Source organism: Photobacterium sp. SP02 (assembly GCF_038519165.1).
Classification (GTDB): Bacteria; Pseudomonadota; Gammaproteobacteria; order Enterobacterales; family Vibrionaceae; genus Photobacterium; species Photobacterium halotolerans.
This window is the reverse complement of the sequence record NZ_JASJOJ010000026.1, coordinates 1-57,671: the sequence shown is the minus strand read 5'-3', so window position 1 is coordinate 57,671 and position 57,671 is coordinate 1. Positions and strand designations below refer to the sequence as shown.

General features: G+C 54.8%; 52 protein-coding genes (1 of these 52 running past the window's edge). 19 read left to right on the top strand and 33 right to left on the bottom strand.

Annotated features, from left to right (window positions below):
* Window positions 1-1,099, top strand: partial view of a tRNA (uridine(54)-C5)-methyltransferase TrmA gene (trmA, locus tag P0Y67_RS12850; RefSeq protein ID WP_342392173.1) — the 3' portion only. 8 nt of this gene lie to the left of the window's left edge; the window shows 1,099 of its 1,107 coding nt (coding positions 9-1,107); the start codon falls outside the window, past its left edge; the stop codon is at window positions 1,097-1,099.
* A gap of 68 nt (window positions 1,100-1,167) precedes the next feature.
* Here trmA and P0Y67_RS12845 read toward each other — a convergent pair whose 3' ends face one another.
* Both P0Y67_RS12845 and fabR read right to left on the bottom strand, forming a co-directional pair.
* Window positions 1,168-1,551 (bottom strand): YijD family membrane protein, encoded by a 384-nt coding sequence (locus tag P0Y67_RS12845; protein WP_218386248.1) that lies wholly within the window; start codon window positions 1,549-1,551, stop codon window positions 1,168-1,170.
* A gap of 20 nt (window positions 1,552-1,571) precedes the next feature.
* A complete protein-coding gene (gene fabR, locus P0Y67_RS12840; RefSeq protein ID WP_027251541.1) occupies window positions 1,572-2,204 on the bottom strand; it encodes an HTH-type transcriptional repressor FabR in 633 nt (210 codons plus the stop codon).
* Between the two features lie 299 nt (window positions 2,205-2,503).
* Between fabR and sthA the strand changes: the two genes are divergently transcribed.
* On the top strand, window positions 2,504-3,919 hold the full coding sequence (gene sthA, locus P0Y67_RS12835) for a Si-specific NAD(P)(+) transhydrogenase (RefSeq protein WP_342392172.1): 1,416 nt from the start codon (window positions 2,504-2,506) through the stop codon (window positions 3,917-3,919).
* Between the two features lie 103 nt (window positions 3,920-4,022).
* Here sthA and P0Y67_RS12830 read toward each other — a convergent pair whose 3' ends face one another.
* On the bottom strand, window positions 4,023-4,874 hold the full coding sequence (locus P0Y67_RS12830; RefSeq protein WP_027251539.1) for a bifunctional allantoicase/(S)-ureidoglycine aminohydrolase: 852 nt from the start codon (window positions 4,872-4,874) through the stop codon (window positions 4,023-4,025).
* Between the two features lie 168 nt (window positions 4,875-5,042).
* Here P0Y67_RS12830 and P0Y67_RS12825 point away from each other — a divergent pair, with 168 nt between their 5' ends.
* Window positions 5,043-5,918: a LysR substrate-binding domain-containing protein gene (locus P0Y67_RS12825; RefSeq protein ID WP_342392171.1), complete on the top strand. Its 876-nt coding sequence runs from the start codon at window positions 5,043-5,045 to the stop codon at window positions 5,916-5,918.
* Window positions 5,919-5,986: 68 nt separating this feature from the next.
* On the opposite strand, the gene cysQ is transcribed toward P0Y67_RS12825, so the two are convergent.
* The 14 genes from cysQ to gspC form a co-directional block, all read right to left on the bottom strand.
* Window positions 5,987-6,820, bottom strand: coding sequence for a 3'(2'),5'-bisphosphate nucleotidase CysQ (gene cysQ, locus P0Y67_RS12820; RefSeq protein WP_342392170.1), 834 nt, complete (start codon window positions 6,818-6,820; stop codon window positions 5,987-5,989).
* A 12-nt stretch (window positions 6,821-6,832) separates the two neighbouring features.
* Entirely contained in the window at window positions 6,833-7,381 is a 549-nt protein-coding gene (nudE, locus tag P0Y67_RS12815; RefSeq protein WP_027251536.1) for an ADP compounds hydrolase NudE, read from the bottom strand.
* Window positions 7,382-7,513: 132 nt separating this feature from the next.
* Window positions 7,514-8,272 (bottom strand): type II secretion system protein N, encoded by a 759-nt coding sequence (locus P0Y67_RS12810; RefSeq protein WP_342392169.1) that lies wholly within the window; start codon window positions 8,270-8,272, stop codon window positions 7,514-7,516.
* A gap of 2 nt (window positions 8,273-8,274) precedes the next feature.
* Window positions 8,275-8,751 (bottom strand): type II secretion system protein M, encoded by a 477-nt coding sequence (locus tag P0Y67_RS12805; protein ID WP_342392168.1) that lies wholly within the window; start codon window positions 8,749-8,751, stop codon window positions 8,275-8,277.
* Entirely contained in the window at window positions 8,748-10,046 is a 1,299-nt protein-coding gene (gspL, locus tag P0Y67_RS12800; protein ID WP_342392167.1) for a type II secretion system protein GspL, read from the bottom strand. The genes P0Y67_RS12805 and gspL overlap by 4 nt, the downstream gene beginning before the upstream one ends.
* A complete protein-coding gene (gspK, locus tag P0Y67_RS12795; protein ID WP_342392166.1) occupies window positions 10,015-11,034 on the bottom strand; it encodes a type II secretion system minor pseudopilin GspK in 1,020 nt (339 codons plus the stop codon). Before gspK ends, gspL begins: the two co-directional genes overlap by 32 nt.
* The gene (gene gspJ, locus P0Y67_RS12790; protein WP_446728836.1) at window positions 11,031-11,699 is read right to left on the bottom strand and encodes a type II secretion system minor pseudopilin GspJ; all 669 of its coding nucleotides are present in this window, start codon (window positions 11,697-11,699) and stop codon (window positions 11,031-11,033) included. Before gspJ ends, gspK begins: the two co-directional genes overlap by 4 nt.
* Entirely contained in the window at window positions 11,686-12,063 is a 378-nt protein-coding gene (gspI, locus tag P0Y67_RS12785) for a type II secretion system minor pseudopilin GspI (RefSeq protein WP_192017444.1), read from the bottom strand. The genes gspJ and gspI overlap by 14 nt, the downstream gene beginning before the upstream one ends.
* A complete protein-coding gene (gspH, locus tag P0Y67_RS12780) occupies window positions 12,060-12,635 on the bottom strand; it encodes a type II secretion system minor pseudopilin GspH (RefSeq protein ID WP_342392164.1) in 576 nt (191 codons plus the stop codon). The genes gspI and gspH overlap by 4 nt, the downstream gene beginning before the upstream one ends.
* Window positions 12,636-12,643: 8 nt before the next feature.
* Window positions 12,644-13,081, bottom strand: a complete 438-nt coding sequence (gspG, locus tag P0Y67_RS12775) for a type II secretion system major pseudopilin GspG (RefSeq protein WP_027251528.1) — start codon at window positions 13,079-13,081, stop codon at window positions 12,644-12,646.
* 23 nt (window positions 13,082-13,104) lie between these two features.
* Window positions 13,105-14,325: a type II secretion system inner membrane protein GspF gene (gene gspF / locus P0Y67_RS12770; protein ID WP_192017441.1), complete on the bottom strand. Its 1,221-nt coding sequence runs from the start codon at window positions 14,323-14,325 to the stop codon at window positions 13,105-13,107.
* Window positions 14,325-15,821 carry a type II secretion system ATPase GspE gene (gspE, locus tag P0Y67_RS12765; protein ID WP_192017440.1) on the bottom strand — a complete coding sequence of 499 codons (1,497 nt, stop codon included), beginning with the start codon at window positions 15,819-15,821 and terminating at the stop codon, window positions 14,325-14,327. Before gspE ends, gspF begins: the two co-directional genes overlap by 1 nt.
* On the bottom strand, window positions 15,821-17,839 hold the full coding sequence (gene gspD, locus P0Y67_RS12760) for a type II secretion system secretin GspD (RefSeq protein ID WP_337112099.1): 2,019 nt from the start codon (window positions 17,837-17,839) through the stop codon (window positions 15,821-15,823). The genes gspE and gspD overlap by 1 nt, the downstream gene beginning before the upstream one ends.
* Before the next feature lie 38 nt (window positions 17,840-17,877).
* Window positions 17,878-18,822: a type II secretion system protein GspC gene (gene gspC, locus P0Y67_RS12755; protein WP_342392163.1), complete on the bottom strand. Its 945-nt coding sequence runs from the start codon at window positions 18,820-18,822 to the stop codon at window positions 17,878-17,880.
* A 539-nt stretch (window positions 18,823-19,361) separates the two neighbouring features.
* Between gspC and hslR the strand changes: the two genes are divergently transcribed.
* From hslR to P0Y67_RS12735, 4 genes are all read left to right on the top strand, one after another.
* A complete protein-coding gene (gene hslR, locus P0Y67_RS12750; protein ID WP_342392162.1) occupies window positions 19,362-19,766 on the top strand; it encodes a ribosome-associated heat shock protein Hsp15 in 405 nt (134 codons plus the stop codon).
* A 26-nt stretch (window positions 19,767-19,792) separates the two neighbouring features.
* Window positions 19,793-20,671 (top strand): Hsp33 family molecular chaperone HslO, encoded by an 879-nt coding sequence (gene hslO, locus P0Y67_RS12745; protein ID WP_342392161.1) that lies wholly within the window; start codon window positions 19,793-19,795, stop codon window positions 20,669-20,671.
* Window positions 20,672-20,980: 309 nt separating this feature from the next.
* Window positions 20,981-22,615: a phosphoenolpyruvate carboxykinase (ATP) gene (gene pckA / locus P0Y67_RS12740; protein WP_342392160.1), complete on the top strand. Its 1,635-nt coding sequence runs from the start codon at window positions 20,981-20,983 to the stop codon at window positions 22,613-22,615.
* Between the two features lie 253 nt (window positions 22,616-22,868).
* The gene (locus tag P0Y67_RS12735; protein WP_342392159.1) at window positions 22,869-24,887 is read left to right on the top strand and encodes an AsmA family protein; all 2,019 of its coding nucleotides are present in this window, start codon (window positions 22,869-22,871) and stop codon (window positions 24,885-24,887) included.
* On the opposite strand, the gene P0Y67_RS12730 is transcribed toward P0Y67_RS12735, so the two are convergent.
* From P0Y67_RS12730 to P0Y67_RS12720, 3 genes are all read right to left on the bottom strand, one after another.
* Window positions 24,842-25,762, bottom strand: coding sequence for a bifunctional GNAT family N-acetyltransferase/hotdog fold thioesterase (locus P0Y67_RS12730; protein ID WP_120510060.1), 921 nt, complete (start codon window positions 25,760-25,762; stop codon window positions 24,842-24,844). The genes P0Y67_RS12735 and P0Y67_RS12730 overlap by 46 nt on opposite strands.
* Window positions 25,763-25,886: 124 nt before the next feature.
* Window positions 25,887-26,324: a D-aminoacyl-tRNA deacylase gene (gene dtd, locus P0Y67_RS12725; protein ID WP_342392158.1), complete on the bottom strand. Its 438-nt coding sequence runs from the start codon at window positions 26,322-26,324 to the stop codon at window positions 25,887-25,889.
* Window positions 26,321-27,322, bottom strand: a complete 1,002-nt coding sequence (locus P0Y67_RS12720; RefSeq protein ID WP_342392157.1) for a virulence factor BrkB family protein — start codon at window positions 27,320-27,322, stop codon at window positions 26,321-26,323. Before P0Y67_RS12720 ends, dtd begins: the two co-directional genes overlap by 4 nt.
* Before the next feature lie 190 nt (window positions 27,323-27,512).
* Between P0Y67_RS12720 and P0Y67_RS12715 the strand changes: the two genes are divergently transcribed.
* Window positions 27,513-28,154, top strand: coding sequence for a DUF2959 domain-containing protein (locus P0Y67_RS12715; protein ID WP_342392156.1), 642 nt, complete (start codon window positions 27,513-27,515; stop codon window positions 28,152-28,154).
* Window positions 28,155-28,247: 93 nt separating this feature from the next.
* Here the strand turns inward: P0Y67_RS12715 and typA are convergent, their stop codons facing one another.
* Window positions 28,248-30,077 carry a translational GTPase TypA gene (typA, locus tag P0Y67_RS12710; RefSeq protein ID WP_161446828.1) on the bottom strand — a complete coding sequence of 610 codons (1,830 nt, stop codon included), beginning with the start codon at window positions 30,075-30,077 and terminating at the stop codon, window positions 28,248-28,250.
* A gap of 556 nt (window positions 30,078-30,633) precedes the next feature.
* Between typA and glnA the strand changes: the two genes are divergently transcribed.
* From glnA to add, 4 genes are all read left to right on the top strand, one after another.
* Window positions 30,634-32,043, top strand: a complete 1,410-nt coding sequence (glnA, locus tag P0Y67_RS12705; RefSeq protein WP_027251514.1) for a glutamate--ammonia ligase — start codon at window positions 30,634-30,636, stop codon at window positions 32,041-32,043.
* A gap of 428 nt (window positions 32,044-32,471) precedes the next feature.
* Window positions 32,472-33,536 (top strand): nitrogen regulation protein NR(II), encoded by a 1,065-nt coding sequence (glnL, locus tag P0Y67_RS12700; protein ID WP_342392155.1) that lies wholly within the window; start codon window positions 32,472-32,474, stop codon window positions 33,534-33,536.
* Between the two features lie 75 nt (window positions 33,537-33,611).
* Entirely contained in the window at window positions 33,612-35,027 is a 1,416-nt protein-coding gene (gene glnG / locus P0Y67_RS12695; protein ID WP_027251512.1) for a nitrogen regulation protein NR(I), read from the top strand.
* 163 nt (window positions 35,028-35,190) lie between these two features.
* Window positions 35,191-36,192, top strand: coding sequence for an adenosine deaminase (add, locus tag P0Y67_RS12690; RefSeq protein WP_342392154.1), 1,002 nt, complete (start codon window positions 35,191-35,193; stop codon window positions 36,190-36,192).
* A gap of 87 nt (window positions 36,193-36,279) precedes the next feature.
* Here the strand turns inward: add and hemN are convergent, their stop codons facing one another.
* From hemN to P0Y67_RS12665, 5 genes are all read right to left on the bottom strand, one after another.
* Window positions 36,280-37,653 (bottom strand): oxygen-independent coproporphyrinogen III oxidase, encoded by a 1,374-nt coding sequence (gene hemN, locus P0Y67_RS12685; protein ID WP_342392153.1) that lies wholly within the window; start codon window positions 37,651-37,653, stop codon window positions 36,280-36,282.
* Between the two features lie 166 nt (window positions 37,654-37,819).
* Entirely contained in the window at window positions 37,820-38,302 is a 483-nt protein-coding gene (locus tag P0Y67_RS12680) for a DUF2489 domain-containing protein (RefSeq protein WP_446728835.1), read from the bottom strand.
* A gap of 3 nt (window positions 38,303-38,305) precedes the next feature.
* Window positions 38,306-38,842: a Der GTPase-activating protein YihI gene (gene yihI, locus P0Y67_RS12675; protein ID WP_342392152.1), complete on the bottom strand. Its 537-nt coding sequence runs from the start codon at window positions 38,840-38,842 to the stop codon at window positions 38,306-38,308.
* The gene (locus P0Y67_RS12670) at window positions 38,839-39,483 is read right to left on the bottom strand and encodes a class I SAM-dependent methyltransferase (protein ID WP_342392151.1); all 645 of its coding nucleotides are present in this window, start codon (window positions 39,481-39,483) and stop codon (window positions 38,839-38,841) included. Before P0Y67_RS12670 ends, yihI begins: the two co-directional genes overlap by 4 nt.
* A 166-nt stretch (window positions 39,484-39,649) precedes the next feature.
* Window positions 39,650-40,267 carry a c-type cytochrome gene (locus P0Y67_RS12665; RefSeq protein WP_027251506.1) on the bottom strand — a complete coding sequence of 206 codons (618 nt, stop codon included), beginning with the start codon at window positions 40,265-40,267 and terminating at the stop codon, window positions 39,650-39,652.
* A gap of 158 nt (window positions 40,268-40,425) precedes the next feature.
* Between P0Y67_RS12665 and yihA the strand changes: the two genes are divergently transcribed.
* Window positions 40,426-41,100: a ribosome biogenesis GTP-binding protein YihA/YsxC gene (gene yihA / locus P0Y67_RS12660; protein ID WP_161446822.1), complete on the top strand. Its 675-nt coding sequence runs from the start codon at window positions 40,426-40,428 to the stop codon at window positions 41,098-41,100.
* 998 nt (window positions 41,101-42,098) lie between these two features.
* On the opposite strand, the gene polA is transcribed toward yihA, so the two are convergent.
* Window positions 42,099-44,885: a DNA polymerase I gene (polA, locus tag P0Y67_RS12655; protein ID WP_342392150.1), complete on the bottom strand. Its 2,787-nt coding sequence runs from the start codon at window positions 44,883-44,885 to the stop codon at window positions 42,099-42,101.
* Window positions 44,886-45,211: 326 nt separating this feature from the next.
* Between polA and elbB the strand changes: the two genes are divergently transcribed.
* Window positions 45,212-45,862, top strand: coding sequence for an isoprenoid biosynthesis glyoxalase ElbB (gene elbB, locus P0Y67_RS12650; RefSeq protein WP_342392149.1), 651 nt, complete (start codon window positions 45,212-45,214; stop codon window positions 45,860-45,862).
* 134 nt (window positions 45,863-45,996) lie between these two features.
* Here the strand turns inward: elbB and P0Y67_RS12645 are convergent, their stop codons facing one another.
* The 5 genes from P0Y67_RS12645 to recQ form a co-directional block, all read right to left on the bottom strand.
* Entirely contained in the window at window positions 45,997-46,323 is a 327-nt protein-coding gene (locus P0Y67_RS12645; RefSeq protein WP_342392148.1) for a hypothetical protein, read from the bottom strand.
* Between the two features lie 46 nt (window positions 46,324-46,369).
* Window positions 46,370-46,804 (bottom strand): GNAT family N-acetyltransferase, encoded by a 435-nt coding sequence (locus tag P0Y67_RS12640; RefSeq protein ID WP_342392147.1) that lies wholly within the window; start codon window positions 46,802-46,804, stop codon window positions 46,370-46,372.
* 57 nt (window positions 46,805-46,861) lie between these two features.
* Window positions 46,862-47,539 (bottom strand): 7-cyano-7-deazaguanine/7-aminomethyl-7-deazaguanine transporter, encoded by a 678-nt coding sequence (locus P0Y67_RS12635; protein WP_342392146.1) that lies wholly within the window; start codon window positions 47,537-47,539, stop codon window positions 46,862-46,864.
* 156 nt (window positions 47,540-47,695) lie between these two features.
* Window positions 47,696-48,013 (bottom strand): DUF3630 family protein, encoded by a 318-nt coding sequence (locus tag P0Y67_RS12630; RefSeq protein ID WP_342392145.1) that lies wholly within the window; start codon window positions 48,011-48,013, stop codon window positions 47,696-47,698.
* Between the two features lie 293 nt (window positions 48,014-48,306).
* Window positions 48,307-50,154 (bottom strand): ATP-dependent DNA helicase RecQ, encoded by a 1,848-nt coding sequence (recQ, locus tag P0Y67_RS12625; protein WP_342392144.1) that lies wholly within the window; start codon window positions 50,152-50,154, stop codon window positions 48,307-48,309.
* Window positions 50,155-50,353: 199 nt separating this feature from the next.
* Here recQ and rarD point away from each other — a divergent pair, with 199 nt between their 5' ends.
* Together rarD and ggt are read left to right on the top strand one after the other, a co-directional pair.
* Window positions 50,354-51,265, top strand: coding sequence for an EamA family transporter RarD (gene rarD, locus P0Y67_RS12620; protein WP_342392143.1), 912 nt, complete (start codon window positions 50,354-50,356; stop codon window positions 51,263-51,265).
* A gap of 114 nt (window positions 51,266-51,379) precedes the next feature.
* Window positions 51,380-53,125, top strand: a complete 1,746-nt coding sequence (gene ggt / locus P0Y67_RS12615) for a gamma-glutamyltransferase (protein ID WP_342392142.1) — start codon at window positions 51,380-51,382, stop codon at window positions 53,123-53,125.
* A gap of 158 nt (window positions 53,126-53,283) precedes the next feature.
* Here the strand turns inward: ggt and uvrD are convergent, their stop codons facing one another.
* Entirely contained in the window at window positions 53,284-55,455 is a 2,172-nt protein-coding gene (gene uvrD / locus P0Y67_RS12610) for a DNA helicase II (protein WP_342392141.1), read from the bottom strand.
* Window positions 55,456-55,732: 277 nt separating this feature from the next.
* Between uvrD and P0Y67_RS12605 the strand changes: the two genes are divergently transcribed.
* From P0Y67_RS12605 to P0Y67_RS12595, 3 genes are read left to right on the top strand one after another with little or no spacing between them, the layout of a single operon-like run.
* Window positions 55,733-55,990, top strand: coding sequence for a BufA1 family periplasmic bufferin-type metallophore (locus P0Y67_RS12605; protein WP_027251495.1), 258 nt, complete (start codon window positions 55,733-55,735; stop codon window positions 55,988-55,990).
* Between the two features lie 2 nt (window positions 55,991-55,992).
* Window positions 55,993-56,865 carry an MNIO family bufferin maturase gene (bufB, locus tag P0Y67_RS12600; RefSeq protein ID WP_342392140.1) on the top strand — a complete coding sequence of 291 codons (873 nt, stop codon included), beginning with the start codon at window positions 55,993-55,995 and terminating at the stop codon, window positions 56,863-56,865.
* Window positions 56,846-57,598 (top strand): DNA-binding domain-containing protein, encoded by a 753-nt coding sequence (locus P0Y67_RS12595; RefSeq protein ID WP_342392139.1) that lies wholly within the window; start codon window positions 56,846-56,848, stop codon window positions 57,596-57,598. The genes bufB and P0Y67_RS12595 overlap by 20 nt, the downstream gene beginning before the upstream one ends.
* Window positions 57,599-57,671 lie beyond the last annotated feature (73 nt).

The following is a 57,671-nucleotide window of genomic DNA, read 5'->3' as shown; positions in this document are numbered from 1 at the left end:
AACCCCAATCAACCCCGCCACCTACCAAGCACAACTGGACGAAAAGGCCGAGCGTATGCAAGCGCTGTTTGCTGACGTAGAAACCCCGGAGTTGGAGGTGTTCGCTTCTCCTGCTCAACACTACCGTATGCGTGCTGAGTTTCGTGTCTGGCATGAAGGTGAAGACCTGTATTACATCATGTTCAATCAGGAAACCCGCGAGAAGTACCGGGTCGATCAGTTTCCGCAAGCCAGCCGTCTGATCAATGATTTGATGCCGCTGCTGGTAGATGCCATGAAGCCGAACCGGGCACTGCGTCATAAGCTGTTCCAGGTCGATTTCCTGTCCACGCTGAGCGGAGAGATTCTGGTTTCCCTGCTATATCACCGTCAACTGGATGATCTGTGGGTCGCAGAAGCCAGAGCCCTGAAGCAAAGGCTGAATGATGAAGGGTTCAATCTCAACCTGATCGGCCGTGCACGTAAACAGAAAGTTGTGCTGGATCAGGATTATGTGATTGAAAAACTGACTGTTCACGATCAAACACTGACCTATCAGCAGGTAGAAAACAGTTTTACTCAGCCGAACGGCGAAGTGGCGCAAAAGATGCTGGAGTGGGCGGTAGACTGCACCCAGGACAGCGAAGGCGATCTGCTGGAACTATATTGCGGCAACGGCAACTTCTCGCTGGCACTGGCGAAGAACTTTGACCGGGTGCTGGCCACTGAGCTGGCCAAGCCTTCAGTAGAATCAGCGCAGTACAACATTGCAGCGAACAAGATCGACAATGTACAGATCATCCGTATGTCTGCTGAAGAGTTTACTCAGGCGATGGAAGGGCAGCGCGAATTCCGGCGCCTGAAAGACAATAACATTGATCTCAGCAGCTACAACTGCAACACCATTTTTGTTGATCCGCCCCGCTCAGGCATGGACGAGGATACCTGTCGCATGGTTCAGGCCTATGAGCGTATTGTCTATATCTCCTGTAACCCGGACACGCTAAAAGCTAACCTGGAGATTCTGGGTCAGACCCATCGCATTACCCGGTTTGCGCTGTTTGATCAGTTCCCTTACACCCACCACATGGAAGCAGGTGTGATGCTGGAGCGCAAATAATCCCGAGCGAAAACAGTAAAAACGAAAAAGGCGCCTCAGGCGCCTTTTCTGTCTTTCATGCTGAGAGATTATGCATCATCCTGAGCTTTGGATTTCGATTTCGGCTTCATCACACCCATGCGGTAAGCGACCCACAACAGCAGCGCTAAACAGATCATCAACGGCAGAAAGTTAGAGCCCATATCCGGTGCCTGCGCGCGCAGAAAGGCAGAATAGCCAAAGGCGCCGACCAGAAACAAAGCAAAGGCAATGGCCGGGGTCCCTTCTGCCATCGGGCGTGTCAGGTAGTCCTGATACATGCAATACACAGTCATCACAAAAGCAATCACCGGAAAAATAGAAAAAGCGACAGCACTGGAGGTAAATACTGCCAGCGTGGCGTTACCGCACAGTCCTGCTAACAGTGACAGGATTAAGGTCTTGCGTTCTGCTTTAACTTGTTGCTTGTCCATATCTTCACCAACATACTCAATTAAGGTTTATGCGCCAGCGTGTTGCGCTCACGCTCTTTACGATACCAGTAAGCTCCTTTGGCGATCATTCGCAGTTGCATGATTAAGCGCTCTGCATGTTCTGCCCGCGACTGACTGTCCAGATCCAGAGCATCGGCTCCTGAGCTGAACACCAAAGTGACTAACGCTTCAGCCTGGATATAAGCTTCTTCGTGCCGGCTCCCGCCTTTGGCTTCCAGATACTCAGTGAGTTCCGCCACGAAGTGCTGAATTTCTCTCGCCACAGCAGCACGGAATGCCGGCGAGGTGCCGGATCGTTCCCGTAACAGCAAACGGAAAACGTTCGGGCTGCTTTCAATAAATTCCATGAAGGTTTCAACAGAAGTGCGGATAACACTGCCTTCTTCCGCAATGCGCTGGCGAGCCTGACGCATCAGCTGGCGAAGCAGTAAGCCACCTTCATCAACCAATGTTAGTCCAAGTTCATCCATATCTTTGAAGTGACGATAAAAAGATGTGGGTGCTATACCAGCTTCACGCGCAACTTCGCGCAAACTGAGATTGGAAAAACTACGCTCAGCACTGAGCTGGTTAAAGGCTGCGTTAATCAGTGAACGCCGGGTTTTTTCTTTTTGTTGGGCCCTGATCCCCATGGGTTCCTGCTTCTGTTCAGTTGCCAGTTTGAGTCTCACTATACCCGCTTTCAGCCACTTGATCAGCGTCAATCCACACTTTGCCGGTGGGAATACTAACGGCCCTGTCAGGTGGAAGCAAAATCACAAACGTCATTTTCCCTGTCGGCTCACAAACTGCTGTCTGCCAGCGATAAAAATGAGGGTTTCTTCTGCCACAACGTGATCCTACGCGCTCTATCGGGGAGTCGCGATTTTCCCTTCGATTGGAAAGCGTTACACTCCGCACCACAGAAACAATCGGATAAATAAGGCGGCCCATGAGCACTCAACACCCCACGACTCCTTCTCACTATGATGTGATTATTATCGGCAGCGGACCCGGAGGCGAAGGGGCCGCCATGGGACTGACCAAAGCGGGTTTCAGTGTCGCTATCATTGAACGCGAAAGCCGCGTCGGCGGCGGCTGTACCCATTGGGGCACTATCCCGTCTAAAGCGCTGCGCCATGCGGTCAGCCGTATTATCGAATTCAATAAAAACCCGCTCTACAGCAAGAACACCACCACGCTGCACAGTACCTTCAGCCAGATTCTGGGGCACGCGCAAACAGTGGTCAGTAAGCAAACGAGAATGCGCCAGGGCTTTTATGATCGCAACAGTTGCCCCATCATTGCCGGTGAAGCCAGTTTTGTCGATAAAAACACCATACGTGTTCGTAATCACGACGGCAGCCATGACACCTATACCGCCGATAAATTCGTGATTGCCACCGGCTCACGTCCTTACCAGCCCAAAGATGTCGACTTCACCCACCAGCGCATCTATGACAGTGACTCCGTTCTGCGTCTGCAGCACGACCCGCGCCACATTATTATTTATGGGGCCGGGGTGATCGGCAGTGAATATGCCTCTATCTTCCGTGGCCTGGGGGTAAAAGTTGACCTCATCAACACCCGCCAGCGGCTGCTGGAATTTCTTGATAACGAGATCTCCGATTCGCTGTCTTACCACCTGTGGAACAACGGTGTGATGATCCGCAGCGGGGAGGCCTACAGCAAGATTGAAGGCACGGAAGACGGCGTGATCCTGCATCTGGAATCCGGCAAGAAAATGAAAGCCGACTGTCTGCTGTACGCCAACGGCCGGACAGGTAACACAGATCGCCTCAACCTGGAGGTGGTCGGGCTGACACCAGACTCACGCGGCCAGCTGTCCGTCGACCAAAACTACTGCACCGAGGCCGATAACATTTATGCGGTGGGTGATGTGATTGGCTATCCGAGTCTGGCGAGCGCCGCCTATGATCAGGGCCGCTTCGTGGCGCAGGCCATAGCAACCGGTCAGGCTCAGGGCCAGCTGATCGATCACATCCCAACCGGTATCTACACCATTCCTGAAATCAGCTCTGTGGGTAAAACCGAGCAGCAGCTGACTGCGGAAAAAGTGCCGTATGAAGTGGGACGAGCGCAATTCAAACACCTGGCCCGGGCACAAATAGCCGGTACCGATGTCGGCAGCCTGAAGATACTGTTCCACCGCGAAACCAAAGAGATCTTAGGGATCCACTGCTTCGGCGAGCGGGCGTCAGAGATCATTCACATCGGCCAGGCGATCATGGAGCAGAAAAACGGCGGTAACAGCATAGATTACTTCGTCAATACCACCTTTAACTACCCGACCATGGCTGAAGCCTACCGGGTGGCAGCACTGAATGGACTGAACCGTCTGTTTTGAAAGCACCACTCCCCAGCCGATGCTGTGGAGCGCTACACACCATAAAAAAACGGCGCTCTAGGCGCCGTTTTTGCGATTGGGACTTTTGCCATTAGGACTTTGCTTAGCGGCGATTACCGCGATACGCCGGTGATGGGTTAAGTACCATATGACGGTTGATGTCTTTAAACAGCAGGTAGCGGAAACGACCCGGGCCACCGGCATAACATGCCTGCGGGCAGAAAGCGCGTAACCACATATAGTCGCCGGCTTCCACTTCCACCCAGTCCTGATTTAAGTGATAAACCGCTTTACCTTCCAGTACGTACAGACCATGTTCCATCACATGCGTTTCATCAAACGGAATGATCCCACCGGGTTGGAAGGTCACTATGTTCACTTGCATGTCGTGACGCATATCCGCCGAATCAACAAAGCGGGTTGTCGCCCAGGCATCATTGGTGTCTGGCATCGGCGTTGGCTCGATGTCATTCTCGTTGGTCACAAAGGCGTCAGGTACCTCAATGCCTTCAACAAATTCATAGGCCTTGCGAATCCAGTGGAAACGCACCGGCGCATCGCCATTGTTTTTCAGGCTCCACTTGGCTGATGGCGGCAGATAGGCATAACCGCCGGTTTCCATCTGATATTGCTCGCCTTCCAGCGTCAGGGTCATCTCGCCTTCGACCACAAACAGCACGCCTTCCGCACCCGCATCCAGTTCGGGTTTGTCGCTGCCGCCCTGCGGGGAGACTTCCATGATGTAATGGGAGAAAGTTTCAGAAAAGCCACTCATTGGCCGGGCAATCACCCACAGCCGGGTATTGTCCCAGAACGGCAGAAAGCTGGTCACGATATCACTCATCACTCCCTTAGGAATGATGGCATAGGCTTCGGTAAAAACCGCGCGGTCAGAGAGAATCTGGGTTTGCGGTGGCAGTCCACCTGTGGGGGCATAATAAGTGTTCCGGGCCATAACATATGTCCTTTCATGTATAGCAGTATTACTGCGCCAATGGATAAGCAGAGTCTTGACGAGGCTGCTGTTTCAATTCTGAATTGTGTTGATTGTAGATCATGGCAATTTGATTTATAAATTAAATAACTTAATGCCAAGTAGTGGAATTCCCACTGATAACAGATTATGAATCACAACAAGACGTTAGACCCGGTGCTGCTGCGCAGCTTTGTCGCCGTGGTCGATTCCGGCAGCTTTACCCGGGCCGCCGACAGCACCCACCTGACTCAGTCGACGGTCAGCCAGCAGGTCCGTAAGCTTGAGTCTCAGCTCGGCTGCGAACTGCTGCACCGCAAAGGCCGCTATGTCACAGCGACGCTGGAAGGCGAGCGGGTGCTCAATTATGCCCGCCGCATCCTGCAATTGATGAATGAAGCGGTCGTGCAGACCAGTGTCAGCGCCGAACAGCAAAAGATCCGGCTTGGGGTGCCGGAGGACTTTGCCACTCACGCCATCATGCCCACGCTGCATGCTTTCTCGACTGAATTTCCGGGCATCCGGTTGGAAGTAAAAAGTGGCTTATGCAGCGATATATGGCGGAAATTTCAGAGTAACGAGCTGGATTTAGCCCTGGTCAAGCAGCGGCAGGGCAGTCTGCCGGGGTTAGCCAGCTGGCCGGAGCCCTTGTGCTGGATTGATAGTCTGCACAGCAACAACCTCGACCGGCAGCCGGTGCCTCTGGTGTCTTTTCCGATTGGCGGCCTGTACCGCAATGAAATGGCCCATACGTTTGACAGCCTGGGCAGAAGCTGGCGCCTGGCCTACGTCAGTACCAGTTTGTCGGGGGTGTGCTGTGCCGTGGAGGCCGGACTGGGTATTTCGCTGCTGCCAAGAAGGCTGGTGACCGAGCACCACAGAATTCTGGATGAAGATGACGGACTGCCGCCGGTGCAGGATATGGAAGTGACCCTGCATACCCAGGATAAGCTGTCGGCGCTGAGCAAAACCCTGGCAGAGCGACTGATCAGTACCTGCGATCGCATCTTTGAACATGATGTCTGATGCCGGATTTGACCAGGCGGCTGGAAACGCACCCTGGCCTCTGTCTGAAAAAAGGCCAGAGCAATGTGTTAACGGGCTTCCATCATCCGGTTGTCCGGGGTCAGGATATCTGCCCAGGGCAGGCTTTCATCGCCCAGCGTAATAAAATTCGGGTTCTCCAGCGTGTGGCGCTCATTGTAAGACAGAGGTGTCAGGTGGGTATTGAGAATGCGTCCGCCCGCCTCTTCCACAATGCACTGGGTCGCCGCTGTGTCCCACTCGCCGGTGGGGCCCAGACGCAGGTAACAATCGACCGCCCCTTCTGCCACCAGACAGGATTTCAGGGCCGCTGACCCCAGCGGGACTAAGTCGTAATTCAGCGCCGGATCCAGCCGGTTGGTGATCGCCCGGATATCCTGGCGGCGGCTGATAGCCACTGCTATCGACCGAGTCGGCCCTTCGTGCTTGTGGGTCGAGATGGAGACAGTTTCACCTTCGGGGGTAATTTTCCAGGCCCCCTGCCGGCGGCTGGCGTAGTAAACAACGCCTGATACCGGCGCATACACCACGCCCATCACAGGGTGATTGTTCTCAACCAGGGCGATGATTGTGGCAAAATCGCCACTGCCGGCGATGAACTCTTGTGTACCGTCGAGAGGATCGACCAACCAGTAACGATCCCACTGCTGGCGCTCTTCCAGCGGAATGGCAGCATCTTCTTCGGACAACACAGGAATATCCGGCGTCAGTTCGGTTAACCTTTCCAGCACCAGTTTATGGGCGGCCAGATCTGCGCTGGTCACAGGTGTATTGTCAGTCTTGATCTGTTTCTCGAACTGACCGCGCTGATAAATATCAAGGATCACCTGCCCCGATTCCCGGGCAATTTCTATCACGGATGGAATTAGCGTCGACAGCTCCATCTCACACTCCTGCTAGGATAAGTACTTCAATGCCAGAAACAAGGCGGTGATGCTTCTGGCTTCAGCAAAATCAAGATGGCTCAGTAATTCTTCGGCCTGCGACAATGGCCAGCGTACAATGTCCAGCGGCTCAGGTTCATCGCCGACCAGTTTTTCGGGAAATAAATCCTGTGCGAGAAACAGCGTCATCCTGCTGGAAAAATAAGACGGTGCCAGCACCACTTCTTTCATTGGCACTAACTGTCTGGCACCAAAACCAATCTCTTCTTTCATTTCCCGGTTAGCGGCTTCGTCGGCCGTTTCGCCGTGGTCAATCAATCCCTTGGGAAAGCCGAGTTCATAGCGATCCGTACCCGCTGAGTACTCACGCACCAGCAAGAGATCCCCCTCGGCCGTCACAGGCACCACCATCACAGCATGCCGGCCGCTGGGTTTCATACGCTCATAGGTACGGGTCTCACCGTTACTGAAACGGAGATCCAGAGACTCTATTTTAAACAGGCGGGATTGTGCCACCACCTCGGTTGCCAGAATTGTCGGTTTCTTATTCTCTGCCGCCATCGTATTTCCCTGTCACTTGGTCTGTCTGCTATTAAATGGCATGGCGGTCATGAAATAAAGGAAAAATGCGTATTCAGACAGATTTGATTTTCCTCACCCCGCCAGACCAGGTGTCGCTGCACAGCCTGTGGCTTACAGGCGACCTGTATAACGAATAGGATAACGGCCATTGGCATCCGGGTTGCCCAGCCATTTCAGCTGTTCCTGTAACCCGGATGGCAGCTCGGCGCCCGGCTTAAACCAGCCGTTCAGGTTATAGCGCTGATCCGTGGTTAAGCCCGCTTGCCATTCGCTGCTGACCTGAGCCGAAGCCTGATTGGCAGTCGCTGCCAGTTGCCCGTCATTGCAGCTCACATCCGCCAGTACCTGACCGGGATCGACGTCACCCAGCGGGGTGCCTATGCTGGCTCCGCTCCACACCAGTGCGCCGTCCAGCGACTGGCAGTAAGGCAGCGCAAACCTGTAGTCACGAACGGTGAGTTCGAAGTTACCGCCCAGATTCAAAGGCACCGGAAGGCGTGCATACTGAATCGCCTGCTGGGCAGGCAGAGATAACAGCAAGTTCTGTGCATACAGGCCGCTGAGATCCGCACCCATCAAACCTCGTCCTCTCAGCCCCAGATCACTGCCCTGGCCCAGTCGCACCGCAAATTCAGCATTGGCACTCAGCAGCTTCCACGGACTGAGTTCCCAGTAAACCTGCCCCAGGTTCCACTGCTGCCAACGAACCTGACTCGCGGCCCCTTGCCAGGGCGTTCCGCTGATGCCGGTCACCGACAGTCCGGGCACCTTGGGCACATACTGCCACACCCAGCTCGCCGGCAAATGCACCAGCAGACTTACAATCAGGGCCAGCGCAAAACTCACCCCTAACAATATGTTGTACCTCACGCTTAGCCTCGTCCCAGCTGTAAACGGTTCACTTCTACCAGCCCCGCCTGATTGGTTTTTGATACATCCAGAAACTGCGCTTCAATACCGTGTTCTTCACGCAGAAAAGCCAGCCAGTTAACTAATGTATTAAAGGGCAAAGGCTGCACCCAAACCTGAACGGCTTCGTCACGCGGCTGCATTCTGATCAATTCAATGCGAAACCGGCGCGTGGTTTCATTGACGACCTGATTCAGCCCCTGGGGGCTGACACTGCCGGTTGCGCCGGTTTTAGCCCGCAACGCGGTAATATCGTCAGCCTTCTCGCTGACCCAGCTCAGTAGCTGACGCTCTGTCTGCAGATTTTGCTCGGCAGAGTCAGCCCTTTGTGCCATCGGCTGCCAAATGCCCCAGTACAGCACCGCAATCACCAGTGCGATTGCGCCGCCAATCACCAGACGCTGCTCTCGCGCGCTTAATGCTTTAAACCACTGATTCACGAACGTCTCCTCAGCACCAGCGCACCACTTACCTGTTGGCCGTCACGGTTAAGCTGGCCCTGTTCAACTTCAAATCCTTCCACCAGCAAAACCCTGAGCTGTTCGAAATGCTGGAATTCACCCGCCACCGCCTGCAACCTCAGTTCATGGCGGTTGTGGTCGTATTTCAGATTCTGCACCGAGATCTGCGGCACTTTCAGTAACGCCGGACGCAGCTCAATCAGCCAGGGCAATACCCCCTGACCCGACTCCGCACCGCCGAGGCGTGACAGTTCCTGATTCATCTGGCGTTTCAGGTAACTGCTGGTGGGAATATTGTTAAATTGCGGCAGTACCTGGCGAAAAATACGTTCACTCTCGGTTTTATAGGCCAGTGCCTGATTTTCCATGCCCTGCACACGCACCACATATTCAGCCACCAGCACGCCCAGTACCAGCACAGCGGCAATGCCCACTTTTCGCCAGGGCTTAAGCGCTTTGTGCCAGGTCGGTTGCAGTTTATAAGGACCGGACAGTAAATTGACTTTGCTGTCATCAGCCCCTTTTGCCAATAGGGCCATCACCAGCTCAGGAGCTTCGGCCTGCCAGTGTCCGGGCATGCCGGATGGCGCTGGGGTGAAATGACGAATTCGGTGCTGGCTGACTGAGTCTTCCGCGTCGTCCGTCAACGCCTCGGCCGCGGTTTGCGCATCGGCGCTCTGCGCTTCTGGGGATTCCTCTTCCAGCACCTGGCTGATTAATGGCACCTGTTGCGCCATCATCCAGCTCGCCAGCCATTCGGTGTCGGCGCAAATGCCCTGGGTCGCCGACTGGCGCAATAGCCACTGACCATCAATTTCGGCGGCACTGTAGCTATTGTCAAAGGCCGGCAAACAGAGACAGTCTGGAATGATTTTTCGTACCGCCAGCCCGGCATCATCACATAACGACAACCAGTACTGCATCCGCTGATGTCCGACGACAGCAACGTCCGCCTTATCGGCTTCCCGCTTAAGCATATGAATGTGCAGGTCATCAACATCCTGCGCCAGCTCTTCTTCCAGCAGATACGGCAGTACCTGTGCCAGTTGACGCCCGGACCCGGATGGGATCGATACCTGGCTCAACAGCACATCACTGCCTGATACCAGCAGATACACAGGCCGGCTTTCCCCGTATGCCGCCAGCTCGCCCAGCTGACCAGTGTCAGCCAGTTCACCCGAGGCAATCACTTCCTGTTGCTGTGGCGACCAGACCAGCCAATGTACCGGCCCGTCAGGACGGCTACTCAGCCTTATCGTCAGAAACTCGCTCACTCATTCCTCCATAACGGCGACGTACGACAGTCACCTTGTTCTCCCCGTCTCGTTTGAGCAGGGCTAATATTCGCAATCGCGCACGATCCACTGTCACTTCAGCATCGAGCTCAAAAAAATCACTTTTTACGGCCAGGTAAGATTTCGCCTGCTTGCGCGCCGCTTCAGTCAGCCGGTTAACGGCCCCTTCGGCCAGAAAGGCATCCACATCCTGCCAGCCGTCATAGGGGCGGTTCTCTATCAACTGACGGGCATCATCCAGGCTCAGCTCCGGGCTGAATACGCCGACCAGCAACGCTGCCTGAGCAGGCTGGATCGTATTGACATTGATCAGCAGATCGGTCGACGGTAAGGCACATAATAAAGGGCGAGCCTGCTGGTACATGGTGGCACTCACGCCATTCACCGCGCGAAACTCGCTCACATCTGCCATCAGATTTCTGGGCGGCAGGTACGCCGGTGAAAACCCTTCATAGCTGCTGTCGCCTGCACCGTAGGCGCTGTACACTGTCTCGTCGGGATCGACGTACTCCCATACCGAATCCGCCGCCACTTCCGCTTCATAGCTTTCCGCTCCCGCTTCTTCTAACAGGGCCTGCAGAAAACGTACCCGGAACGGCTTCTGGCTGCGATCCTGCTCAGGCGCCTGACCCGACAAGGCATTCAGGTTATAGCACGCCTGCAGATCATAGATATTTCCCTGCACTTCGCCATTATCCAGCGGATAGCTCTGGCCTTCGGTTGCCCAGACCTGGCTTAAGTTAACAGTGTCACTGTCCGCCAGACTCTGTTCTATCGCCACTTTGGCCAACTGCTCCATACCCTGGCTGTACCAGTAGGCCTGCTGGTTAAAAACCTGATTCTCAACCCGATAAAAATTCAGCTGCAGACGATCTGTCATCTGAACCGCCAGCAAGGTCATCATGGCTAACAGCAGCAGGGCAACAATCAGGGCCACCCCTTGCTGTCTGGCAGGAGACTGTCTCATGAGGCGGTGTCCTCATCCGGCTTTGCTGCGTCCGGTAATACCGCTTCCGGCAGCATATACACACGCTCTATCTTGCCCAGATCTTCCAGTGTCAGGGTGACAGCAATGCCCTTGGGCAATCTGGTGTTATCTGACCAGGCTTCCTGCCAGCCTTGCGGGCCATAATAGCTAAACGACAAAGCCGTCACACCTTGCAGCACCTTACGCACCAAAGGCTCAGTGCCTACCACAGTATCAGGATAGCGAAACCACACCCGCTCGAGTTGTTCATCAATAATGCGATAGCCCACCCGGAGGATCTCACTGCGGGGAAACATTTGCTGCGGGTTCTGCCAGCCATCACGGGTAAAAATAATGCCGTCGCTCGCAGAGTCGAGCAGGTATTCACCGCTCTGCAACAAAGGGCCACTCTCGTTATTGCCCTGCTGCCTGACCTGACGGCCGATAATCTGACGAAAATCGTTGTCCAGCATCAGCATGGCCCGCTGGATTTCCTGTAGCCGCTGATTATGTTCCCGCGACTGTTCATCGCTGCGCTGCACCCCGTTCATGACCTGATAGGCCGACAAGCTGAACATAGCAAACACCGCAATAGCCACCAGTACTTCGAGCAGTGTAAATCCCGCGTGCCGTGATAATGGCTGACGATGCTCAGTTCTCAATATAAGTCCTTAAGGTCGCCACCCTGTCTTTCAGCGCTTCATCGGTAGCGACAACAATATCCAGGGCTCGAAGGTAACCATCCGCTGTGGCGGTGCTTTTTATTGACCAGTACCATTGCCGCCCGGCGAGCTCAGATTTGCCTTTCTTCTCGGCAGTCAGCCGCTCGCCTGCAATACGAATTCGGGCCAGCTCATTATCCGCCACCATGGTGGCAAAGGTTTTCTGCTCCAGGTAACCCATGGCGTTGATGTGCTGTCCGACCGCCTTCATCACACTCAGGGCGGCCGTCGCAAAAATGGCCATGGCAACCAGCACTTCCAGTAATGTGAAGCCCGTTTGAGAAGATAATTTCCGCCGGGAACTCATTGGCCTGACTCCTCCCGGGTAGCGCCCGGTTCAAGCAGGTGCAGTTGTCCGACTTCATCGGCTTCGACTGTCCAGATATCGCCTGCTCCGCTGGCATCAAACGACACAGTAAAAGGCGTATACTCACCACTGGACATCACGATAATCTGCGGTGGTTTGGCTTTTTGATCTTCTTCACTGGCAAACAGGTCCTCGTCAAACAGCGAACCGGGTTCGAACAAACGATCCTCGTCCTGCCAGGCGTCACTGCCAACCTTGACTTCCATGCCGAGCGTATCGGGCAAAGTGACTTCGCTGAAGTAACGTGAATCCTTGAGGGGTTGCCAGCCTTTCGGGTCCAGTTCAAAAAACTGGTAGCCCTGCCTGTCAACCCGGACACCGTAATCACGGCCATTGAGCATGGCATCTTCACCCAGCAGTTGCACCAGATAATAAAATCGCTGTGATTCTTCTTTCAGCACCTCATTTTTAGGCGCCGGCAGCGTCATCACAACGGCTACAGCGCTGGTGGCCAGCAGCACCAGCACCAGCATCAGTTCAATCAGCGTAAATCCGGCAGCTGCACGTTTCATAGCTTGAATTAACGGTAATCCAGCATATTCCAGTTGCCGATATCGGTATTGACCTCTTCACCGCCTTCCTGACCGTCAGCACCTAAGCTGAAGACATCTACCGGGCCATGTTCACCAGGCATCACGTAGTTATAGTCGTTACCCCAAGGGTCTTTCGGCAGACGCTTGATATAGCCACCATTACGGTAATTACGAGGTTCAGGGCTTGACGAAGGCGCAGTCACCAGCGCATCCAGGCCTTGATCTGTGGTTGGATAAACACTGTTATCCAGCTTATACATATCCAATGCCTGCTCCAGCGCACCAATATCGGTCACGACTTTCTGCTGATCAGCCTTTTCTTTATTACCCAGCAAATTCGGGACGACCAGACTGGCCAGGACGCCCAGAATCACGATAACCACCATGACTTCCAGCAGGGTAAAACCGCGTTGTTGACGTTGCATTAACACACCTCCAAAAGGGAAAACTACATGCCCACCATGTTATTCAGGGCAATGATTGGCATCAGAGTCGCGATGACGATAAACATCACCACCCCAGCCATTACTACAATCAAAAGGGGTTCAAACACCCCCAGTGCCATGTTGACCAAAGATTCAAAATCTCTGTCCTGATTATCGGCCGCCCGGGTCAGCATCTGCTCCAGCTCGCCACTGCGCTCACCACTGGCTATCATGTGAAGCATCATGGGCGGAAACAGCTTAGTTTGTTCCAGTGAGACGCGAAGACTGGCGCCTTCCCTGACCTTATCGGCCGCCTCAAGGATTTCCTGATTCACCCAGGTATTGGTCATGACCTGAGAGGCCACCTTCATTCCATCAAGCAAAGGGATGGCACTGGAGGTACAAATCGACAGCGTGCGGGCGAAACGGGATGTGTTCAGGCCACGCGCCACTTTACCGATAACAGGAACACCCATCATTCGCCTGTCCCAGCGCAGCCGCAGATCCGGACGACGCAACGCCATCCGGATACCCGCAATCAGCAGTATGATGACCAGTACGACGGCCAGTCCCCAGTGCTGAACAAAATTACTGGCGGCCAGCAACACCTGAGTGATCTGCGGCAATTCCTGCCCCATGTGGACAAACTGATCCACAATTTTCGGCACCACAGTGGCCAGCAAAAAAGCCACCACAGACACAGCGACCAGGGTCAGCATGGTCGGGTAAATCAGCGCTTGCTGCAGCTTACTGCGCATTTTCTGCCGATTTTCCGTGTAATCGGCCAGACGGTTGAGCACGGTATCGAGATGGCCGGATTTTTCCCCTGCCGAGACCATGGCCCGAAACAGCTGATCAAAGATATGAGGGAATTCTGCCATGCTGTCTGCCAGGGTGTAGCCTTCGACCACTCTTGAGCGCACCGCCAGCATCATATTTTTCAGGCGGACTTTTTCGCTCTGCTCAGCCACCGCGCGCAAACACTCTTCTAACGGCATCCCCGCCTGCACCAAGGTCGCCAGCTGGCGGGTCAGCAGGGACAGCTCATTGGTGCTGATCCCGCGGCGAAACGCAATCCGCCCGCCGGCCTTGCGCTTTTCACGCTCATGACTCTGACTGACTTCAACCGGGATCAATCCCTGCTCGCGCAATTGCTGGCGAAGCTGGCGGGCCGTGTCGGCTTCCATGACGCCTTTTTTCTGGCGTCCTTTGGTATCCAGGGCCTTATATTCAAATGCTGCCATCAGCCCTCCCTGGTCACTCGCATCACTTCTTCAAGCGTAGTGATACCCTGGCGGACTTTGGCCAGACCATCATCGCGGATACTCGGGGTGTGCTGGCGGATCACTCTCTCTATCGCCTGCTCGCCGGCATCGGCATGGATCAGCTCCTGTACCTGTTCGTCCACCAGCAGCAGTTCGTGAATCCCGGTCCGGCCACGATAGCCTTTGTTATTACAATGCTCACAGCCGACGGCATGGTAGAGGGTCAATGACTCATATTCCGGCACATCGAACAGCTTTTTCTGTTCACTGTCAGCCTGATAGGGATCGCGGCAATGGGGACACAGCGTCCGTACCAGACGTTGCGCCAGTACCCCCAGTAAAGAGGAAGAGACCAGGAAAGGCTCAATACCCATATCGCGCAAACGGGTCACCGCACCAATCGCGGTGTTGGTATGCAGAGTCGACATCACCATGTGACCGGTCAGGGAGGCCTGCACCGCAATGGAGGCGGTTTCCAGGTCACGGATCTCACCGACCATCACCACATCCGGGTCCTGACGCAGAATCGCCCGCAGCCCACGGGCAAAGGTCATGTCCACTTTGGTATTCACCTGCGTCTGACCTATGCCATCGATATCAAATTCAATCGGATCTTCGACCGTCAGGATATTGCGCTCATGGCTGTTCAGCTCCTGCAGGCCGGCATATAAAGTGGTCGATTTACCCGAACCGGTCGGGCCTGTCACCAGTATGATGCCGTGCGGACGGGCAATCAGGTACTGGAAGCTTTTATGGATACGGGGCGTCATGCCCAGGCTGTGTAAATCCAGCCGGGTCGCATTTTTATCCAGCAAACGCAATACGACACGCTCGCCGTGCGAGGACGGCATGGTTGACACCCGCACGTCTACCGCCCGGCCGCCGATGCGCAAAGAGATCCGGCCATCCTGAGGCACGCGCTTCTCGGCGATGTCCAGCCGGGCCATGACTTTGATCCGGGAGACCAGCAGCGGCGCCAGCTTGCGGCTCGGGGTCAGCACCTCGCGCAGCACGCCATCGACGCGAAAACGAATCGACAAGGTTTTCTCAAAGGTCTCGATATGGATATCCGAGGCCCCTTCCTTGATAGCTTCGGCCAGCATGGCATTGATCAGCTTGATGATTGGCGCGTCATCTTCCGATTCCAGCAGATCTTCGGTTTGCGGCAACTCTTCAGCCAGCGAGAAAAAGTCATCGCTGTCAGAGCCCAGATCTTCCATCAACTGACGCGCTTCCGACGAATCACGCTGATAGGCATCGGTGAGGCGTTGTTCAAAAGCATGCGGTTCCAGCGCTTCAACGCGAAAACTGCGGCCAGACACCCGGCGCACTTCCGCCAGCACCACGGCTTTTAGCGGGCCGTCATGATACAGCACCCTACCGTGTTCACCCGTTTCAAGCACCACTTTATGACGCTTGGCGAAAGAAAACGGCAAACGGAACTGCACCAGATCGGCCGGGCGCAGCGTGTCCATCACTTCTCCTCCAGACGGGAGACAAATGCCCGTACTTCAGGGGGCAGAGAAATGTCTTCGCCATATCTCGGCAAGACCGGGGTTCTGGTTTCCGGCATCAGACGCAGGCCTTCATCGGCCTTATACAGCTGCTCTGCCCGGATATAGTTGTACTTACGCTGGGTAATCCCGTCGGCCGTGACGCCATCCCGGATAATGGTCGGCTTGATAAATACCATCAGGTTGGTTCTGCCCTTGCTGGTATTGTTGGATTTAAACAGGTGGCCCAGGATAGGAATATCGCCAAGAATCGGGATCTTGGATTCGTTTTCGTTGGTCTCGTCCTGGATCAGGCCGCCCAGGGCAATCATCTGTCCGTCCTGAATCAGCACAGAGGTGGTAAGTTGTCGCTTGGAGAAACGCACGTCAACCGCGCCGTTGGCGCCCAGTACGTTAGAGACTTCCTGCTCAATCTTAAGCTGCACAGAATCGCCTTCGTTAATTTGCGGCGTTACTTTGAGCTTGATACCCACTTCTTTACGTTCGACGGTCTGGAAAGGGTTGTCATTATTGGAGCTGGCCGTTGAGCCGGTCACCACAGGTACTTCCTCACCGACAATAAACGAAGCTTCGCCGTTGTCCATCACGGTAATACTGGGCGAAGACAGGATGTTAGATTCACGGTCTGTGGCCACCGCATTGACCAGCATGGTCCAGTCACCCATGATCAGGCCCAGCACCGCACCATTGGCACCGGACAGCACCTGACCCAGTGTCGAAAAATCGCCGCTTTCGGTGACTTCCACGTCAACCAGGTTGTTATTGTTGTCAAAGCGCTGCTCGGTCCGGGTGGTATCCTTCGCCTCTTCCAGACCAATCAGATACTGGCCGACAGGCACATTCGAGTTGTTAAACTGCACGATCCCGTTTTCTTTCGAGCCGTACTGAATACCGAAGTTGATACCGGCCCCTTCAGACAATTCAACAATCATCGCCTCAATCAGCACCTGGGCACGGCGGATGTCGAGCTGGGCAATGATGTTTTCCAGTGCGCGCATGATATCCGGCGGTGCCGTCAGGATCAGGGCATTGGTGTCGGCGTGCGCGGCTATCATCACATCATTTTTCTTAGCGGCAGCAGCGGCCTGACCATTACCCTGCTTTTCAGCCTGCAGGTTATCGGATACCCCTTTGAGCACATCGACCAGCTCTTCGGCATTGGCGTATTTGAGGTAAACGACACGGTTATTGCCTGAGCTCGCCATTTCTTTATCTAACTGGCGTATCAGGCGCTTCAGGCGCTCACGCACTTTAGGATCGCCGGACAGCAGCACAGAGTTGGTGCGCTCATCCGCGACTAATTTAGGCTGCAGGAACTCAGGCGTCGACTTGGCATCGGCCGACTTGTTCAGGGCATCGACAATGCGCACCATCTCTGCGGCAGAGGCATTATTGAGCTCAACCACGTCAATTTCTTTATCACCGGCACGGTCAACCCGCTCAATGATATCCGCCAGGCGATTGACGACGGCCGCACGGCCGGTGATCATTATGATGTTCGCCGGATCGTAGTGCACCACGTTACCCGCACCTGCGTTATCGTTGAGCTGACGCAACAGAGGAGACAGCTCCCTGACGGAGACATTGCGTACCGCCACCACCCGAGTCACCACTTCGTCACCCTGCGCCTGGGTTTTGCTGTCAACCACAGGAATAGAGGAAATTTTCGCGTCTTTGTCACGGATAACTTTCAGTATGCCGTTTTCCATTTCGACGACGGCAAACCCATACACTTCCAGTACGTTGAGGAAAAACTGGTAATACTGTTCGTCGTTCAGCAGATCGTAGCTGCGGACATTCACCTGCCCTCTGACAGAGGGATCTACAATGATAGTTTTCTGCAGATTACGTCCAACAATGTTGATAAACTCTTGAATATCAGTTCCTTTGAAACTGGCGCTGAATTCACTTGCCATCAGGGGAGTCGACAGCAAGCTGGCCGCCAGCCACAGGGTGCCCTTACCCATCCATTTTTTCACAAAAAACTCCTGCGTATGTACGCAATGTATTCGTGCCGCTATTGCAGCTCTATCAATATGTCATGTAACTGCCCGTCACGCTCTACTGTTAATGTCAGCTCAGTGGCAGAGGACAGCTCAGTCCACAACCGTGCCATCACGGTCGGGTCCTTCAAATCATTGCCGTTAAGACTCACTGCCAGATCTTCCGGCTGCAGCCCAACGGCATCAAAAAGCACACGGTTTTTCCCTGGATTAACCCGATAACCTATCAGCTCATCATCCTGCTTTACCTGAGATAAACGAATGTATGAGAAGAGGTTTTGCGGCTTCTCCATGATCTCTTGTTTGATCTGCGCCAGATCGTCACCGGCGCCCTCGGACTCGGCAGCATCGGGCTGCACTGTCGGCTCGGGTGCCTGCCGTGCAGCCGGTGCAGTAGAAGGGGCGGACACCTGAGAGCCATTCTGGCCAAACTTTTGTCCGTCCAGCATCAGGGTCTCATCGCGCCCGTTGTTACGGATAATAACCCGATCCACAAATACCGCCTGCAAGGTCGCGCGCGTGCCGTCAATGGCTTCATTCAAACCATAGGTATTCTGCTTACCCCGATTGGTGATCACCGCCAGAGTGGTTTGCGGGTTGTTACTCGCCACCACCCCAACCAGTGTCAGGTTAAGTTTAGTCTCTGGCGCATCCTGTTTGACCGGTTGCTGAGGAATCGCTTTAGGGGCATCCGCCCGATAGCGGCCGAACAGCTCCAGCGTCAGCAATTCAGAGACTTGCAGCCCCTGCTGATTAGCCCCGCCAGACTTGATGCTGGGTGCCTGCCAGGCCGGTGGCGCTTCCACTGGCTGCAATGCCGACCACACAAGACGCCCCAGCATCCAGGCCAGAACAACCACCAGACACCAGGTCACGATTCGGGTCAGAGACTGCATTGAGGGCATACGTTTTGCCGTCACTGCCTGACGCCAGTGCATTGTTACCCTAGCTACATCCATTTGCTGTTTTCTGCCTCATGACTCTTTGTAATCAATAATATGACAAGAAAAGCCCGGATTGAGTTCCCGTTATTTCAAGCGGATTTTTGCTTGCCGCAATCCCGACGCTCATCTTGTTGCATGACAGGTTAATATAGCAAACCCACTCACTGAAAAAATACTACTCATTTAGCAGTGTGTTATTTCGTGTGAGGAAATTCCCATTCATTGTTGAATTTGCGATCCGGCATCACCATTTAATAACTACTGTGTACCTGTAGCGCTGACTTTTTGTGCAACGAAACAAGATCTAAGGCTATCTTCGCATGACGGCAAAACCCAACGCTGTGCATGCTGGGTGTCAGATCAAGCCAAAACGTACGGTATTTTTCCCTGGCTTTTCGGGTCGTTAGCCAGAATGTGACACCGGTGAACTGTGGCTTAGCCGAGTGACCATCAACTTGGTTCAGAGACAATCCGGCAGGGAAACAGCCTATGCAGCTGACGCGGCATTTCCATTGTGATATTTTTAGCGCCCATTTGGGTAAGGAGCCTGTTTTATGAGTCGGCAATCCTCCGAATCCGATACAACAGAAGTGCGTTTGGACAAATGGCTGTGGGCTGCCCGCTTCTACAAAACCCGCTCGATTGCGCGAAACATGATCGACGGCGGAAAAGTGCACTACAACGGCCAGCGGTCCAAACCCAGCAAACTTGTCGAGCTGGGGGCCGAAATCAAACTTCGGGAGGGTAATGAGGAAAGAACAGTCACTGTCCTCAAAGTGTCCGGTACGCGCCGTGGCGCCCCGGAGGCCCAAACCCTTTATCAGGAAACGGCAGCCAGCCTGACTCAGCGCGAGCAACAGGCACAGATGCGCAAGCTCAATTCGCACAATCCGCACCCGGACAAGCGCCCGGATAAAAAGCAGCGACGCGATATACTTAAGTTTAAAAGCACTCACTGACAGCGAGTGCCGGAGAAAACCAAATCATGACCAGCGATAATCTTTACCGTTACCTGTTTGACGATGTGTCTGTTCGCGGTGAACTCGTACAGCTCACCGATACCTATCAGCACATTATTGCCAGCAAGGACTACCCTGCACCTTTGCAGACACTGCTGGGCGAATTGCTGGTGGCCACCAGCCTGCTGACTGCCACTCTGAAATTCGAGGGCTCCATCACGGTACAACTGCAAGGTGACGGTCCTGTGAAACTGGCTGTGATTAATGGCGATCACAACCAGCAGATGCGCGGTGTCGCACGTTGGGACGGCGAACTGGCTGCGGACGGCAACATCCACGATCTGATGGGCAAAGGCCATATGATCATTACCATTACGCCGAATCAGGGTGAACGCTACCAGGGCGTGGTCGGGCTGGAAGGCGACACGCTTGCTGCGTGTCTGGAAAGCTACTTTGCCAACTCAGAGCAATTAGCGACCCGAATCTGGCTGCGCACCGGTGAGGCCGGCGGCCAGGCCAAAGCAGCGGGTATGCTGCTGCAGATCCTGCCTGATGGCAAAGGCGATGCCAGCGACTTTGAGCACCTGGAACAGTTAACAGAGACAGTGAAGAATGAAGAGCTGTTCGGTCTGCCTGCTCAGGACGTATTATACCGCCTGTACCACCAGGAGAAAGTGAAACTCTTCGATCCACAGCCGGTGATTTTCCACTGCGGCTGCTCCCGCGAGCGCAGCGCCGGTGCCATTAAACTGCTGGATCGTCATGAAGTAGAACGTATTTTGCATGAAGAAGGCAAAGTTTCGCTGCATTGTGACTACTGTGGTACCAGCTACGATTTCGACAGTTTTGATATTACCAGCCTGTTCGAAACCGGCTCAGAAGCAGACGATTCGCAGCTTCATTAATTTTCGGCCATTATTAAGACTGAAAGTAAATTACATAAGCCAGCTACATGCTGGCTTTTTTTTTAACTCCCCCACACTTTTATGCTGCATTCTGAAATGCAAGCACAGCTTATTCATGCTTAATTGGCAAGGAATATTAATCACTTACACTGGCACAAACCTTTCCAGACAGGGTAAAATTAGGCTAGGTACAGATAAAAACACTAGTAAGTAACCTTATTTTGTAAGTGGTTACTATAAAAGTTACCTCCCTGTACGCAGGGTAAAAAAAGACAGCCTAACTACCTCTTACCCCCCAAGGAGTCGCTAATGACAGTCATGCACGCCGAAGATGAAAAGGTCAACCAACAGCTGGATTTGTCTCAGTACGGTATCCATAACGTAAAAGAAGTCCTTCGTAATCCTTCCTACGAAGTGCTTTTTGAGGAAGAAACCAGACCCGGTCTGGAAGGTTATGAAAAAGGCGTAGTGACGGAGCTGGGCGCTGTCTCTGTGGACACAGGCATCTTTACCGGTCGTTCTCCCAAAGATAAGTACATAGTCAAAGACGACACCACCCGCGATACCCTGTGGTGGTCTGATCAAGGCAGCAATGACAACAAGCCGCTCAGTGCAGAAGTCTGGAGCGATCTGAAAGCCCTGGTCGCCAATCAGCTCTCCGGCAAACGGCTGTTCGTGGTCGACGGTTACTGTGGCGCCAACCCGGACACCCGCTTATGTATTCGGGTGATCACTGAAGTGGCCTGGCAGGCACACTTTGTGAAGAACATGTTCATCCGCCCGAGTGACCAAGAGCTGGCCACTTTCAAACCCGACTTTGTGGTGATGAACGGTGCCAAATGCACCAATGACCAGTGGCAGCAGCACGGCATGCACTCGGAAAACTTCACCGTGTTCAACCTGACAGAGCGCATGCAGCTGATCGGTGGTACCTGGTACGGCGGCGAAATGAAGAAGGGCATGTTCTCTATGATGAACTACTTCCTGCCGCTGCAGGACATTGCCTCCATGCACTGCTCGGCGAATCAGGGCGAAAATGGCGATGTTGCCGTGTTCTTTGGCCTGTCCGGCACAGGTAAAACCACGCTGTCGACCGATCCTAAGCGCAAACTGATTGGCGATGACGAGCATGGCTGGGATGACAACGGGGTCTTCAACTTCGAAGGGGGCTGCTACGCCAAAACCATTAAACTGTCGAAAGAAGCCGAACCGGACATCTATCAGGCGATCCGTCGTGACGCCCTGCTGGAAAACGTGACCGTTCGCGATGACGGCACCATAGATTTTGACGACGGGTCCAAAACCGAAAACACCCGTGTGTCCTACCCGCTGTACCACATTGATAACATAGTAAAACCTGTATCGCGCGGTGGCCATGCCAACAAGGTGATTTTCCTCTCGGCCGATGCCTTCGGTGTACTGCCTCCTGTCTCCAAGCTGACGCCTGAGCAGACCAAGTACCACTTTTTGTCTGGCTTTACCGCGAAACTGGCAGGCACCGAGCGTGGCATCACAGAGCCGACACCAACCTTCTCGGCCTGTTTCGGTAATGCCTTCCTGAGTCTGCACCCGACTAAGTATGCGGAAGTGCTGGTCAAACGCATGGAAGCGGCAGGCGCTGAAGCCTATCTGGTGAATACTGGCTGGAACGGCACAGGCAAGCGTATCTCTATCAAAGATACCCGCGCCATTATTGATGCTATTCTCGACGGTTCGATTGAAAACGCTGAAACCAAGCAAGTGCCTATTTTCAACCTGACCGTGCCGACGGCCTTGCCGGGCGTGAATCCTGAGATTCTCGATCCGCGCGATACCTATACCAGCGAAGCGGAATGGCAAGCCAAAGCCAAGGATCTGGCCAAACTCTTCATTAACAACTTCGAGAAATACACAGATAACGCACAAGGTGCCGCGCTGGTGGCCGCAGGTCCTCAGCTGGACTAAAGTTCGCCGTCAAACCCAAGCAAGCCCTGCCCCGCAGGGCTTGCTTGTCTCTGAACCAATCGCACACTCGTGCAACAAGCTTGGCTAAACGCTAAATAGCCAACAAAAATCAGCCGCATTCCTTGCCAAGTAGCCGCATTTCCTTCACTCTTTTTACACCGACCTGACCATGCCTTTTTCCCAAGATTTTCATCACCGCCCGATTGCCCGGCAGCGGCCTAAACATGGTTTGGCGGCTGATATGGAGTTCGGCATGCGTTTCTTGGCAAAACTACTGACTACCCTGATGATTCTGCTGCTGATGGCAGCCACCATTATTGTCATCCTGCTGCATACCCGCCACAGCGCCGCCCTGGTGAACACCTTTTTAAAGGGAGCCGGCTATGAAGGGGCCCAGGTGGCCGGTGTGCAATATTCACTGCACAGCGACCCGCTTCATGTTCGTCTGCTCCAGCCCCGCTGGCAGCAACACAATGCGCCCGCCCTAGCCGCTGAGCAGCTTGATCTCTGGCTGTCACCTGCCTCTTTCTATCAGCGGGGCTGGCATTTTGACAGCCTGTTGATCCAAGGCGTTGATCTCGACCGGCTACCGGCCATCGGGCTGGAAAGCGGGCGGCTCAAGGCCCGCCGTCTGGCTGTGACCAAACTGACACTGTCGGTGCCCGGACTGCAGCTGGACAACGCCCGCCTCGAACTCGACAACTGGCAAAACAGCGCGCAAGGCTGGGGAAACTTCAACGGGGACTTCCGCCTGTCGGCCGAGCAGGCCAGCTGGCACGATCAGTCACTGCAGCAGGTACTTATTGACGGGGAGCGCGATGCCCGAACCTGGACTGTGTACGGTGTGTCGTTGAACTGGCAAGGTGCCCGCTTCCACGGCCAGGCCGAATATCAGACCGACGAGCATAAGCTGATCATCCACCAGCTCACTGCCAATGGCCTGAAGATAGACCAAGATTTCCCGATCCAAACCTTATTGGATCTGAGCGCACAGGCGAACGAGTCCGGGCTGAGCGTAGATTTACGCCGTCTGGATATCCTCGACAGCAGCCTGGAGCACGAAAAATACAGCGCCAACCATGCGAATCTGGCGCTTGAAAACTGGCGCTGGCCCGGCACGCTGTGGCAGCAGCAGGATGCCCGTCTGTCGCTGGGAGCCGATACGCTGCGCTGGCATGACCTGCTGCTGGATTCCCCCCTGACTGAGCTGCACTTCACCCCGGAGCAGATCAGTCTGAACGGCTTTTCGGCCCGTATGCTTGAAGGCTACCTGCGCGCTGAGGCCACCCTGACGCCCGAAGCCATGTTGCTGCATCAGCTGGAGCTCAAGGGTATTCGCTGGGTACTGCCCGAAGCGATCCAGGCCTGGTTGATGCACGACAGCGCCCCGCAGACGCCTTTGCAGGCGCAAGTCGATCAGTGGTGGCGCCAGCTGGACTCGCTGACCGTGGATCAGCTCTCTGTCGGCTACAGTCAGCTGACCGGCACCTATGCGCCGCTGCCTTTTCAGATCAGCGATATCAATCTGGACGGCACCGGACTGGTGTTGTTGCGTCAGGGACAACCCGGACTGTGGCAGGGTGAACTCAATGCCGGCGCCGGTTTCACCCATATCCGCCAAATCACCATCCACGATCCGCTGCTGACCATGAGCAGCCAGGCCGGACACTGGCAAATTACGCGGTTAAACCTGCCGATTGAAGAGGGTCTGTTAGAAGGCAGCGCCGACATCCGGCTCAGCGAAGCGGGCTGGCCCTGGACACTGTCTCTGACCGGCGACAGCCTGCCGTCGCAGATGCTGAGTCACTGGTTAGGACTGCCGCTCCCGCTGCAGGGAAAGATGGATATCAGCGCCCAGGCAAGTGGCCTGGGCCAGTTTCACCGCGGGCTGGCTTACAGTTTGGACGGCCACCTCAATGCGGCCTTCCGCCAGCAGTCTCTGACCCAAAGCGAAGCCTCGCTGCTGCAGAGCTGGCAGAATAGTACAACACTGGCGGTGACTCCACTCAGTAGCGGTAAGCCCCCCGCCAAGTTGCCGGTCACGCTGAGCCCGCTAAAGCTGCAGGCGGATCGGGGACGCATTACCATGCAGCCGCTGACCCTGCAGGGCCAGCAGCTCACAGCAGAGTTACAGGGAGAATGGGATCTGGCGACCCCGTCCGAACGTGACCTCCGGCTCAACGCCAGCGATGGCTGCCAGCAGCTCAGCAAACGCTGGCACAACCATCAGCAGGACATGTCAGTCTTGTCTTGCGAGCGAAACAGCATATAGGTTCCGGTGAAGGTCGCAGCATGGGATTCATCGCTGAACACCTGCACTTCCACCACCATGCGCCCTTTACGGCCATTGGCGATCCGGTCCAGATCGCCGGTGAGGGTTTCCACGCCCGCGACGGCGCGAGGGCGCGATTTGACCGGCGCAGAATAACGAATGTGACTGTCAACCAGCATGATATCGGCCTCTAGCTGGCGCTCTTTCAGCAACATCCAGAGAAATCCCCAGCCGGCCAGCGTTGCCATGGTAAAAATACTGCCGGCAAACATGGTCGCCCTCGGGTTGAGGTTGGCGTTCAGTACCGCACTGACTTCAAACCGGTAACCTGTGTACTGGCTGATTTTGACGCCCATTTTTTCACTGATCGGAATATGAGACTGCCAGACATCCTGCAGTTCCTGGCACCAGTCCGGATGGCGTACCACTTCGGTTAACGGATCCAGGTATTTCAGCATCTGCTGATGACGAACCGGGCCGCGTTCCTCACTCAATTCCCCCTGATTGGCAAAACCGTTGATCTGATAAAAGCGGATGGCTTCTTCGCGGGCATTACAGACCAGCCGCTTGGCACCTTCCTGCCGGGCCAGCGATTCCAGTGCCATCAGCAGCAAGCCGCCCATGCCTTTATTGCGGTAATTGGGATCGACCGCCATATAGCGGATCTGACCGTCATTTTCCGGCGTCATATACAGCCGGCCAATCGCCACTGGCTGACCGTCATCATCGACTATCATCCGATGGCAGCTCAGGGCGTCATAGGCATCGCGCTCTGATCCCGCCGGCATATGCCAGGGCTGGCGCAGCATCCGCCAGCGAAAGTCAAAATAGCGGGCCAGTTCCGCCTCAGTTTGCGGGGTGATCAATCGAAACATCGCGTCCTTCTCCAGTCATTCAATTCCATTTGGGCGCTCGTACGCTCCGCCTGCTGGTCTGCTTTCCTGCGCAAACGGCCGCGGTTATTCAGGTAACCATCTTGTTCACGCTATAGCATCAAGGCTAGCACTGCAGCCAGAAAGTGACAGGACCATCATTAAGAAGCGCCACTTTCATATCGGCGGCAAAGATACCCGTTTCGGTACGGACCGCGCTTTCCTGGCAGGCCGCCACAAAATAGTCGTACAAGCGCTCGGCGTCCGCCGGGTGTGCCCCGGTCGAAAAGCTCGGACGCATACCGCTGTTGGTATCGGCGGCCAGCGTGAACTGCGAAACCACCAGCACACTGCCCCCCGCCTGCTGTACATTGAGATTCATTTTGCCGGCATCATCTTCAAACACCCGGTAGCCCAGCACTTTATCGCGCAGCCGGCGGGCTTTCGCTTCATCGTCACCTTTTTCGACCCCGAGTAAAACCAGTAACCCCTTGCCAATGGCGCCGGTCACTTTGCCATCGACGGTGACACTGGCTTCACTCACTCGTTGTATCAGCGCAATCATTTTGTATCCTTGTACGTCTTTACAGTTTGCTGTTGTTCTGCCGTTTGCTCAGCCCCGGATGCCTGCGCCTTTTGAAGCTCAGCGTCCACTGAGGCCAGAGGCTGTTTGCCACCCTGACCTGAGCCGTGCGGTGTTTTTGCACGCACACGCCAATGCTGCTCTTCACACAAGCTGGCGGTGATTTCGGCGCCCAGCAATACAATACACCAGCACAGGTACACCCACACAAACAAAATCGGTACCACAGCCAGTGCGCCGTATATCAGCTGGTAAGACGGGAAATTGGTGATGTAAAGCGCAAAAGCTTTCTTGCTCAGCTCAAACAGGGCACTGGCAATCAGAGCACCTATCAGTGCATTACGCAACCGGACTTTGGTGTTAGGCACCAGCATATACAGGCCCAGAAAGGCCAGGGTCGACATCAGAACAGGCAGGCCGCGCAACAGCTGCTGTACAAAACCGTTCACGGTTTCGCTGCCCAAGATATTCAGCGAAGCCAGATAGGAGCTGATCGCCAGGCTGGAGCCGACCAGTATCGGACCTAAGGTCAGCACCATCCAGTAAATCGAAAAGGAGATCACCACACGGCGATGCTGGCGAACCCGGAAAATATAGTTCAATGACTTATCAATGGCGGATATCAGCAAAATGGCGACCACAAACAAGGCCCCGATCCCCACGGCCGTCATTTTGCCAGCGTTAGCGACAAACTGATTGAGGTAGTTTTGCACCACGTCCCCGGCGGTTGGCACAAAATTCTCAAACACAAAGGCCTGCAGCTGATCGCCCAGCGAGGCAAACACGGGAAAGCTCGACAGTGCCGACAGCACCACAGTGATCATGGGCACCAGCGACAGCAGCGTCACATAGGCCATGGAGCCGGCCGTGACCGTCAGGCGATCATGACCGATGCGGCGGTACAAATACTGCACAAATTGCCAAAGTTCTGTGACCGCCTGGCGCAAACCCGGCCTGGACGTTATTTTCATATCAGCCATATTGAATTAATCTTTGTTGTTTACCGTTTAACGATGAAACGACCCTACTCGCGACAGAGTTAACCTCAGCCCTTTCAAATATGCCGCATTCTGGTTCTGAACAGCCGTGTCATGGATATTGGGGTATATCAACAACATAGTGCGTCCGGATGGGAATAACAACCAGCCCGGTCGCCAGCCAGGAGCTTTTATGCCATATGCTTTTGCCCTGATACTGAGCCTGACACTGCTGTCGGGTTGCCAGAGCGCCTACTATTCTGCCATGGAATCAGTTGGTGTTCATAAACGCGATATCATGGTCGACCGTGTTGAAGACGCCACTGAGGCGCAGAAAGACGCCCAGGCACAGTTTACCTCAGCGCTGGCCGCTTTACAGTCACTGACCCGCTTTGAAGGCGGTACGCTGGAAGAAACCTATAACCGGGTGAATGCGCAGTATGAAGCCAGTGCCGATGCCGCCGAGAAGGTCAGCGACCGCATCGCGGCGATTGAAAATGTCTCACAAGCCTTGTTCGAGGAATGGCAAGAGGAGCTGAGCCTGTATTCCAGTGCTGCGCTGCGCCGCGACAGCGAAGCCAAACTCAAAGCCACCCGCGCCTCTTACGGCAAGATGATTGCCGCCATGCACAGGGCGGAAGGCAAAATGGCACCTGTGCTGGATACGTTGCGGGATAACAGCCTGTACCTGAAGCACAACCTCAATGCTGCGGCCATCGGCTCGCTGCAAGGTGAGTTCCGCTCGCTTGAACGCGATATCCAGCGGGCGATCAGCGATATGCGCGCCGCTATCAGTGAGTCTGAGCGCTTTGTCGCCCAGCTGAACCGCAGTTAATCTGGTGTCGGCCTGAATAAAAAAATCCCCCGCCGGCTGAACCGGAACGGGGGATTTTTTACTGTGCACCCAAAGAGTGCACAGGTTCAGTTGTTACTTCGCGCCACGGCTCGCACGCTTACGATCCGTTTCGGTCAGCAGTTTCTTACGGATACGGATGCTTTCCGGCGTCACTTCCACCAGCTCATCGTCATCGATGAATTCCAGCGCCTGCTCCAGGGTGTACTTGATTGGCGTAGTCAGCACCTGCGCATCATCGGTGCCTGATGCACGGACGTTGGTCAGTTGCTTGCCTTTCAGGGCGTTGACCGTCAGGTCATTGTCACGGCTGTGAATACCGATCACCATGCCTTCGTACACTTCGACACCGTGGCCGATAAACAGACGACCACGCTCCTGCAGGTTGAACAGGGCATTGGTCAGCGCTTTACCCGCGGCGTTTGCAATCAGCACACCGTTGTTACGCTGACCAATCTCGCCGCCTTTGTGCGGGCCGTAATGATCGAACGTGTGGTAAATCAGGCCAGAACCAGAGGTCAGGGTCATGAACTCCGTCTGGAAACCGATCAGACCACGAGAAGGCATGACGAAGTCCATACGCACACGGCCTTTACCATCCGGCGCCATGTCTTTCAGCTCGCCTTTACGCAGGCCGATTTTCTCCATGATGCCGCCCTGGTGCTCTTCCATCACGTCAATGGTCACAGTTTCAAACGGTTCCATCAGCTGGCCGTTTTCTTCTTTGACGATAACTTCAGGACGCGATACCGCCAGCTCGAAACCTTCACGGCGCATGTTTTCGATCAGAATCGACAGGTGCAGCTCACCACGGCCTGACACGCGGAATTTGTCCGGGTCTTCCGTTTCTTCAACGCGCAGCGCAACGTTATGCACCAGCTCTTTCTGCAGACGCTCCAGAATGTTACGCGAGGTCACGAACTTACCTTCTTTACCGGCAAACGGAGAGGTGTTCACCTGGAAGGTCATAGTCACAGTCGGCTCATCCACGCTCAGCGCAGGCAGTGCTTCAACCGCGTTCTGGTCACAAATGGTGTCAGAGATTTTCAGCTCACCCAGACCTGTGATCGCGATGATGTCGCCGGCAGTGGCACGCTCAATGTCGTGACGCTCCAGACCCAGGTAGCCCATGACAGTACCGACTTTACCGTTACGGGTTTTGCCGTCTGCACCAATAATGGTCACTTGCTGGTTCGGTTTCACCGAACCACGGGTCACACGGGCAACACCGATAACACCGACGTATGAGCTGTAGTCCAGCTGAGAGATTTGCATCTGCAGCGGGCCGTCAACGTCAACCGCTGGTGGCGCTACGTTATCAACAATGGCCTGGAACAGCGGTTCCATGTCTTCGCCTGTCACGCCTTCTTCGCGCGTCGCCCAGCCATTCAGTGCTGAGGCGTAAACCACCTGGAAGTCCAGCTGTTCGTCGGACGCACCCAGATTGTCAAACAGATCGAATACCTGATCCATCACCCAGTCAGGACGCGCGCCCGGACGGTCGATTTTGTTGATAACCACAATTGGCTTCAAACCGTGAGCGAACGCTTTCTGGGTCACGAAGCGAGTTTGCGGCATCGGGCCGTCAACTGCGTCAACGATCAGCAGAACAGAATCCACCATCGACATAATACGCTCTACTTCACCACCGAAGTCGGCGTGCCCTGGGGTGTCCACGATATTGATGCGGTAATCATTCCAGTTGATGGCGGTGTTTTTCGCCAGGATGGTAATGCCACGCTCTTTCTCGATATCGTTGGAGTCCATCACGCGTTCTTCAACGCCGCCACGGGAGTCCAAGGTACCTGATTGCTGCAGCAGTTTATCAACCAGGGTGGTTTTACCGTGGTCTACGTGCGCAATGATTGCGATATTACGTAATTTATCGATCTGTGGATTAGACATGGATTTGGCATTCACTCAGATGTTGCGACCCCCTGAAAAACAGGCAGTCACTGATTAAAAAAACGGCTCATAATCTACCAGATTTTACGTCAAAACCCAGCAAATATGTGATTTATATCATCACGTCGGGACGAAACTAACAGCAACAGCAAGAATAAAGCGTAAAAAATCAATAAAAACAGTCAATTAAAAACAAGATTGCGCAACGGGCTTTTTTTGGTGCAATAAAGTGAATGCAATCCGCCGCGCAGACGATTGACAATTGATCAGCGTGGGCTAAATATAGCCGATGTCTTTGCATTCGGGTGAAACGGAGTGACAAAGAGGGAGATAATCCCCATTTGCACCATTGTGGTGCGCAAAATCACCATATCAGTGCAATGGAGCCCATGATTATTTGCACTGAGCGCCATAACAGGGCGTAAATATGGCAATTTTGGGGATTTAAAAAGTTGGCATGGATTTCGCAAGGTTTACTGTATCGGAGCACATGCTTGTTCCTTTCCAAAATTTTTTGCGGCCAGTTGCCCAAATCTAACACCGGAGGTTACTTAAGATGTCAGTAGAAAACGTACTCGCGTTGATCCAGGAAAACGAAGTTAAATTTGTTGACCTACGCTTTACCGATACCAAAGGTAAAGAGCAACACATCTCTATCCCCGCTCACCAGATTGACGCAGACTTCTTCGAAGACGGTAAGATGTTTGATGGTTCTTCGGTCGCTGGCTGGAAAGGAATCAACGAATCAGACATGGTGATGATGCCAGATGCATCTACCGCTGTGCTGGACCCATTTACCGAAGATGCCACGCTGAACATTCGCTGTGACATCCTTGAGCCTGCCACCATGCAAGGCTATGACCGCGACCCGCGCTCTATCGCGAAACGCGCTGAAGAGTACATGCGCAGCACCGGCATCGCCGACACAGTGCTGGTAGGTCCTGAGCCTGAGTTCTTCCTGTTCGACGACGTGAAGTTCGCCACCGATATGTCAGGTTCTTTCTTCAAGATTGACGACATCGAAGCGGCCTGGAACACAGGTTCTACCGTAGAAGGCGGTAACAAAGGTCACCGTCCTGGCGTCAAAGGCGGTTACTTCCCGGTTGCACCGGTTGACTCATCACAAGATATCCGTTCTGCCATGTGTCTGATCATGGAAGAAATGGGTCTGGTTGTTGAAGCGCACCACCACGAAGTGGCGACTGCAGGTCAGAACGAAATCGCGACCCGTTTCAACACCCTGACCTCTAAAGCGGATGAAATCCAGATCTACAAGTATGTCGTTCATAACGTTGCCCATGCTTTTGGCAAAACAGCCACTTTCATGCCTAAGCCACTGGTTGGCGACAACGGCAGCGGTATGCACGTGCACCAGTCTCTGGCCAAAGACGGTCAGAACCTGTTTGCGGGCGACAAGTACGGCGGTCTGTCTGAAATGGCACTGTACTACATCGGCGGTATCATCAAGCACGCTCGCGCCATCAATGCGTTCGCTAACCCGTCAACCAACTCGTACAAGCGTCTGGTTCCTGGTTTCGAAGCCCCTGTGATGCTGGCGTACTCAGCGCGTAACCGCTCTGCGTCTATCCGTATCCCAGTGGTACCAAGCCCGAAAGCGCGCCGTATTGAAGCTCGCTTCCCGGATCCAGCGGCTAACCCGTACCTGGCATTTGCCTGTCTGCTGATGGCTGGTCTTGACGGTATCAAGAACAAGATCCACCCAGGCGAAGCGATGGACAAAGACCTGTACGATCTGCCAGCAGAAGAAGCGGCAGAGATTCCAAAAGTGGCAGAGTCACTGGAAATCGCACTGAAAGCGCTGGATGAAGACCGTGAGTTCTTAACCGCTGGCGGCGTATTCTCTGACGATTTCATCGATTCTTACATCGCCCTGAAATCAAAAGATGTTGAGCGCATCAACATGGCGACTCACCCACTGGAATTCGACCTGTACTACTCGGTATAAGTCGGAACACAGCGATTCACTTTCAAGGCCTGCACATGCAGGCCTTTTCTTTATCGGGCTCACCAAGGCAGGGCAACCATTCCCAGCCCCCTGCTGACAGCCCCAGGCTGGCGCAACCCCTTTCACCAAAACGAGTCATCCCGTTTCCCGCTGCCGGCACTCCTTGCAGGCGCACTGAGGTTTGTGGGGCCAGAAAAGACGGCAAGATTATTGCATTGTTCTTCAGCGTTCACCGTCTTTATGCGTTGCCAGGAGTCAGTCTCAAAGCGGTTGCTGTCACCAATAGCCTAAAAAGGCTGGACTCACTCACTTAGTGCTGCACAAGTAATAAAAGACGGGCTACACTGTAATGCACCAAAACAGTGCAATGCACCAGAGGTGTTTGCTCCGCCAGCGGGCACACTGGCCATAACCACAAGGATGAGACTGTGACTGCCGCTTTTACGCCATTGATCCTGAACAACCTGGTCACTGCGGTGATACTGCTTGATGAGCTGCTGAAAATTCGCTACGTCAATCCGGCCGCAGAGCAATTGATGTCCTGCAGCCAGCGGCGATTGCTGGGCTGTCGCTTTCCGGATCTGCTCCAGCACAGCTCGCTCGATCTGGGCCTGATTCAGTCGACCGTACAAAGCGGACAGGGCCTGACCGACGGCGAAGTGACCCTGGTGATTGATGGCCGCCACCATACCCTGGAAATCAATGCCAGCCCGGTCAGCTGGCAGAAAGATGTGCTGATCCTGCTGGAGCTCAAACCCATCGACCAGCAGCGCCGTATCAGCCAGGAAATCAGCCAGCACGCGCAGCAGCAAGCCGCCAAAGAGCTGGTCCGCGGGCTGGCCCATGAGATCAAAAACCCGCTGGGGGGATTGCGCGGGGCCGCGCAATTGCTGGAAAAAGCCCTGCCGGATCCCAGCTATACCGAGTACACCCAGATGATCATTGAACAGGCCGACCGGCTGCGAAATCTGGTCGACCGCCTGTTAGGGCCACAAAAACCCGGTATCAGAACGGTAGGCAATATCCATGTAGTGCTGGAGAAAGTGCGCCAGCTGGTGTCGCTGGATCACAGAGAGCAACAGCTGCGCATCCAGCGCGATTATGACCCCAGCCTGCCCGATTTCAGCATGGATCCGGAGCAGCTGGAACAGGCCATCCTCAATATCGTCAGTAATGCCGCACTGGCGCTGAGCCAGCAGCCGGGTGAAGGATTAATCACCCTGCAGACACGCACCGCACATCAGGCACTGATTCACGGTCAGCGGCACAGGATTGCGGCCAAAATCGACATCATAGACAACGGGCCCGGCATTCCGGCCGACATACAGGACACCCTGTTTTATCCCATGGTCACGGGCCGTGAAGGCGGTAACGGACTCGGCCTGTCTATCGCCCAGAATTTAATTGATCAGCACCACGGCAAAATTGAAGTGTCGAGCTGGCCTGGACAAACAAAGTTTTCCATTTATCTACCGATTCAATCAACAGAATAACAAAGCAGCCGGGCCTGTTCGTGTTTCCGCCATCACGCCCGGCATGCACACAAAGGACACAACGGAGGGCATGCGATGAGCAAAGGACTAATCTGGGTTGTCGACGATGACAGCTCCATACGCTGGGTACTGGAGCGCACCCTGAATGCAGCCGGACTGCGCTGCGAAACCTTCGCCGATGCCGACAGCGTCGTAGAAGCACTTGAGCGCAGCGTGCCGGATGTCCTGGTATCTGATATCCGGATGCCGGGTACGGATGGCCTGACACTGCTGCGCAACCTGCATCATGATTACCCCACCCTGCCGGTGATTATCATGACGGCGCACTCGGATCTGGATGCGGCCGTTAACGCCTATCAGGAAGGGGCATTTGAATACCTGCCCAAACCGTTTGATATCGACGAAGCCGTGAGCCTGGTGGAGCGGGCGGTCACCCACAGCCAGGAGCAAAAGCGCCAGCAGCAGCCGGAGGAAATCACCAAGCAGGCCCCGGAGATCATCGGCGAAGCACCGGCAATGCAGGAAGTGTTTCGTGCCATCGGCCGCCTGTCCCGTTCCTCGATTTCCGTGCTGATCAATGGCGAATCCGGCACAGGTAAAGAGCTGGTGGCCCAGGCGCTGCACCGCCACAGCCCGAGACGGGAGAGCGAATTTATCGCCCTCAACATGGCAGCCATTCCCAAAGACCTGATTGAATCTGAGCTGTTTGGCCATGAAAAAGGCGCGTTTACCGGCGCCAACAACATCCGTCAGGGCCGTTTTGAGCAGGCTAATGGCGGCACCCTGTTTCTGGATGAAATCGGCGATATGCCACTGGATATCCAGACCCGGCTGCTGCGGGTACTGGCTGACGGTCAGTTCTATCGCGTTGGCGGGCATTCTCCCATCAATGTCGATGTCCGCATCATAGCCGCCACCCACCAGAATCTGGAACGGCTGGTGGCCAAAGGGGATTTCCGGGAAGACCTGTTCCACCGCCTGAATGTCATCCGGGTGCATCTGCCCGCTCTGAAAGACCGCCGCCAGGATATCCCCCAGCTGACCCGCCATTTCTTAAAGCGGGCCTCCGATGAGTTGGGGGTGGAAATCAAATCCCTGCACCCGGACACAGAAACCCTGCTCACCAGCCTGAGCTGGCCGGGTAATGTTCGCCAGCTGGAAAATACCTGTCGCTGGCTGACCGTGATGGCCAGCGGCAACGAAATCCTGCCGTCGGATCTGCCGCCCGAACTGACCGCGGTCGACAGCCAGCCGAAAGGCGACGGCAGCGAACCGCACTGGCAACAATCGCTGCAGCACTGGGCCCGCCAGGCATTGCAGCAGGGCAACCAGAATCTGCTGGGCGAAGCCATGCCGGAATTTGAACGCATTCTGCTCGATACCGCCCTGGAATTTACCCACGGCCACAAGCAGGAAGCCGCCAAGCTGCTCGGCTGGGGACGCAACACCCTGACCCGCAAACTCAAAGAGCTCAACATGGCCAGTGACTGAAAATCCTGCCACTGCCGATGAATGGGATTGGTGATTTTTTCAACAGCGGAAGTAAACATCAGCCCGATCTTGATGATCGGGCCGGATCGTCGCCCTGAGTGTAATGATTGTCTTGATATCTTTGCTTATACTGAGGCTACAGTTTTTCCGGGATACCATGATCATGATTAGCAAACACCTGCCACTGACCGATTTGCACCGTCACCTGGACGGCAACATCCGTATTCAGACCATTCTCGAGCTGGGCCAGCAGTTTGGCATGGCACTGCCTGCCAACGACCTGGAGTCGCTGCGTCCGCATGTTCAAATCGTGGAAGCCGAACCCAGCCTGGTGGCTTTTCTGTCCAAGCTGGACTGGGGCGTCGCGGTACTGGGCGATCTGGAGGCCTGCCGCCGCGTCGCCTACGAGAATGTCGAAGATGCCCTCAACGCACAGATTGACTATGCTGAGCTGCGCTTCTCACCCTATTACATGGCGATGAAACACCAGCTGCCAGTTGCCGGTGTGGTCGAAGCCGTTGTGGACGGTGTGCGTGCCGGTTGCCGCGATTTTGGCATCAAAGCCAACCTGATCGGTATCATGAGCCGGACTTTCGGCACCCAGGCCTGCCAGCAGGAGCTGGACGCGCTGCTGAGCCAGAAAGACCACCTTGTTGCCGTTGATCTGGCCGGCGATGAACTGGGCCAGCCGGGTGATCAGTTCGTCGGTCACTTCAAGCAAGTACGCGATGCCGGCCTGCAAGTCACAGTGCATGCCGGTGAAGCCGCTGGCCCGGAAAGTATGTGGCAGGCCATTCAGGAACTGGGCGCGGTGCGTATCGGCCATGGTGTGAAAGCAGTGGAAGATGCCAGACTGATGGATTACCTGGCTGAGCACAAGATAGGGATTGAATCCTGCCTGACCTCAAATATCCAGACCAGCACTGTCGTCAGCCTGGCCGGTCACCCGATCAAGCAGTTTCTCGATCACGGCATTCTGGCCTGTCTGAATACCGATGACCCGGCCGTGGAAGGCATTGAGCTGCCTTACGAATACGAGATCGCCGCCCCTCAGGCGGGTCTGACGCCGGAGCAAATCCGCCAGGCGCAAAGCAACGGCCTGGAGCTGGCTTTCCTGTCTGACAGCGAGAAGAACGCCCTGCGTGAGATGGCGGCCCAGCGTTAATCCCGCCACCGCCTGCGCAACAACAACGCCCCGCTTGAGATCACAAGCGGGGCGTTTTTTCTTTGCTGAGCGTGATCAGCGTGAGATTCAGATCACCCGCGAAAACTGCTGCTGGCGGGCACGCTGGCGCAGATAGACATCAAAGCACATGCAGATATTGCGGATCAGCAACCGGCCCTTGGCGGCGACGGCAATCCGCTCATCCGTCACAGCAACCAGACCGTCATCGATAAAGGTCTGCAGCAAGGACAGATCTTCGGAAAAATAGTCGGAAAACCTGATGTCATACCGCTGCTCAATTTCCGTTATCGGCAACTCAAACTGGCAGATCAGGGTTTTAATCACTTCCCGGCGCAGCAGATCATCGGCGGTCAGGTTCACCCCTTTCCACAGCGCATGCTGCTGCGATTCAATGTCGGCATAGTAAGCCTTGAGATCTTTCTGGTTCTGGCCATAACTGTCGCCGATCATCGAAATCGCGGACACCCCGAGTCCCAGCAGATCGCAATCGCCCTGAGTGGTATACCCCTGAAAATTACGGTGCAGCTTGCCTTCGCGCTGGGCCACGGCCAGTTCGTCCTCCGGCAGGGCGAAATGGTCCATGCCGATAAACTGATAGCCGGCCCCGGTCAGGGTCTCAATGGTGCTGTGCAGCATCGCCAGCTTTTCAGACGGCGCCGGTAAATCGGCGTCTTTAATTTTTCGCTGAGCAGCAAACAGTGACGGCATGTGAGCATAGTTAAACACAGACAAGCGCCCCGGTTTCATCGCCAGCACCTGCTTCAGGGTGTTCACGAAACGGGCATTGTTCTGTTTCGGCAAGCCGTAGATCAGATCCAGATTGGTCGAGCGAAAACCCAACTCCCGGGCACGATGGACCAAAGCTTCAATAAAATCGCTGTCCTGCTCGCGGTTGACCAGCTGCTGAACTTCTTTATCGAAATCCTGCACACCGATACTCAGGCGGTTAAAGCCTTCTTCCCGCAGATGATCCAGCACATCCAGTTCCATCCGGCGCGGGTCGACTTCGATGCTGATTTCCGCCTCCGGCAGCAGATTGAAGGAGGCTCTCAGCTGTGTCATCAGCCGGGTGATTTGCGACTTGGTCAGAAAAGTGGGCGTCCCGCCGCCCAGGTGCAGCTGACTGACTGCCCGGCCACGCATCAGGGCAGCACGCTGGCGAATCTCAATGTCCAGGGCCGCCAGATAGATGTCGGCCTTATGCGCATGCCGGGTAATGACTTTATTACAGCCGCAGTAATAGCACAGGGTGTGACAGAACGGAATGTGGATATAGAGCGACAAACGGCGCTCGGGATAGCGCTGGCAGGCGGCGGTGAAATCCACGGCGGTAAAGTCGGGCTGAAACTCCAGGGCCGTCGGATAAGAGGTGTAGCGGGGGCCTGAATAGTTATATTTTTCGATCAGGGCCTGATCCCAAATCATGGATTGCTCTGTCATCGCGGCGTTACCTCACAGACGTTCTGCCAAGTCAATCCGCCAAGCTAGCACGAGGCCACCGCCCGATTATTGATCGATAACAAAAACCGCTCGGATTGTGCCGGCCGGCAAACAAAAAACCCAGTGGCCAGCCACTGGGTTTTTCATGCCACTCGCAGGCGCTGGGTCAGGCCTTTTGTGCCAGGATCTGAGTCAGCTCCGACTGTATCGCATCAAACAGCCGTGATTCGGCTTTCATGCGCAGCAGATCGTCTTTCATCCGCTCCTGCTTGGCCAGGGCTTTGCGTTCATCCCCGCGCGGCATCTCTTCAACCACTTTATACAGCTCAAACAAAGCCGGATACTGGGCGGAAAAGTTGACGCTGCGCTCGGCCTGCAACACTGTCATCAGCTTGTACAGGCGAATGGCAATTTCCGACATGTCACACTGCTCCTGCCGTCCGGCTTCGGCAATGATGTAGACACTTTCCAGAATATTGGCATTTCGCTGCGCAATCGCCTCGCTCTGTTGCTGCTCTGCGCGGGCAATAAAAGCCTTATGACGCTGCTTTTGTAAATACAGCTGGTAGAGCAGATAGCCGGCATAGGCCGCCAGTGCCACAACAATCAGGCTTCCTGCCACTAACAACCAGAGTTTCAGATCCTGCAAGGCTTACTCCTTATCGAAATCGTCCCAACGGGTATTTTCAAAGTCATCGAGCAGATCTTCTTCGCTGCGGGCATCCCCGGCGGCGATTTGATCCTCGGCCTCATCCTGCTCGTCGTCGTACAGACCCAGCTGTTTCATCAGCTGCTCAATACGATCCAGTTTCTGGTCAACCTGCTTCTGCAGCCCGGCACCCAGTTTTTCACCGGCATCCAGGCGGTCCAGCAACGCCATCAGCTGCGGATCATTCTCCAGCATGGCCAGCTCCTGCTCGGCACTCATGCGACGCGCCTGTTTGGTTGGCTTCGGCTCGACAATCAGTGGCACAGGTTTTTTACTGCCGTGGCGAGGATCTTTCGCCTGTCCCTGACGGTGCGCATTCTTAGCATCCGCATCTGAGTGGCGGCTGCCCGCTTTCAAGCCTTTACGCTTACGGGCTTTCTGACGGGCACGGCCATCCAGATCTTGCTGGCTGACACTCTTTTCTACGAACTGCGCCGGGCCTTCAGAGCCAGGTTTACGGCCTCTTTTCTTACGGGTCATGACTGATTTTTCCTCAGCATAATTACATCGTTACCAATAAATTCCACTGCCAGTCCATCTCGTTGTGCCAGATAACGGAACGTCTCCTGGCTGAAAAAGCTGACGTGGGTGGGATCATTCTTGTAATGCCAGCGGCTGAATGCCTCGGCATCGGTTGCCAGCTTAGTCATCAACCCCAGCCAGCCGCCCGGCTTGACCAATGACAGCAGCAACTGCCATTCACGGGCCGGGGTATAAAAATGTTCAATCGCCTCGGTACAGGTGACAAAGTCATACTGAGAGGCCAGTGCACCGGTGTCCGGGGCAAAATAGGGGTCATACACAGCGACCTGATGTCCCTGCTCACGAAACATGCTTGCCAGAGCAGGTCCAGGGCCGCAGCCGAAATCCAGGCCAGCCAGCGGCCCTGGCGGCAAACGCGCGCTAAGCGGTGCGGCCAGCCGGCTGAGGAAACGGCGATACCCTTCATCTTCAACATGGTTTTCATGCTGATCGTAGACCGCTTTTTCCTGCTCAGGTGTCAAATGCGAGGCCGGATCTGCAAACACCAGACTGCAGGCCCGGCATTGAAAATAGGCCCGCCGGTTGTCTTGATGATAAACCTGAATGGCTGCGCTGTCGCATAAGGTACAAACCGTCATCAGCATCTCCTTGAGCCAGGCTTTCCGGCGCGGTCAAAATCAAGCCGCGTATGATAGCAGACCTGCGCCGATTGAGAAACGGACAGCATGGTGAATCCCGGCCAGTAAAAAAGGCAGCCTGAGCTGCCTTTATTACACTGCGAAGCTTGCGATACTGAGTGTGTGATCAGTGAAGACCACCAACGTACTGTGACAAGGCGTCGATTTCCTTATCACTCAGTTTCGCTGCGACCGAACGCATCATAGCGTTCATGTCGTTGCTGCGCTGGCCTTCGCGGAACATGGTCAACTGTTTCTTGATGTATTCCGCAGGCTGTCCGGAAATATCCGGGAAACCAGACAGGCTGGTGCCATTACCCCGCGGACCGTGACACGCCGTACAGGCCGCAATGCCACGGTCGGCATCACCCACACGGTAGAGCTGCTGACCGATTTCGATCGAACTCTCGGTTGTGGTGCCTTCAATCGCAGGCAGGGAACTGAAGTAAGCCGCCAGATCCGCCATGTCTTGTTCAGACAAAGGCATCGCCATGCCGCCCATCACAGGATCATTACGCCCTTGTTCACCACCTGTCGTCATCGCCAGCTTGAATTCCTTCAGCTGCTTCTCCAGATAACGTGGGTGCTGACCCGCAAGGTTGGGGTATTGTCCTGTGATACCTTTACCATCAGCGCCATGGCATGCTGCACATGTCGCTGCTTTTGCTTTTCCAGCTTCAACATCTCCCTGGGCCCAGCTTGTGCAACTGGCAAGAAGTGTAAATATCAATGCTAATTTCTTCATGACATTCCGTTTATAATTATTGAGCTTCCAGTACCACAAGTATTGCTTAGCAACATGGTATACAATGCACCACTAACCAAGCAGGGTTAGTGGTACATTTTACACACTTTCGCATAAAAGTAATTAGTCGACGACCAGAAGACTTGACGGAGTTAACAGTGAATTCCCCTCTCAACTACAGACAAACCCATTTTATTACCAGTGCTCCGGACATCCGCCACCTTCCTTTGGATAAAGGCGTTGAGATTGCATTTGCTGGCCGATCTAATGCCGGTAAATCAAGTGCTTTAAATCGTCTGACTGATCAGAAAAGCCTGGCACGTACCTCAAAAACCCCAGGTCGTACCCAGTTGATCAACATGTTTGAAGTCAGAACCGGCTGTAACCTGATTGACCTGCCGGGCTATGGCTACGCTCAGGTGCCGCTTGAGATGAAGAAGAAGTGGCAGGCCGCACTGGGTGAATACCTGCAAAAACGCGAATGCCTGCAGGGTCTGGTGGTACTCATGGATATCCGCCATCCGATGAAAGATCTCGACCAGCAAATGATTTACTGGGCAGTGGAAAGCCACCTGCCGGTATTGGTGCTGCTGACCAAAGCGGACAAACTCAAAAGTGGTGCCCGTAAAGCGCAGCTGCTGAAAATTCGCGAAGCGGCGCTGGCCTTTGGTGGTGATGTGGAAGTCGAGAATTTTTCTGCCCTGAAAGGCATAGGTGTTGATCAGGTCCGCCGCAAACTCGATACCTGGTTTGCCCCGGAACTGGCCCGTCAGCAGGCGTTGCTGGAGGCAGAGCACATTGAACAGGACGGTATTGAGCCGGACGCAGAATAACAAGAGTCAATATGCCTGATCGCCCGATCAGGCATCAACCCGCCGTTTTTCTCACTTTCGCGCCAATCAGACCGTTTACAAACGCCAGATAAAAATGTCCCCACCGGAACGATGGGGCAACGGGAGAGAAATAGGAGGTTTTTATATTTGTTCAGAAAGGATTAATGATTTAACCAGCCAACGCAAGTTTTTTATACGAAATCTGGGCGTTTGTTCCCCTCTGATTCCTGATTTTTCATAGCTCCCCTCAGACATAACATTCACTTTTGCCCGACTCAGGCCAAAATCCCGGCCAATTGTTTCATTCTGCAAATTAAGTCGGCCCTGGTTCACCTGACCCGCTCAATTTGGAACTTTATTACAGAAACATGGCAAAATGACAAAAAAAAGCCACCCAATAAACGGGTGGCCGGATCATGGATAGGTCGACTGGCGATGTGCTCACTCAGCCCGACAAATATGAACAAGAAGCAGGCTTCATTATAGACGCCTCATTACTATAATTAAAGTAATTACTCTAATTATTATCCGTCGGGCCATCCGCCAGAGAAACCACAGCAGCAGTGACGCCGGGCTGACGAGTCAGATTAGCCGCAATTCCGGGCCAAGATGCGCAGAGTATCAGCAAACACGGCCAGCAAAGGGATAGTTTGTGCGAGAGAGGATGAGCAACAGTCGGGAGATGAAAGCGGATAATGATTGGGCCGGGCACAAATAAAAACGCCCTGGCCAAATGACCAGGGCGGCTAAAAAAAAGCCAAATCCAATAACGTGAAACAAAAGGTCTGAAAGATAGAACATCTTACCTCTGTACCCTACGCCGCTAACTGTATATCAAGTGTGCAGAGAAAAAAAGCCCTTTTCGTAGTTTTTTTTCATACAAGACGTAATTAAATTATACGAAAATTTGATAAACCCTGATTCAGATTGAAAAAAACCGGCCTGCAGGCCGGTTTTGACGATTTTATTACATCTTGAGCAGTGCTCGCTGAAGCGGATTAATGCGCCTGATCCCAGTTGTCACCGCTGCCTGCATCCGCGATAAGTGGCACATCCAGCTCGGCAGCGGCTTCCATCAGCTCGCAGACCGATTTCGCCACACTCTCCAGCTCAGATTCTTTCACTTCAAACACCAGTTCATCGTGTACCTGCATCAGCAGACGGACACGCTCGCTGTCTTGTGTCTGGATCCAGTTATCGACGGCCACCATGGCACGTTTGATGATATCCGCCGCCGTGCCCTGCATCGGGGCATTGATCGCCGCCCGCTCCGCCGCTTTGCGGCGAATGGCATTGCGCGATTTGATGTCCGGCAGATAGAGGCGACGGCCAAACAGGGTTTCGACATACCCTTGCTCGCTGGCCTGGGTACGGGTGCTTTCCATATATTCCAGCACACCCGGGTAGCGCTCAAAATACACATTCATGTATTGCTGCGCCTCGTTCCGGCCCATCCCCAGCTGTTTTGCCAGACCAAAGGCACTCATGCCGTAAATCAAACCAAAGTTGATGGCTTTAGCACGGCGGCGCTGTTCGCTGGTGACCTCTTCAATCGGCAGGCCGAGGATCTCGGCCGCGGTCGCGGCGTGGATATCTTTGCCGTGACGGAAAGCATCAAGCAGCGCTTTGTCGCCGGACAGATGGGCCATGATCCTCAGCTCAATCTGCGAGTAGTCGACCGCCAGAATCTTGTAGCCTGCCGGTGCGATAAAGGCCTGACGGATCCGGCGCCCTTCTTCGTTGCGGATAGGAATGTTCTGCAGGTTCGGATCGGTCGACGACAGACGCCCCGTGGCCGCGACGGCTTGATGGTATGAGGTATGAACCCGCTTGGTGGCCGGGTTAATCATACGCGGTAGCTTGTCGGTATAAGTCGACTTGAGTTTCGCCAGTCCGCGGTGCTCCAGCAGCAGCTTAGGCAGCGGGTAATCCAGCGCCAGCTCCTGCAACACTTCTTCATTGGTCGATGGGGTACCGGAAGGGGTTTTCTTGACCACAGGCAAGCCCATTTTCTCAAACAGAATCGCCTGCAGCTGTTTGGGCGAGCTGAGATTAAATTCCTCACCGGCCACGTCGTAAGCTTTGGCCTGGATCTCATCTAGCCGCACCGCAATTTCCTGCGACTGCGCGGTCAGCAAACTGGCATCGAGCAGCACACCAGTGCGCTCCATACGCGACAGTACTGGCACCAGCGGCATTTCAATGTCTTCCAGCACGCTTTTCAGTTTAGGATCCGCATTGAGCTTGCCGATCAGCAGGTTGTGCAGACGCAGGGTGATATCCGCATCTTCTGCCGCATAAGGGCCGGCCTGCTCCAGATCGATCTGGTTGAAGGTCAGCTGTTTCTTACCTTTGCCGGCAATGTCTTCGAAACTGATGGTTTTGTGTTCCAGATAACGCAGCGACAGGCTGTCCATATCATGGCGGCCCACCACGCTGTTATACACATACGACTCCAGCATGGTGTCGAAGCGGATACCCTGCATGGCCACCCCATACCGCGCCAGGACGCTGGCGTCATATTTCAGGTTCTGGCCCACTTTGGCCTGCTCCGGGTCTTCCAGCAAAGGTTTCAGCTGGGCGATCACCCAGTCGCGGTCCAGCTGCGACGGCGCATCCAGATAATCATGGGCCACAGGCACATAAGCCGCTTTGCCTTCTTCCGCCGCAAAAGACAGCCCGACCAGGTTGGCGACCATGTAATCCAGGTTGTCGGTTTCGGTATCAAAAGCAAAGACATCCGATTGTTTGAGTATCGCCAGCCACTCGCTAAAGCGGGCCTCGTCCAGCACCACTTCATAGCCGCTGCGGTCAATCACAGGAGCCGGCGCTGACGATTGCACCGGATCACTGTCTTGGGTCGCAATGGTGGCAGCGCCATCAGCAACAATGCGGCCATCGCTGCCGTCGAGCATTTCTGCCAGCCAGCGACGAAATTGCAGCTTGCCGAACAGCCGGGTCAGCTCATCGATATCCGGGGTGCCTTTTTGCAGCTCCTGCGGAGTGAATTCAAGTTCGACATCCAGTTTGATGGTCGCCAGTTCATACGACATCAGCGCCGCTTCGCGGTTTTCTTCCAGTTTCTTGGCCATGGTTTTCGAGCCGCGAAAGCCCAGCGCCGCAATCGCATCCAGGTTGTCATACAGATCTTTTAGGCCGCCAATCCCGGTCAGCAAGGCAGTTGCAGTCTTGTCACCCACGCCAGGCACGCCGGGAATGTTGTCGACCTTGTCTCCCATCAGGGCCAGATAATCAATGATCAGTTCCGGACCGATACCGAACTTTTCCCGTACCCCGTCAGGATCCATCACCACGCCCGTCATGGTGTTGATCAGGGTAACGTTCTCATCCACCAGCTGCGCCATGTCTTTATCACCTGTGCTGATCAGCACTGGCATCCCGGCCTGGGAAGCCTGACGAGCCAGCGTGCCGATGACATCATCAGCCTCGACCCCGGGTTCGCAAATCAGCGGCAGGCCCATGGCCTTGATAATGGCGTGCAAGGGTTCTATCTGTGCACGCAAATCATCCGGCATAGGCGGGCGATGCGCTTTATACTCGGGATATAGCTCATCGCGGAAGGTCTTGCCTTTGGCATCAAAGACAACAGCAATGTGTTCCGTCGCAAATTGACGCAGCATGCTACGCAACATATTTACCACGCCATACACAGCACCGGTTGGTTCACCATCTGAGTTAGTGAAATTGGGCGAGGCATGATAGGCACGATAAAGATACGAGGAACCATCGATCAGGATCAGTGGATTTTCTGGAATAGTTGCCATAATGGATTGTCTGTATCTGGAAGATAAAAGGATCAGGGTCTTAGGATGCCATGAGATGTGCCGAGTGTTAACAGAAGTTTTTCCCTTCCTGGATCACTCCGCCTGTGGATAAGTTTGTGAGTTTTTGGAATAAGCCTGATGATCTTTTTTTGAATAACTCAAGAAAGATGAATTAAATTAACTAAAAATCATAAACTTAAAATATATAACCAAAAATAACCCTTGATCCTGCAAAGATCATCAAGTGTGGAAAAAGTTATCAGATGGCGGTGTAATCGGTCAAAGCGATGCCAAATTCCCCAAGGTTGAACAAAAAGGAGGCCAAGATGAAAAAGGTTGCAGTGATATTAAGCGGTTCCGGCGTCTTTGACGGCAGCGAGATCCATGAAGCTGTGCTGGCGCTGTACGCCATAGAGCAGGCCGGTGCCAGCTGGCACTGTTTTGCCCCGAACGTGGATCAGCACCATGTGATTAACCATATTACCGGCGAGCCGATGAATGAAACACGCAATGTGCTGATCGAAGCTTCGCGCATTGCCCGGGGCCAGATCCAGGATGTGGCTGAACTCAGCGCACGTGACTTCGATGCCCTGCTGCTGCCGGGCGGTTTCGGGGCGGCCAAAAACCTGTCAGACTTCGCCATCAAAGGTGCATCCTGCCAGATCCATCCCGAGGTCAAGCGTGCCTGCCAGGAATTTGCCCGGGCGCAGAAGCCGGCCGCTTATCTGTGCATTGCGCCGGTATTGATCCCACAGATTTATGGCAAGGGCGCAAAAGGCACCATAGGGCATGACAAAGAGGTGGCCAGTGCATTTCGCGCCATGGGCGGCGATCATATTGACTGCCCTGTCGATGAGTTTGTGCTGGATCAGGAACGCTGTCTGTTAAGCACCCCGGCCTACATGCTGGCAGGCTCAATCTCAGAAGCGGCCAGCGGGATCAACAAGCTGGTACAGCAACTGGTTAAAATGGCCTGAAAAAGAAAAAGCGGCGCTTTATACAAGCGCCGCTCAGCAGAAGTGGTCATTGTTTTTAGCCCTACACCAAAAACCTGACCAAGCTGTATTACTGGAAGCAATGTGAGCAATGTCGTGCCTTCATACGGAAGCTGTTACTGTTTATTTCCCGCTGAGTGCAAGTTAATAATAACCATTCTCATTACCTTTGCAAGCGTTAATTGATAATAATTTTCATTCATCAATAAATTCAATGCTTTCGCTTGTTTGTCACTGGCCTTGCCCATTCTCTGGCAGCTAAAAAAGAAAAAGCGGTGCTTGAAAACAAGCACCGCTAAGCAAAAGTCGACAGCATATTCAGCCCTACACTCAATATCTGCCTTCGCTAAAGTACACTGGAAGCAATGTGAGCAATGTCGTGCTATCAGACCAGAAACGCCTTGCTGTTCGTTTCTCGCTGAAAGCAAGTTAATAATAACCATTCTCATTTATTGCGCAAGCACTATTTGCGAATAATTTTCATTTACCCTACTTATCCCAGCTTTTTACGAAATGCAGGCGGTAATCCTCTATGCCGTCTTTCTTCTCCATGTGCTCTATCTGATAACCGTTTCTCAATAACAGTCTCAGCATCGAAGGGTAGCGGTTACGGGATTTGACTCTCAGCTCCTGATAGCCCTGCGCTTTGACCCAGGCTTCCTGAGTACTCATCAGAGCCTGAGCCACCCCATTGTGACGTCCTTCGGCGACCACGCCGCCAAGCCAGCTGTAATAACAGGTTTCCGACAGGCTGTAGCCAATTTTCACGCCCATCAGCTCGCCCTCTTTTTCCGCCACCAGGATCAAAGGACAACGCCCGCGCACTCTGGTGGCCAGACTGTGCTCTGTCTCAGGGTGATCAAATTCTTTGATTCTGGCCAGCACGCTGGCCGCCTCAGCCAGACTGGCTTCACGTATTTTCATCACAGCCCCCAACTCAGATGCCGCCGACAAAAAAGCCGGCGATTGCCGGCTTTGAGTTTATGACAGCCCCTGCGAGGGCTCAAGCTGGGAACGCAGACCGGTCAGACGCTTCACCAGATAATTGAGCAGTACGCCGTACATAGGCACAAACAGGCCCAGACTGATGATCAGTTTGACGCCATAATCTACCAGGGCAATTTCCACCCAGTGTTCGGCCATGAAGGCATCCGGGCTCTGATAAAAAGCGATGGAGAAAAAAGCAATAGTATCAATGGCATTACCGAATACCGTCGAGCAAGTAGGGGCTATCCACCACTGCTTGCACTGGCGCAGGCGGTTAAATACAGAAACATCCAGGATCTGCCCCAGCAGATAAGCCATAAAGCTGGCTATCGCGATCCGGGCCACAAAGAGGTTGAACTCACCCAGCGGTGCGAGCCCCTGAAAAGCGCCCTGATAGAACACCACGGAGAGGAGATAAGACACCGCCAGGGCCGGCAGCATAACCCGGGTAATGATCTTACGCGCCATGGCGGCACCGTAAATACGTACCGTCAGATCAGTGGCCAGAAAAATAAACGGGAAGGTAAAAGCGCCCCAGGTGGTGTGGACACCAAACAGGGTAAAGGGGATCTGAACCAGATAGTTGCTGGAGGCAATGATCACCAGGTGGAACAAGACCAGAATCCACAGAGCCTGACGCTGCTGGGCCGGCGAGAAAGGAGAAGTCGTCATCAACAGACCTTTTTGTCAAATGGGGGCGAGGGAACCCAAACACACCAACAGCACATTTTATGTCCAGTGCTGTCACCAAAGGCGCTGATTATACAGTAACCAATCCGACTGCCAAGACACCACAGGGGATGGCAAACGTTTGCTGTTAAAATTTGATTACTGAGTCAACTTTTCCAGCCAGCCTGCCAGAAAGGCCAGAGTGTGGCCGTCATCCCGGCTGAGCAATTCCAGCCACATCGCTGAGCTGTAGTGCTCGCCTTTCAGCATCATCCGGCAGCCTTCAAAATCGATCAGCCAGATATGTAAATCGGCATTGGCCTCTTTTTCTACCACGCTCGCCCCCAGCACAGTGACCAGTGCCAGCGCGACACCGGCAAAGCTGTCGTAGTCAAAATCCGGGGTCTGCAGATGCAAACAGCCCTGCGCGCTGTCCAGTTCGCGCACGCCAAAACGGATGTCAGTCGGATAAGTCATGGGGTGTCCTTCCAGTCTCCGGCGCTGCCGGGCAGTTATGGTGTAAGTAAGTGTGTATTAGCGTATCAAAGCATAAGCAAGGCATAGCAATGGGCGGGGATTCGTGGTCTTATCGCCGGGTTGCCTTGACGGCCAGGAGGCCTAGCCGGGTAACACTGTGGTGATGAATTGCATTCTCACCCCAATACGCAAGCTGTTTTGTAGTAAACAAAATCCTGGATTTTGTTTCTGCTACACTCTCTGCCGGATAATCGACGATTGTCCGGTATTTTTTTGCCTCCGGCTCAGCCCGCTTAATACTCAGCGGCAGCCAGTAAATGCTCTTCGATCACCGATAAAAAGACCTTGCCGTATTTTTCCAGCTTCCGCTGACCGACACCGTTAACAGCCAGCAATTCGCCTTCCGAGGTCGGTAAACGCTCGGCCATTTCCATCAGGCTGGCATCATTGAACACCACATAGGGCGGCAGTGATTCTTCGTCGGCAATCGCTTTACGTACCATCCGCAGTTTGGAAAACAGCTTCTTGTCGTACTGGCGTTTGAGCCGGTTGTCCTGCCGGGCATTGCCGCGCGAGCTGCTGTCAATCCGCGGCACCGCGAGCTGGAGACTGATCTCCCCGCGCAGCACAGAGCGCGCTTTCTCGGTCAGCTGCAGGGTGGAGCTGTTGACTATGTTCTGAGTCAGGAAGCCGCGGTGGATCAGCTGGCGCACAATACTGACCCAGAATTCATGGCTGTGCTCGCGGCCGATGCCGTAGGTGCTGAGCTTGTCATGCCCCTGCTCCCGGACTTTGGCATTTTGCAGGCCGCGCAGTACATCGACCACATGGTGAACCCCAAAGCGCTGATTCACCCGGTAGACACAGGACAGCGCCTTCTGCGCCATTTCCAGTGCCTCAAAATGCTGCGGCGGATCAATACAGATATCGCAGTTGCCGCAGGCGTGCTCACTGTGCTCGCCAAAGTAATGCAGCAGCACCTGGCGGCGACAGGTCTGCGCCTCGGCAAACGCCCCCATGGCATTGAGCTTATGGCTTTCGACCTGCTTTTGCGGGCCTTCCTCTTTCTCATCCAGACAGCGGCGCAACCAGGCCAGATCCGCCGGATCGTAAAACATCACGGCTTCAGCAGGCAGGCCATCACGCCCGGCACGGCCGGTTTCCTGGTAATAAGATTCGATATTGCGCGGAATATCAAAATGCACCACGAAGCGGACATTGGGTTTATTGATCCCCATACCGAAGGCCACAGTAGCGGCAACAACCTGAATGTCATCGCGCTGAAACCCTTCCTGCACCCGGATCCGCTCGTCGTGTTCCAGCCCGGCATGGTAGGCCGCCGCACGTACCCCCTGCTCGGCGAGCTTCTCCGCCACCTGCTCCACTTTTTTGCGGCTGTTGCAGTAAATAATACCGCTCTGGCCGCGCACACTGGCTAAAAAACGCACCAGTTGCGCCATCGGCTTGTACTTTTCCTGCAGGGTATAGCGGATATTGGGCCGGTCAAAGCTGCCCAGGTGGGTAAAAGGGTCATCCAGCGCCAGCCGGCTTATGATGTCCTGCCGGGTGGTGTCGTCGGCCGTGGCGGTCAGGGCAATAACAGGCATAGCGGGAAAGTGCTGCTTGAGCATACCCAAAGACGCATACTCAGGCCGGAAGTCATGTCCCCACTGGGACACACAGTGCGCTTCATCCACGGCCAGCAGGCTGACCGGCAAGCCACTGAGGCGGTCAATGAAATCCCGGCTCACTACCCGTTCCGGCGACACGTACACCAGCTTAAGCGTGCCGTCTGCCATCCCCTGCCAGGTAGCCTGTATCGCGTCCGGTGACATGGTTGAATTGAGGCAACCCGCCGCGACGCCATTGGCTAGCAGCTGGTCAACCTGATCTTTCATCAGTGAAATCAGCGGAGAGATGACCAGAGTCAGTCCTTCGCGCACGAGAGCGGGGATCTGGTAACAGAGCGACTTGCCGCCCCCGGTCGGTAAGATCACCAGACAATCACGGCCTGACGCCACAGCCTCGATGACCGCCTGCTGGCCGGGCCGGAACGATTGATAGCCAAACACCTGCTGCAGAATCTGCTCACTGTTGGCGGATGAAACGGCACGGCTGAGATCAGGGGTTGAGGCGGACATGACTTCACTCTTGATTGACACAGCCGGCTATTCTATACCATTCAGATCCCGGATGGGAGCGCCAGCCTCACCGCAACCGGATCCGCCAAAGAAGTCGCTGGTCATTTTGTTCGGGCTGGCATTATACTGCCCGTCCGGGCATATCTAGCGCAATGCCCATACCTTCCTGTCAATATTTACCATAACGTACTGGAATAGCATGGACGAGCAAGCAAAAACCACCCAACGTGGGGTCATACTGGCGATCGGCGCCTACACCATGTGGGGCATTGCACCAATTTACTTTAAGATGCTGCAAAGCGTCAGTCCGATGGAAATCCTCAGCCACCGCATTATTTGGTCTTTCTTTTTTCTGGCGGGATTGATCTTTCTTGGCAAGGGCTGGGGCAAAGTCCGGCAGGTGCTAAAACAACCTAAAGTTCTGCTGATGCTGCTGGCCAGCTCTGTCATTATTGGTGCCAACTGGCTGATCTTTATCTGGGCGGTCAACAGCAACTACATGCTGGATGCCAGCCTGGGCTATTTCATCAATCCGCTGCTGAACGTGCTGCTGGGCATGGTGTTTCTGGGCGAACGGCTGCGCCCGCTGCAGTGGCTGGCCGTGGCGCTGGCCGCCGGCGGTGTGCTGGTGCAGTTAATCCATTTCGGCTCCCTGCCCTGGGTGGCACTGGTACTGGCTGCCAGTTTTGGTGTCTACGGCCTGCTGCGCAAAAAAGTCAATCTGGATGCCCAAACCGGCCTGCTGATGGAAACCAGCATCCTGCTGCCACTGGCACTGGGTTATGTATTCCTGTTCGCCAGCAGCCCGACCTCGGACTGGACGCAGAACAGCACAGACACCAACTTGCTGCTGATGGCAGCAGGGATAGTCACCACCTTGCCCTTACTGTGCTTTACCGGCGCGGCCACCAAGCTCAAACTGTCGACGCTGGGCTTTTTCCAGTACATAGGTCCCAGCCTGATGTTCCTGCTGGCCGTCGCAGTGTACGGTGAGGAATTCAGTGCCGACAAGAGCCTGACGTTTGCCTGCATCTGGCTCGCGCTGGTGCTGTTCAGCTACGATGGCATCAAGGGCCACCGCCAGAGCCGCAAGAAAGCCCAAATCGCCTGACACTGCCCGCCCCTTGCTAACTCAGCACACAGATTGCTCACACCCGCGGGCAATCTGTGTTAAAAACACCTAATCTTATTGACTGATTCCAAACCATTTTCAGAAGGATAAGCCATGAAAAGGACTTCCCTTGCGCTGGCTCTGACCTGCGCCTTGCTCTCCGCCTCGGCCTACAGCGAACAAGCCACAGATCTCATCGCCCCGGAAGGGGCCACAGGCTTTCAGCGTAACGCGCAAGTCACAGGCAAAGCGTGGATGATTGCCACCGCCAATCCGTATGCCAGTGATGCCGGCGCCGCCATTCTGGCCAAAGGCGGTAATGCCATTGATGCCATGATTGCCGCGCAGCTGGTGCTGGGCCTGACCGAGCCGCAATCCTCCGGTCTGGGAGGCGGGGCATTTCTGGTGTACTGGGACAGCAAAGAAGAAGCCCTGACCACCTTCGACGGTCGTGAAACGGCCCCGGCTGAAGTCACGCCGCAATTATTCCAGGACGACAAAGGCACGCCTTTGTCTTTCTATGATGCCGTGGTCGGTGGCCGCTCTGTCGGCACTCCGGGCACGGTCAAACTGATGTGGCATACCCACCAGCGTTTGGGCAAGCTCCCCTGGAAAGATCTGTTTGCACCCGCGATAACGCTGGCACGCGACGGCTTTACCGTCAGCCCGCGACTGGCGCAACTGGTTCAGCAAGACAGCGAACGCCTGCAGCGCTGGCCGGCCACCAAAGCCTACTTTTTCCCCAACGGGCAGGCACTGAAAGCCGGGGATACGCTGAAAAACCCGGCCTATACCGATACCCTGCAGCAAATTGCTGAGCGCGGCGCCAGTGCCTTTTATCACGGTGATATTGCCAAAGACATAGTCAAAACCGTGCGCAGCGCCGAAGGTAATCCCGGGGTGCTCAACACCATGGATCTGGCTACCTATCAGGTTAAAGAACGTCCGGCGGTCTGCGCGCCGTATCGCCAGTATCAGGTCTGTGGCATGGGGCCGCCCAGCTCCGGGGCGCTGACACTGGGTCAGATCCTGGGAATGCTGAGTCATTTCCCGATGAAAGAGCTGGGGCCGCAAAAAGCGCTGAGCTGGCATTTGATCGGCGATGCATCCCGGCTGGCGTTTGCTGACCGTGGCCGCTATATGGCGGACAGCGACTATGTCCCTATGCCGACCGCGGGGCTGCTAGATAAAGATTACCTCAGCCAGCGCGCCGGCCTGCTGAAAAGCAACCAGGCCTTGCCCGAGGTCAGCGCGGGACTGCCGCCCTGGTCGCACGCCGTGCATTACGGCCAGGATAATGCGCTTGAACTGCCTTCCACCAGCCATCTGGTGATTGTCGATAAAGACAGGAACGTGCTGTCGATGACCACCACCATAGAGAACGGATTCGGCTCCCGCCTGATGGTGCGCGGTTTCCTGCTCAACAATGAGCTGACCGACTTCTCATTCAGTACTCATGACAATGGCATCCCGATTGCCAACCGGGTCGAACCCGGTAAACGGCCGCGTTCATCCATGGCGCCGACCATAGTGCTGAAAGATGACCAGCCGGTGCTGGCGATCGGCTCACCAGGCGGCAGCCAGATCATCGGTTATGTCGCCAAAACCCTGATCGCTCACCTCGACTGGGGATTGAGCCTGCAGCAGGCAATCGATCTGCCCAACATGAACAATCGCTTCGGCCCGTTCGAGCTGGAGCAGGGAACCAGTGCTGAGCACTGGGCACCGGAGCTGGAAAAACTGGGCTTTGAGGTCCAGATCAAGCCGCTCAACTCAGGGGTCCAGGCGATCGGCCTGTTCCGCGGTCAGCTCAATGGGGCCGCCGACCCGCGCCGTGAAGGGAAAGTGGTCGCTCAGTAAAGAGCGCTGGTTTGGCTCTCGATCAAACCATTACCAACAGACGTATTCGCAGTCTGTTCCGGCCTGTGTCTAAGTGAAATAACTTCGCTGTTATTCCTCCCCCTTTGCAAGGGGGAGGTTAGGAGGGGGTCTATGGCAAGAAAAGCCAAAGGAAATCATCACATCGCTTCAAGCTTGGCGTACTGAGTCACCAGCCACTTGATGCCTTCACCGTTGAAAGCCACCTGAACCCGGCTCTGGGTGCCGCTGCCTTCAAAATTGATGATGGTGCCTTCCCCGAATTTGGGATGCTGAACCCGCTGGCCCAGATTAAAACCGGTCTGATTAAAGTTATCGTTGACCTGGGTCTGGCTGAAACGGCCGCCCGTTGACGGACGCGACACCTGCGCTTTCATCCGCACTTCTTCGATAAACTCTTCCGGGATTTCCCGGACAAAACGCGACACCTTATGGAAATTGTCTTTGCCGTACAAACGCCGCATTTCGGCATGGGTGATAAACAGCTTTTCCATCGCCCGGGTCATACCCACATAGCACAGACGGCGCTCTTCTTCGAGGCGGCCATGCTCTTCGGAGGTGCGAAAGCTCGGGAACATGCCCTCTTCGACTCCCACCATAAAGACCACAGGGAATTCCAGCCCTTTGGCGCTGTGCAAAGTCATCAGCTGAACGGCATCATCGAATTCATCGGCCTGGCCTTCGCCGGCCTCCAGCGCAGCATGTGACAGAAAGGCCGCCAGCGGGCTCATTTCCTGGGCTTCTTCCGGCACTTCAAACTGACGGGTGGCGGTCACCAGCTCTTCCAGGTTTTCAATCCTGGCCTGGGCTTTTTCGCCTTTTTCCTGCTCGTACATGGCCCGCAAACCCGATGCACGGATAGCCTCGTCGGTCTGCTGATACAGCGGCAGATCGCGGGTGTCGTCTTCCAGCGCATTCACCAGCTCAACAAAGCGGCGCAGTGAATTGGCCGCGCGCCCAGCCAGGACTTTTTCGTCCAGCAACTCAACACTGGCCCGCCACATAGTGATACCGCGATCGCGGGCCGCCATGCGTATGGTATCTAAGGTGCGCTCACCCAAGCCCCGGGTCGGGGTATTGACCACCCGCTCAAACGAGGCGTCATCATTGCGGTTTGAGATCAGACGCAGGTACGACAGCGCATCTTTAATTTCCTGACGCTCGAAGAAACGCATGCCGCCATAAATCCGGTACGGCATACCCGCCTGGATCAGGGCTTCTTCCAGCACCCGTGACTGGGCATTGCTGCGGTACAGCATGGCCGTGTCATTGAGCGCGCCGCCGCTGTCCTGCCAGCTTTTAATCTTACCTACCACAAAACGGGCTTCATCCAGCTCGTTAAAGGCCGAGTAAACGGAAATCTTTTCCCCTTCGCTGCCGTCGGTCCACAGATTCTTGCCCATACGTTCATTGTTATGGGCGATCAGGGCATTGGCGGCCTGAAGTATGTTGCCGGTCGAGCGGTAATTCTGCTCCAGAAAAATACTGGAGGTATTGGTAAACTCGCGCAGGAAGCGCTGGATATTTTCGACCTTGGCACCCCGCCAGCCGTAGATAGACTGGTCATCGTCACCGACTATCATCACATGACATTCAGGGCCGGCCATCAGGCGCAGCCAGGCAAACTGGATGTTGTTGGTATCCTGAAACTCGTCCACCAGTATGTGCTTGAAGCGCGCCTGGTAATGTTCGCGGATATGCTTGTTATATTTCAGCAGCTCAAAAGCGCGCAGCAGCAATTCGGCAAAATCGACTAAACCTGCGCGATCGCAGGCTTCCTGGTAGGCGGTATAGAGCCGCAGCCAGGTCTGCTCAACCGGGTCGTTAAAGGTTTCGACATGCGCCGGACGCAGTCCCTCATCCTTCTTGCCGTTGATATACCAGGCCGCCTGACGGGCCGGCCACTGCTTTTCATCCAGGTTCTGGGCTTTGATCAGACGGCGCAGCAGGCGCATCTGATCGTCAGAATCGATGATGTTGAAATCTTCCGGCAATTTGGCGTCGAGATAATGGGCGCGCAGCATGCGGTGGCTCAGGCCGTGAAAGGTGCCGTTCCACATCCCGGCGCAGTTGCCCTGCATCAGCGCATTGATGCGTCCGCGCATTTCAGCCGCGGCTTTGTTGGTGAATGTCACCGACATCAGTGAGAAAGGCGAGGCTTCTTCTACCCGCAGCAACCAGGCGATCCGGTGCACCAGCACCCGTGTTTTACCACTGCCGGCGCCGGCCAGTACCAAATGATTCCCCAGCGGTGCCGCCACCGCTTCGCGTTGTTTGTCATTAAGACCATCTAACAAGAGTGAAACGTCCATCGCCTTTCTACTGGTTATTTATACACTGGCGGTGATTATAACAGCTCAGCCAGAGAATGCCTGCCCTGTCGCCGGCTTCTTTCTGCATCCCCCTAACCGGCCCACAATCACTTTTCAGCAAAAAATCACACCTGGCTGAAATTTATCCGCCCGCCTGCCTTTCTAGTCTTTATAAGAGGGTCTAGTCTGCAAATGAGCCACTCAGTGGTGGCCAGGTACCGCAGGACGGACGTTCGTTCACTGCTACATCTCACTGTCTACTGAAAGAGGAATGATGATGAACAAGAGCCACTTAGCCTTAGCCACCGCCGTCTCCGGTCTGTTAATTCTGGCCGGTACACTCTCTGCCCCCGTTACCGCCGCGGAAGCCAAAGAAAAATGCTACGGCGTTGCCAAAGCCGGTAAAAATGACTGCGCCACCAAAACCGGCTCCTGTGCCGGTACTGCCAAAACCGATGCTCAGAAAGACGCCTTTATCATGGTGCCCAAAGGTCTGTGTGACCGTCTGGCTGGCGGCAGCACGCAAAGCAGTTAATCATGATACGTGATCATGCCTTTGAACAGGTGGGGGTTGGCCTGCGTGCCCCCCACCTGAGTCAGTTTGCCGCGATGAACCCGCCCGAAGTGGGCTGGCTGGAAATTCACAGCGAAAACTATTTCAACCCCGACAGCCCGGCACGCCGCAGTCTCAATCGCATTGCTGATCATACCCCGATCAGCTGCCACGGTATCGGCTTGTCGCTGGGCTCTGCCGATCCGCTGGATGTCCGTCATCTGGCTCAGTTACAGCGCCTGATCGACGACATTCAGCCCATGGCCGTGTCCGACCATTTAAGCTGGAGTTCGATCAACGGCCAGTATTTCAACGATCTGCTGCCCATTCCCTACACGGAACAAGCGCTCAATGTGGTCTGCGCCAAAATCAGTCAGGTGCAGGAGACGCTGGGACGCCAGTTACTGCTCGAGAACCCGTCCAGCTACCTGAGCTTCAGCCATGCCACGTATACCGAATGGGAGTTTCTGGATCTTGTCCAGCAGCGCACCGGCTGCGGCCTGCTGCTGGATCTCAATAATATTTATGTCAGCAGTTTCAATCACGGCTTTGACTGCGCCACCTATCTGGCGGCGCTGAACCCCGACGCCGTCAAGGAAATCCATCTGGCGGGCTTTACGGTCAAACAACTTGATGAAGGTGAGATCTGGATTGATACCCACAGCCGCCCGGTCAGTGATCCCGTCTGGCAGCTGTACCGGGACTGGGTGCAAATCCACGGTTCAGTGCTGACCCTGATCGAATGGGACCTCGACATTCCCTCGCTGGCAGTGCTGCTGGGCGAAGCCGATAAGGCCCGGCAGATCCTGCGAGCCACCCACCCTGGCGGAGGCGAGCATGAAAGACGACGCGCCTGATCTGGCCACCCTGCAGACGAGTTTTGCCCAGGCCCTGCAATACCGGCCAAGCGATGTCGCCAGCCTGATCACCGCCAACCATTTCAGCGCCGAGCAACGGCTGCAAATCTACCGCAACAACTTTGTGCTCAGCCTGAGCGAAGTGCTGGAAGCGACCTATCCGGCAGTCAAAGCCGTGGTGGGTGACGCGTGTTTTTCGGCGCTGGCCCGCCAGCATATTCTGACCGCGCCGTTGGAACAGGGCGATGTCAGCCATTACGGCGGCGGTTTCGACCAGACGATCTGTGCTCAGCCATCACTGACTGATGCCGTGCCGTATCTGGCCGATCTGGCGGCCTTAGAATGGCTGGTCGACCGGGCGTCGATGTACGATGCGGCCCTGGCGCCGTTTCCGCTGGAAAAACTGCAGGGACTGACAGAGCAGCGTCTGGCCGAAGCCAGATTGCTCCCTCAGCCTGCCTGCTGGTTACTGGACAGCGACTATGCGGTTGCCTCGCTGTGGCTGGCGATACGCGATGATCAGCTGGACGGCTTGACCATCCAGACGAGGGAATCTGCCATAGTGCTGCCCGGACCGGCCGTGATCGCCACCACTCAGGCGGCAACCGCACTGGTGCAGCTGGCGCGGCAACATCAGCCACTGGAACAAGCCAGCCAGGAGATGCTGGCGGTGCTGGGGGAGCTGATTGCTGCGCAGGTTTTTTCCGATATCCACTATGCTGATGATATGTAATCAAAATATTCAGTACTTCAGTGGCAACGCGACCTCAGCGCTGCACTGAAGCTCAGGAGGCTGACATGCTCTA

Excerpts from the sequence above, each read along its gene's own strand:
- gspI (WP_192017444.1), bottom strand. The coding sequence starts at position 12,063 with ATGAGTTCCCGGCGGAAATTATCTTCTCAAACGGGCTTCACATTACTG.
- gspF (WP_192017441.1), bottom strand. The coding sequence starts at position 14,325 with ATGGCAGCATTTGAATATAAGGCCCTGGATACCAAAGGACGCCAGAAA.
- elbB (WP_342392149.1), top strand. The coding sequence starts at position 45,212 with ATGAAAAAGGTTGCAGTGATATTAAGCGGTTCCGGCGTCTTTGACGGC.
- P0Y67_RS12845 (WP_218386248.1), bottom strand. The coding sequence starts at position 1,551 with ATGGACAAGCAACAAGTTAAAGCAGAACGCAAGACCTTAATCCTGTCA.
- ggt (WP_342392142.1), top strand. The coding sequence starts at position 51,380 with ATGAAAAGGACTTCCCTTGCGCTGGCTCTGACCTGCGCCTTGCTCTCC.
- gspK (WP_342392166.1), bottom strand. The coding sequence starts at position 11,034 with ATGAGACAGTCTCCTGCCAGACAGCAAGGGGTGGCCCTGATTGTTGCC.
- gspE (WP_192017440.1), bottom strand. The coding sequence starts at position 15,821 with ATGGACACGCTGCGCCCGGCCGATCTGGTGCAGTTCCGTTTGCCGTTT.
- P0Y67_RS12595 (WP_342392139.1), top strand. The coding sequence starts at position 56,846 with ATGAAAGACGACGCGCCTGATCTGGCCACCCTGCAGACGAGTTTTGCC.
- P0Y67_RS12640 (WP_342392147.1), bottom strand. The coding sequence starts at position 46,804 with ATGAAAATACGTGAAGCCAGTCTGGCTGAGGCGGCCAGCGTGCTGGCC.
- P0Y67_RS12715 (WP_342392156.1), top strand. The coding sequence starts at position 27,513 with ATGCCATATGCTTTTGCCCTGATACTGAGCCTGACACTGCTGTCGGGT.
- P0Y67_RS12830 (WP_027251539.1), bottom strand. The coding sequence starts at position 4,874 with ATGGCCCGGAACACTTATTATGCCCCCACAGGTGGACTGCCACCGCAA.
- rarD (WP_342392143.1), top strand. The coding sequence starts at position 50,354 with ATGGACGAGCAAGCAAAAACCACCCAACGTGGGGTCATACTGGCGATC.
- pckA (WP_342392160.1), top strand. The coding sequence starts at position 20,981 with ATGACAGTCATGCACGCCGAAGATGAAAAGGTCAACCAACAGCTGGAT.
- fabR (WP_027251541.1), bottom strand. The coding sequence starts at position 2,204 with ATGGGGATCAGGGCCCAACAAAAAGAAAAAACCCGGCGTTCACTGATT.
- typA (WP_161446828.1), bottom strand. The coding sequence starts at position 30,077 with ATGTCTAATCCACAGATCGATAAATTACGTAATATCGCAATCATTGCG.
- P0Y67_RS12670 (WP_342392151.1), bottom strand. The coding sequence starts at position 39,483 with ATGACGGTTTGTACCTTATGCGACAGCGCAGCCATTCAGGTTTATCAT.
- P0Y67_RS12665 (WP_027251506.1), bottom strand. The coding sequence starts at position 40,267 with ATGAAGAAATTAGCATTGATATTTACACTTCTTGCCAGTTGCACAAGC.
- gspG (WP_027251528.1), bottom strand. The coding sequence starts at position 13,081 with ATGCAACGTCAACAACGCGGTTTTACCCTGCTGGAAGTCATGGTGGTT.
- P0Y67_RS12825 (WP_342392171.1), top strand. The coding sequence starts at position 5,043 with ATGAATCACAACAAGACGTTAGACCCGGTGCTGCTGCGCAGCTTTGTC.
- uvrD (WP_342392141.1), bottom strand. The coding sequence starts at position 55,455 with ATGGACGTTTCACTCTTGTTAGATGGTCTTAATGACAAACAACGCGAA.
- recQ (WP_342392144.1), bottom strand. The coding sequence starts at position 50,154 with ATGTCCGCCTCAACCCCTGATCTCAGCCGTGCCGTTTCATCCGCCAAC.
- P0Y67_RS12735 (WP_342392159.1), top strand. The coding sequence starts at position 22,869 with ATGCGTTTCTTGGCAAAACTACTGACTACCCTGATGATTCTGCTGCTG.
- gspC (WP_342392163.1), bottom strand. The coding sequence starts at position 18,822 with ATGGATGTAGCTAGGGTAACAATGCACTGGCGTCAGGCAGTGACGGCA.
- sthA (WP_342392172.1), top strand. The coding sequence starts at position 2,504 with ATGAGCACTCAACACCCCACGACTCCTTCTCACTATGATGTGATTATT.
- P0Y67_RS12730 (WP_120510060.1), bottom strand. The coding sequence starts at position 25,762 with ATGTTTCGATTGATCACCCCGCAAACTGAGGCGGAACTGGCCCGCTAT.
- P0Y67_RS12635 (WP_342392146.1), bottom strand. The coding sequence starts at position 47,539 with ATGACGACTTCTCCTTTCTCGCCGGCCCAGCAGCGTCAGGCTCTGTGG.
- P0Y67_RS12605 (WP_027251495.1), top strand. The coding sequence starts at position 55,733 with ATGAACAAGAGCCACTTAGCCTTAGCCACCGCCGTCTCCGGTCTGTTA.
- hslR (WP_342392162.1), top strand. The coding sequence starts at position 19,362 with ATGAGTCGGCAATCCTCCGAATCCGATACAACAGAAGTGCGTTTGGAC.
- glnA (WP_027251514.1), top strand. The coding sequence starts at position 30,634 with ATGTCAGTAGAAAACGTACTCGCGTTGATCCAGGAAAACGAAGTTAAA.
- dtd (WP_342392158.1), bottom strand. The coding sequence starts at position 26,324 with ATGATTGCGCTGATACAACGAGTGAGTGAAGCCAGTGTCACCGTCGAT.
- cysQ (WP_342392170.1), bottom strand. The coding sequence starts at position 6,820 with ATGGAGCTGTCGACGCTAATTCCATCCGTGATAGAAATTGCCCGGGAA.
- hemN (WP_342392153.1), bottom strand. The coding sequence starts at position 37,653 with ATGACAGAGCAATCCATGATTTGGGATCAGGCCCTGATCGAAAAATAT.
- P0Y67_RS12720 (WP_342392157.1), bottom strand. The coding sequence starts at position 27,322 with ATGGCTGATATGAAAATAACGTCCAGGCCGGGTTTGCGCCAGGCGGTC.
- add (WP_342392154.1), top strand. The coding sequence starts at position 35,191 with ATGATTAGCAAACACCTGCCACTGACCGATTTGCACCGTCACCTGGAC.
- bufB (WP_342392140.1), top strand. The coding sequence starts at position 55,993 with ATGATACGTGATCATGCCTTTGAACAGGTGGGGGTTGGCCTGCGTGCC.
- yihI (WP_342392152.1), bottom strand. The coding sequence starts at position 38,842 with ATGACCCGTAAGAAAAGAGGCCGTAAACCTGGCTCTGAAGGCCCGGCG.
- P0Y67_RS12645 (WP_342392148.1), bottom strand. The coding sequence starts at position 46,323 with ATGGTTATTATTAACTTGCTTTCAGCGAGAAACGAACAGCAAGGCGTT.
- glnG (WP_027251512.1), top strand. The coding sequence starts at position 33,612 with ATGAGCAAAGGACTAATCTGGGTTGTCGACGATGACAGCTCCATACGC.
- hslO (WP_342392161.1), top strand. The coding sequence starts at position 19,793 with ATGACCAGCGATAATCTTTACCGTTACCTGTTTGACGATGTGTCTGTT.
- gspH (WP_342392164.1), bottom strand. The coding sequence starts at position 12,635 with ATGAAACGTGCAGCTGCCGGATTTACGCTGATTGAACTGATGCTGGTG.
- nudE (WP_027251536.1), bottom strand. The coding sequence starts at position 7,381 with ATGGCGGCAGAGAATAAGAAACCGACAATTCTGGCAACCGAGGTGGTG.
- polA (WP_342392150.1), bottom strand. The coding sequence starts at position 44,885 with ATGGCAACTATTCCAGAAAATCCACTGATCCTGATCGATGGTTCCTCG.
- P0Y67_RS12630 (WP_342392145.1), bottom strand. The coding sequence starts at position 48,013 with ATGACTTATCCGACTGACATCCGTTTTGGCGTGCGCGAACTGGACAGC.